Origin of the sequence: Microbacterium lacus, from assembly GCF_002812805.1 — a bacterium.
In the GTDB taxonomy this organism is placed as follows: Bacteria; Actinomycetota; Actinomycetes; order Actinomycetales; family Microbacteriaceae; genus Microbacterium; species Microbacterium lacus_A.
In genome coordinates this window covers 452,182-502,639 of record NZ_NMUM01000005.1, presented here as the reverse complement: position 1 = coordinate 502,639, position 50,458 = coordinate 452,182, and the positions used below count along the sequence as shown (strand labels likewise).

Below are 50,458 nucleotides of genomic sequence, written 5' to 3'. Positions count from 1 at the left end.
GGGTGCGTCTCGTAGCTTGGTGTCAATTCCTGCGGGGTTCTCGTCGTCGTTGACGTAGGAGGGCCATCGTGGGATGACCAGTTGTTTCCGCCAAGAAGCAAAGAAGAGATCCCACGATGACCCAGAATCAGTCTGCCTTGACGACCCTGATCGCAGAAGTCCTCGCCGATCCTGACCTCGCCCATTCCGACGTGTTCCGTCGGATGCTGCAGGCGGGGCTGCAGGACCTTGTTGACGCGGAAGCGACCGCGAAGATCGGCGCGGCCCGTTACGAACGCACGGCGGAGCGCACCACGCGTCGCAACGGTGCTCGCGCGAAGACGCTCGCCACGCCCGCGGGGGAGGTCGACATTCAGATTCCGAAGCTGCGGGAGGGGTCGTTCTTCCCGAGCCTGCTCAGCCCACGCCGCCGTGTCGACAAGGCGCTCTACGCGGTGATCTGCCAGGCCTGGATCGACGGAGTCTCCACCCGCAAGGTCGACCAGCTCGTCCGCGCGCTGGGCAACGACACCGGCATCAGCCGGTCCACCGTCTCCCGCATCTGCTCCGAGATCGATGAGGTGGTGCACGAGTTTCTGCACCGCCGGCTCGATCACACCTGGTTCCCGTACCTGTTCCTGGACGCCACCTACCTCGACGTGCGCCACCGTGGCCGGGTTCTCTCCCAAGCCCTCATCGTCGCGACCGGGGTCAGCGGCGACGGCCGTCGGGAGATCCTCGGGATGGCTCTCGGCGACGCGGAGACGACGGACTTCTGGACCGAGTTCCTCCGCTCCCTCCGCGACCGCGGTCTGAAAGTCTCCACCGACACAGACCCGCTCGGCGTGACCCTCGTCACGTCCGACGCTCACGCCGGCATCAAAGCCGCCGTCAAAGCGATCCTCCCCGGATCGGGCTGGCAGAGATGCCGCGTCCACTTCGCTCGTAACGTCACCCAGAAGCTCGGATCGGCACGCTCCAAGCCCGTCAACGCGCTGATCTCGACGATCTTCGCGCAGACCACCCCCGAGGCCGTGATCGCCCAGTATCACCAGGTCTCCACGTCCCTCCGCGGGTCGTTCCCGGAGATCGCAGACATGCTCAATGCTGCCGAAGCAGACCTCACCGGATTCGCGCCGCTCCCGCGTGAGCATTGGCAGAAGGTCTGGTCCAACAACCCGATCGAGCGCCTCAACCGTGAGATCAAACGCCGCGCCGACGTCGTGCAGATCTTCCCCGACCGCGACTCCGTCACCCGCCTCATCGGCGCCGTCCTGCAGGAGCAGCACGAGGAATGGCAATACGGTGAACGCCGCTACCTCTCCGACATCTCCATGCGCAAACTCGTCCACACACTCCAAGACCACGCCGAGCCTGAGCGCCCCGACCTGTTCCTCACCGCCTGACCCTCACCCATCAAGGAAGCAGCCGGATTGACACCACAACACGGGACTTGACCAGGAAGTTTGTGCTTGGTCCTTCGCCCAGTCGATCCCCTCGCTTTCAAGTCGGAGCCAGAACTCGGCCAGGGGATCCTGTCGCAGCGTTGCCACACGTAGGGCGGCGCGAACAACCGAACCCGCACTCTGAGATGAAGACGCCGCCGATAGACCGTCATCCAATGCCGCCTGCACTCGAGAAGCTAGTTCCACCCGCTCAACCTAGGGCATCACTGAGCAGTCGCGCCCTCCATCCGTTACCTGATGACCTAGGCACTACTGAGGTCACCGAGGTTCCGGGACAGGCGTGAACCCTGCCTGCGGTGAACCTATCTGGAGCTTCACGAGCGATTCGTTTGTCCGGAACGCGTTCCAGGTGCGGAACAGGTAGAAGAGTGCCTGTCCGGGCAGTATGCGGCGTGACGCGCCCGCTTGGAGGTCATTGGTCACACGTCGCGACAACGTCAGGAACGGGTCTCCCGGCCCGTTCTGGATACCGTCACGAATTCGGTTGAAGAACTCCGCGGTGTCGTCAATATCGATCGCGGAGAAAGCGAGGAACGCAACACCGAGCGCGCTCACCGGCAGACGGAGGTACCGGTACATGCCCCGAGCGTGGCGGGCAGCGAACTCGATGTTCGGGATGTTCATGACCGCCTCAGCAAGCTCTGTCTTCGTCAGCTGAGCACTACCGCCGATATGAGAGCCGGCATGCTTCACGTCCCCCGCCGACCAAGCGACGTGCAGGCGTGCGATTGCCCCGACGTCCTTCGCATCTGCCTTGTCGGCCAGACCCGTGATGACCAGCATGTCCCCCGCGTTGCGTGCTGAACCCGAGTCCAGGACGATCAACGCCTCCTGGCTGATCCCCCGCACCACAAGCACCCACGCGCCCTGACCGGCTGCGACAATCGCGTGACACCGGTTCTGCCCGTCGATCAGCCGGCCATCGATATCGAACTTGATCGCCTCACCCGTGAGCACCCAGTTGTCACTCTGGATGTCTCGGACGTATCCGTTGATGCGGCTCTTCTTGACGTTGCGGTTCTTCTCGACATTCACCTGCAGCCACCCAGCCGCTAGTTCTGGTGTGACGAAGACGTACTCGGCCGTCTCCCCGTTCGGACCTTGCGCGACGGACGCCGTGACTTCGTTCATGTGCTTCTCCCCCTGTGAGTAGGGATCCGACACGTTCGTTCCCCTGTGAGGAAATTTCTAATGAAGAAGTTTTCGGGGCGCACTATTGCCGATGCGTATTGCCCAGATATTGCCCAGGCTCTCCCGGAATGCAGAAAACCCCCGGAATTCCGGGGGTTTCTCTGTGCGCGATACTGGGATCGAATTAGTACGGAACGAGCCCACTCGAGCCGCGTGATTCTGCCTCGTCGCCAGTCATAGAGCGGGATCGCGGCCCGTCGTGTAAGGTCAGAAGTGGACAAGATATCCCACGAATTGACAGGCGATATCCCACGGTATCCCACGGAGGGCGGCGCGACATGGCGACGAAGAAGCGGAAGCGGCGCGAGACGTTCGGCATGATCGACAAGCTGCCGAGCGGTCGGTACCGGGCGCGCTACCTCGACGACGCCGGCACGCGCCACGCTGCGCCGCAGACCTTCGACACGATGACGGACGCCCGCGCCTACCTCGCCGGCATCCAGACGGACATGAGCCGCGGAGAGTGGACGTCGCCCGTCGCGCGCGCCGCTGCGAAGAAGGCCGCGTCGACGACACTCGCGGAGTACGTCGAGACGTGGCTCACCCTCAAGAGTCGCCGCCCCCGCACCCTCGAGGAATACCGTCGCCTTATCCGCGGCCCGCTCGCCGAGTTAGCGCCACTCCCCCTCTCCGCTATCTCTGTCGAGACAGTGAAACAGTGGTGGGGCGCGCAGCTTGCCGGCGGGAAGGTCACTCAGGCGTCACGCGCTTACTCGCTTCTCTCGACCGTTCTAAGCGAGGCGGTCGACGACGGCCGGATCTCGGTCAACCCATGCCGCGTGAAGGGCGCTCAGACGGAGCGGACCGGGAAGAAGGTCACGCCGCCGACCGATGAGCAATTCGCCGCGATCGTCGCCGCGACCCCTCAGCATCTGCGCGCGCTCGTCTACCTGGCCGCCGACGCCGGCCTGCGATGGGGCGAAGCGACCGAGCTCCGCCGCTCCGACGTCGTCGTCGAGGCCGACCGCGTGCTCGTGACCGTCGCCCGCGCCGTCGTGAAGGTTCGGGGCGAGTTCATTCCCGGCCCCACGAAGACGGAGGCCGGCGTGCGCTCGATCTACGTCTACGGCGACGCGGCCGCGGCGATCGCTCGCCACGTCGACGCCGATCGCTTCCGGTTCAACCCCGGCGCGCTGCTCTTTCCCGCCTCGGACGGCGTCTCGCACCTGTCGCAGTCGACGTTCCACACTCCGACGTGGAACAACGCCCGGACGGCTGCCGGACGGCCGGACATGCCATTCCACGCCCTCCGGCACTACGCCGGCACCCGCTACGCCCAGGCCGGCGCCACGCCCCGCGAGACGATGACGCGCCTCGGCCACACGAGCCTCGCCGTCGCCCTCCGCTATCAGCACGCGACGGACCGCGACGCCGAGATCGCCGCGCGCATGGCGAAGCGCCCCGCCGGTACTGCCTGACGGCGCGGCGGCGTCGACGGGCGGTTCCGAGGGTACGCTTAGAACGCCCCCCGAAAGGCCGCTAGAAGGGGTGCCCAGTGACGAAGCCGATGGATCGTGAGGTCGTCGCCGCGAAGGTGGCGATCGAAGAGGAATGGGCCTACGACCGCCGCGCCGAGCGCCTGTCCTGGCGACAGATGCGCGATCGCTCGGCGCTCCCCGTCGAGCGTGGCGGCCTCGGCTACCCGCTCGGCATCGCGACGCTGCAGGCACGCGCCGATGCCTACTTCGAGCAGATCCGCGGAACGCTGCGCGTCGGCGTCGACGAGCGACGCGCCCGGCAGGAGGGCGAGATCGACGAACTGATCCGGCTTGCGATCGGCGATATCAAGGTCGCCCGCGCTGCCGGCGACGTCAAGGCATCCGCCGACGCCGAGCTCCGCCTGCTGCGCTACCAGGAGCGCGAAGCGAAGATCTTCGGCACGGACGCTCCGACGAAGCTCGAGGCGACGGTCGACGTCGTCGACGACCGCGCCGTCACGGCGGAACTCAACTCGGCGTTGCTGAGTCTCGGCGGCGACGTCCTGCCCGTCGCGGACGACAGCGGCGACTACTACTTCGAGGCTCGCACGCCGCAGATGCTGATCGACGCCCTACCGAAGGCGATCCGGAAGCGCGCGAAGCGCCTCGGCGCTCACTAATCACGACGAATCGCCCCGCTTAGCTATCCGAGCCGAGCGGGGCGTTCCCCGGTGCGTGGTCGCTACAGTCGCGTCCACGTCCAGCGGCCGACCGCGACGGCGGGCACGTGTGCGACGCACCCTATGCAGTACGTTCCGCCCTCGCGTCTCGGCTCGGGGTGATCCTCAACCCAGCGCTGCCCCTCGCGCTCGTCCTCCGCGTGCTCGTCGCAGAGTAGGAAGAGGCACCCGCACGGCTGAAAGTGCAGCGCCCACTTCGCGAGGTTCCCGTGCGAGCACTCGCCGCCGTTGCCGTACTGGTCGCAGAGAGGCGGCGACAGTGTGCCGAGAAGCTCGTCGACGAGCGTGTCGATCCCTGTCGCCGCGCTCACTGTCGCCCGTCCCTCGCCGCGCGACGTGCTACCTCACACGCGACTACTTCCGCGGCTCGGTTCTCGAGGGTCGGGTCGACCGCGCCGGGGGCGGCCGGTCGCTCACGCCCGCTCCCGGTGATGCGCGCCATGATGCGCTCGTAGATGCGTCGGTGCCGTGACTCGAGCTTGTCGGCTGCCGCGTGAACCTCGGCGAGTGTGACGGGCTTAGTCCGCGACTGTCGACCGCGGGCATACTCCGGTTTGAGCGGACTCATTCTCGACCCTCCCGCGCCGCGCGACGCCTCGCCGCTGCCTGCCGCGCTGTGCGCTCTCGCTCCCGGTCACGTCGCCGGTCCGGGCTTCCGATGACCTCGGCGCCCGTCCAGCGACGGTGTTCGATCGCGGCCTTCCTCGCTTCCGGGTACTCGTGGAACGGGCCAAGGACGAGGCCGCAGACGCAGGCCGCGATCGTGCCAGTCTCCGGTGAGTAGTCCAGCGTCACGACGTGAACGGTCATCGGAGGAAGAGGATCGAGCCGTCGACGGATGCCCGGCCGAGCGTGAACGACTGAGGGAACGAGACGCGGGCGCGGACCGAGATGGTGTTGCCGGCCACGAGCCCCGTGAGGATAGCCGTGTTCGGGGCGGCGGCGAAACCATACTGCTGCCCGACGACGTCGTTCCACGTGGTGTAAGAGGCGGACGACGTGATCGTGCACGCGACGACGAGCCCCCCGGTCACGCCGGCGGCGGCGTTGGAGCGGAGCGAGGCAACTGCCGTCGCCTGCACGATTGCGCGAGTGTACCCGTCGGGTACGACAGTGTTCGCGATCGCGAAGTCGCTCGCCGTCGGCAGGATCGCCGCCGGCTGTTCGTACCCGCGCACCGCCACCGGCAGGACGGTCGCCGCGATGGACGCCTGCAGCTTCGTGACCGTGTTTGCCAGATTCTCGCCCGAAGGCGCCTCAAGGACGCGAAGCCGGTCGGAGAAGTCGTCGAGGGTGTCAATGAGCCAGCCGAGCTCGCTGGGTATCGCGCCCTGTCTGCTGTTACGCATCGGCCGTGTTCCTCTCGATATCGGCGGCGAACGTGTCAGAGAGTCGCACTAGCGACGACTCCAGCCGCTCGAAGGCGGCCATGAGGTCGGCGCGACTCGGCTCCGTGAGAAGCGCGGGCGCGGCGTTCACGAGTCACCCCGCCGCGATGCGCCCCGCGTCACGCGGGCGGCCTGCCGGCGAGATGCCGAGCCCCCGCGGCCGCTGCGTTCTCCGTCGTCGCCCCATGCCGGCTCGCGCTCGGCGCGGTCCTCGGCGGGCTCTTCGTCGCTGCTGCCGCGAGTGACATAGGCGGCTTGACGGGCGCTGTTCGACTTCTTCGCCTCGCGACGAGCGAGCTCGCGCTCCAGGGCTTCCTTGCGTTCGAGATCGTTCACGGTCGTGCTCCTTCGGTAGGTGGTTCGTTTGACATGTATCCGTGCTCCGTGAGCCAGGCGACGGCCGCGGCACGGTCAGGGGCGAGGACGGCGATCTCGCCCTCGTACTTCTCGAAGCATCGTTTGCAGAAGATGGTCCCCTTCGGCAGGATGCCGTGATCTGCGCGGGCGGGGAGCTCGTACCAGTAGCACGATGCGCACGTGAACGCCCGGTAGGCGTATGGGTTCGTGGTCACGACGTCACCCCCTGCCGGCGACGAGTCCAGCCGATGAGTTCGAGCTCGAGTTTCGCGAGCGCGAGAAGAAGCGCCAGGCGGTCGAGTTCGTTCGACGGAAGGCCGAACGTCGAGGACTGTCGCACGAGGCTCTGCATCCGCTCGCGGACGATGAACTCGCGCTCGTTCAGCGCCTCGGCCTCGGCATCCGCGGTCGCTTCGGCGACTCGCGCGTCGACCTCGTCACGAGTGATCCGGAGGGCACGGGCGACGGCATTACGCGACTCCCCCGCCACGAGAAGCCCGATCACGGACTCGACGAGATCCACGGGCGCGAAGTCCTCGTCCAGGTCGTCGTCGACGATCTCCGGCGCGCTCACGAGTAATCCGTCTCGTCGTCGTCGTCGTCGTCCTCGTCGGGCTCGTCGTCGAGATCGTCGGCGGCGTCCGCCTCGTCTTCGAGCCGTGCGGCCTTCTGCTGCTTCGCGAGATCGGCGAGGATCCGCTTCGAGAAGCCGAGCGCCTCGGCCAGGGCTTCACGCGCGAGATCCAGGTGAACCTCGGGTGCGCCGTTGAGAATGAACTCGTCCGAGCCTTCGCGGCGTGCCCGCATCGGTCGCGGGTGGAACTCGTCGCCGTCCACGACGCCCGGCAGGGCGCCCAGGATCGAGAGGGAGTCCGTGAGCGACATTCCGGCCCGTCGGATGACGCCTACGGCCGTCGCAAGCGATGCCATAGCCGACTTCGCCTCTTCGCGGGCGTGATCGGCGAGGGCCGGCGCGTGCTCGGCCAGTGTCGCGAGGTAGGCCGTGTGAACGCGAGGCAGGTTCGCCAGAGCGGCGACGTAGTCGAGATCCGTGTCCTCGGCACGCTCGACGAGGGCCTGACGCTTCTTGCGCAGCTTCCCCTTGTCGACCTTCTTCCCCTCGGCGCCGGCCTGCTGCGCCTGCACTCGCGAATCGTCGGCGAAGCGATCGAGATCCGCCGCCGCGGCGTCGCGATCCTTCTGCGCCGTCTTGAGTTCTGCGATCGCCGCTTCGAGAAGGCGGCCGCCGGCGGCGAGAGGCGCGATCGAGCACGTCTCCGGGTCGAGGTAGTTGATACGGATGCGGCTGCCGTAGTTGTCATATGCCGCGGTCTTGTGAGTGGTCACGATGGGTTACTCCTTGTTTTCGATGGGGAACAGATTCGGGGCTTCGTGGCGCTTGCGGGCTTCTTCGAGGGCGAGGCGAGCGCGGTCGGAACCCCACCCCTTGCCCTGTGAGGCGACGAGCGCGGCCTGCAACTTCGCGCGGCTGGCCGGGAACGGCTCGAGGCTCAGGACGTGGACGACGTCGGCCTCGAACTGCTCGTCGTCGCGCTCTTCCTTCGGACGTCCGGGCATGAATCGCCACGACCAGGGGCCCTTCGCCGCGTCGCGGGAGTCGAGTTCGAGGACGGCGACGCACTCCCCCACGCCGTAGCCGGTCCCGCCGTGGCGGTCCTTGAGAAGAGTCAGCGCGACCTTGCCGACGGCCTCGGGCCGGGGTGGCTCGTTCTTGAACGGAGCGAGCTCGTAGAAGGCGCCGCCGAGGGTGCGCTTCTTCGCCCCTGTCCCGGTCGCGTAGCCCGTGCCGGCGGCCGTCTTTGCCTGGTGATCTATGAGCACGACGGCGGCGCCGGCCGCGGCGAGCGGCATGAGCGTCTGACGGTTGATCCGCGTCCAGTCGTCGGCGTCGTTCGAGTTGCCGCCGAACATCGCGACGAGCTCGCCGGCGGAGTCCATGACGGCGTTATCGTCGTCGCCGAGCCATGACGCGGCATCCTCGACGGCGCTCAGGACTTGCGCGGGTGACTCGCCGATCGTGAGGCGGAAACGCTCGCGGTCGCGGAGGACGTCGAGATCTGCGCCGGCCGCGAGAAGACGCGCCACGGTCGCCTGTGCGCCGTTGAAGTCGAGGTCGGCCCACCATACCTTCCCGCCGCGTTTCAGCGTCTCCACGGCGCTCAGGGCGGCCGTGCCGGTCTTGAATGCGCCGGGGACGCCGCTCAGGGCGTTGATCTCGCCGGCGTAGAAGAGGAAGACGCCGTCGTCGCGCACAGAGCCCGCGGTGGGCTTCGGGGCTTCGACGTCCTCGCCGAGCGCCTGCACGTCGACGTACGTCTCGCCGCTCGCGCCTTCCTCGGCCTTGCGCTGCCGGTGGATCTCGGCGCCACCCTCGCGGATCTCGAGCTTGTCGGCCTCGGCGTTCATGAGCGAGATGCGCTCGAGTTCACCCAGCGGACGATCGCGCTCGAGGCGATCCCGCGCGCCGCGCTCGAACGCCCGAAGGAGCTTCTTCGCGGCTTCCTTCCGCGCCGACTTTTTCCCGACGAGTTCGGCGAGCGCTGACTCGTCGTGACGGTCGTACTTCGCGAAGCGCTTCACGATCGCCTCGCGCGGATACAGGCGAGCGTCCAGATTGAGGCGCGCTGCTCGCTCAACGAGGGTGACGACGTCATAACCCTTCTTCGCGAGGGCGACGAGATCGTCGAGCTCGGCCTTCTGCTGCTTCGGGCTGAGGTTCACGAGGTCGCCCCCTGGCGACGCTCAGCGGCGACGAGGGCCGTCTCGGCGTCGTCTGCCTGCCGGTCGTGCTCAGCGGCGACGAGGGCCGTCTCGGCGTCGTCTGCCTGCCGGCGCATGGCGGCGACGAGGGCCGTCTCGGCGTCGTCTGCCTGCCGGTCGTGCTCAGCGGCGATCTGACGGTCGCGGGCGGCACGGGCGCGGAGACGCACGACCTCGGCCTCGAGATGCGCGATGAGTAGGTCGTCGGAGTCGGCGGACGCGGCTGCGAGGTTCGAGATCTGCGCGGCCTCGTCGATTGCCAGGCGGAAGAGGCGACGGCGCCAGGCGCGCGGAGACTCCCCCGCGCCCCGCTGCAGGCCGATCTCAGCGGCGCGGAGTTCCATAAGGCGCTCCTCGTCACTGCCGGCGGGGAACGAGCGACGGCGGCCGTCTACAGGCGCGGGACGGGGCGGACGATTCGCCCAACTCTTGAGGGCGGCGGCGCGAGCCTCTTCCGACGAGCTGAACGGCATCAGCGGGCCGCCTTTGCGACGCTGAGCGGGCGGCCCGCAATCGAGTCGAGGTCAACGCGGATGCGACGGGCGCCGATGCGTTCGGCGTATATGCGACCCGCCGCGATCTCGCGACGGATTGTCTTCGTCGAGACGGTCGCTTCGGCGGCGGCGTCTTCGATGGTGCCCCAGCGACGAGGGCGCTGAGCGGGAGGTGTGGGAGCCACGGCGACGGACCTTTGAATCGTAGAGATTCGCGATGTCTCGCTGAGAAGGCTTCCGGTCTTTCACTCGGACAAAAGCGCTGAGCGCCCACCCGCTAGGGTGCATCTTCTCCGCCTATTGGCTGCCCATCGCATCTACGGCGCTGGTCGGTTGTGAGGTTGTGCATCCACATTAACACGCGCCCCGCGGGGACGCATACCTCTTCGTCGGCGCGGCGTGTCGGGGCGTTTCTCTCTTTGCGACGCTCCGCCGTGAATCCGTCCGGCCTGGCGCTTGACCTCTGACCTCGTACAAGTACGAGGGGTCAGTCAGGTCAGGCTGCGCCCCTGACCTCGGGTCAGGTGAGGTCAGACCTAGGTCAGATAGAGAGTGACGATCGAGACGACGGATCGAGGGGCGCTGATCGTCGCAAGGGATGCAGATACCTCGCGCGCCTAATCCCTACGACCCCGCGCGTTTGGTGACCGCCGCCAGCCCGTCGCCGAGCTCGCTATCCGTCGCCGATCTCCCACGTATCTCCCACGCGCTGCGCCCGGATACGAAAAAACCCCGTGTTACCGGGGCTTTATCTGTGCGCGATACTGGGATCGAACCAGTGACCTCTTCCGTGTCAGGGAAGCGCGCTACCGCTGCGCCAATCGCGCCTGTGCAAGGCAATTCAGTTGTGGATGGAGTGCTTGGAGGTGGCGACGGGATTCGAACCCGTGTAAACGGCTTTGCAGGCCGGTGCCTAGCCGCTCGGCCACGCCACCGTGTGGTTTGACCCCACGTGCCGTGCGCTCCCCCGGATTTCTCCGGGACAGAACACTGCACTCGAGCGGATGACGAGACTCGAACTCGCGACCCCAACCTTGGCAAGGTTGTGCGCTACCAACTGCGCTACATCCGCGTGGGCCCCATCGTGCGGGGCGCCTCAATGACTTTAGCTGATCGTTGACGCCTCGACAAACCAGCACCGTCCCACGCGTGTCGCCGCGCGATTCGCACCGCGTGGGCCGTGTGCGCGTGCCGTTGCGACTGCCGCGATCCGGTATCATCGTGAACCGGCCCTCAGGGTCTTGGGCGATTGGCGCAGTTGGTAGCGCGCTTCCTTCACACGGAAGAGGTCGTCGGTTCGAGTCCGGCATCGCCCACACAATCAGCACCGCTCGGCCCCCGGTTCGCCGGGGGTTTTTGCGTTCGCATCCGAGGTAATCGCTACAACGGAGCGCCGGCCTCTCGCTCGACGGAGGAACGACGGCCATACACGCCGGACGCCCGCCCCGAGAGCACAGCTGCCGCTACGCTCAAGGCCGCCGCGGCAATGTACGCAAGGGCTTGCGTGTAGCCAGTTCCCGGCGGCACATCCCAGTGCCCTCCGGCGAACCCGAGCCACAGCAGGTACTCGGTCGCGTAGTTCATCACGATCACGAGCAACAGGGCGCTGGTGGCGAGAACCCGTGCGGCGCCGCGGCGCGCGACAGCAACCGCTGCTGCGCACCATCCGACGGCCAACAACCAGAGCAGCTGCAGGGCGCCGAGGTGGCTCGGCTGATCCATCGCCCGCAGTCACAGCTCGGTTGTCTGGTCGCCCGCACATGCGGTCCACGCGCCATAGGTGACGGCAACGCCCACCGCGCCGATAACCAGCAGGCCGAGTGCGGCCGACCATGCAACGACTATCCGGGCTTTCATCGTGGACGTCCTCCCTCAGCTTGGTCGACCGGGACAATCCGTGACTGCCGAACTGAGCTGCGCTCAGGCTCAGATGCTCGAACCTGCCTCCGCCTGCCTCGCCCCAGACGGAGGCAATTTTGTGACACCCAATGTGAAGAGCGACAGGAGCAGGATCGACAACACCACGACGAAGATCCGTCCCGTGTCGGTGGGGTCATCGACGATGAACAGCACGAGCGCCGCCGTCATGATCACCAGGTAAGCGACGGGCGGGAACCAGACCATCAGGCGCCGGTAACGCCACGGTGCCGTTCCGACGAACAGGGCCCAGCCGGCAGCTGAAATCGCGCCCAGGAACAGAAGGAACGCGACGGGGAGCGCAGGCAGAGAGCCGAGATCGGGGCCGGCACCCCATCTGCCGGGAAGACGGATGTACACCTCACCGGGAACCTGCGATAGCGCGAGCGCCCCGAAAGACGCCAGAAGAACGGCCACCACACCACCGAAGGCGACGAAGAAAGCTCGTGGGACGGTGCGCTGCGCGCGGCGTTCAGGTGTCACTTTTCCCCGATCGGTTGTCACGAGACTACGGGGCGCACGTCTTCGGCGAGAGTCGGTAATTCGGCCGGAGTCGGACAAGAGCTCTCCGGATGCTCCGACGCCGGACGGATCCCCGACGCACAGCGACCGGAGCAGTTACTTCGGGATCGTCCAGCCATAGCGCGAACGCAACGCCGATGCGACCTTCGCGAAACGAGCGCGGTCCAGCGCCGCTGCCTCGCGACGCATCCCCTGCGCATGGACGACGTAGATCTTTCCGAGGTCGAGCCACGAGGGCCGTCCGCGCGAATCCCACGGCCCCGCTCCCATCGCCAGGTAGCCCGAATCGCCATCGCGCGGTGTGCCCGTCAACCGCACGGCGTAGACCCAGTCCCCCGATGCGGGCGCGATCACCAGCACGGGCCGGTCCTTGCCGCGGCCGTCGTTCTCGACGTAGGGCACCCACGTCCAGACGATCTCGCCGGCGTCGGGCGCTCCGTCCGAATCCGGCGCATACGTCAACACCAGCTTGCGGGGCGGCGCCACGGCCCGCGTCGCGTATCGCCCCGCGCTTCCCGGGCTTGCATCCGCCGTCCGCACATGGCGCGACCCGGTTCGCACCGTGGGACGACGAAAAAGACGCCCGAGGGCGCCCAGGATGCCTCTGCGCTCCGTCATTCGGGAACTCTACCGACCGCCGGGCACGCCGAAGGGGCGCCGCGACTTCTCCCGACGCCCCTCCGGATCGTGCTGTGTGTCAGACCCGAATGTCAGGCCTTGGTGTCAGCGAGGACGTAGCCCTCTTCACCGTGCACCATGGTGTCGATACCGGCGATCTCGTCCTCGTTCTTGACGCGGAAGCCCATCGTCTTCTGGATGGCGAAGCCGATGATGTAGGCGAGAACGAACGAGTAGATCATGACGGCGAAGGCAGCGATCGCCTGAACCATCAGCTGCGTTCCGTCGCCACCCATGAACAGGCCGCTGCCGTTGGCGAAGAAGCCGAGGTAGAGCGTTCCGATGAGACCACCGACGAGGTGGATACCCACGACGTCGAGCGAGTCATCGAAGCCCAACTTGAACTTCAGTTCGACCGCCAGGGCGCAGACCGCACCGGCGACGACGCCGAGCACGATGGCCCAGACGGGATCGAGCGAACCACAGGCCGGGGTGATCGCGACGAGACCCGCGACAGCGCCAGACGCGGCACCGACCGAGGTCGGCTTGCCGTCCTTGATCTTCTCAACCACGAGCCAGGCCAGCAGTGCCGCGGCAGGAGCCGCGATCGTGTTGACGACGACCAGCGCGGCGGTGCCGTCAGCAGCGAGCTCGGAGCCCGCGTTGAATCCGAACCATCCGAACCACAGCAGGCCCGCGCCCAGGAGGACGAACGGCGGGTTGTGAGGGACGTGGACGCCCTTCTGGAAGCCGACACGCTTGCCGAGAACCAGCGCGAGCGCGAGAGCGGCCGCACCGGCGTTGATGTGCACCGCGGTGCCACCGGCGAAGTCGATCACGCCGACTCCGAACCATTCCTGCATACCGAAGGTGGTCCAACCGCCGTAGGTGAAGCCCTCATCGCCGAGGCCGAAGTTGAACACCCAGCTCGCGACCGGGAAGTAGACGATCGTCGCCCAGATGCCCGCGAATACCATCCACGCGCCGAACTTCGCGCGGTCGGCAATAGCTCCCGAGACGAGCGCGACGGTGATGATGGCGAACGTCGCCTGGAACGCAACGAATGCGAGGGGCGGGTAGGCGGCGTCCTCAGGAGTCTCGAGCAGGCTCGAAAGTCCCAGAGCCGACCAGTCGATCGACCACGGTGCGACGATGCCCTCAGCGCCCGGGAAGGCGATGGCGTATCCGAAGAGCACCCAGAGCACGCCGATAAGGCCCAGCGCTCCGAAGCTCATCATCATCATGCTGATGACGCTCTTTGCCTTGACCAGACCGCCATAGAAGAAAGCGAGTCCTGGAGTCATCAACAGAACCATCGCTGCCGATATCAGGATGAATGCGGTGTTTCCTTGATCCATCTCGAAGTGAACCTCTCTGCAGGGACGCAGTTGTAGCGTCGGGTGTCCCCAGTCTGGACAGAGATGGTTACGGCCGCGGTGGAATCGATGTTTCGGGCACGTTACGCAACAGGCCCCCCGGTAAACATCGCGTTTCGCAGATCTTCCAGGAATCGGTGAATCAGCCCCCAGGGGCCCGTATTTATGCCGCGGTGGAGGCAATGAGGCGCGAAACGGCCCTCAGATACTTCTTCCGGTACCCGCCCGCGAGCATCTCGTCGGGGAAAACCGTGTCGAGAGCGGCGCCGGTCGCGCGGATCGGAAGCTGCGCGTCGTACACGCGGTCGATGAACGCGACGAACCGTAGTGCAGCCGACTGGTCGGTGAACGGCGCGACGTTTCGCAGTCCTACGACGTTCACGTTTTCGATCAGGCGTATGTAGCGCGAGGGGTGGACGCGAGCCAGATGCGCCACCAGAGCTTCGAAGTCATCGTCGGACACAACACCGGTGCGCGAAGCATCCGCGACCGCCGACTCGTAGGCGCCCTCGGTGAGAACCTCGGCGTGCCCGTCGAGTTTGCGCTGTCGGTAGTCGACACCGTCGATGCGGATCGTCTGGAAGCTCGCCGCCATCGCATGGATCTCGCGCAGGAAGTCCTGCGCCGCGAAGCGCCCCTCCCCCAGAGCGTTCGGCGGCGTGTTGCTGGTCGCGGCGAGTTTGGTGCCGGATGCCACGAGCTCGCCAAGCAGGCGCGTCATGACCATGGTGTCGCCCGGATCGTCGAGTTCGAACTCGTCGATGCACAGCAGGTCCGCACCGCGGAACAGCTCGACGGTGTTCTTGTACCCCATCGCGCCGACGAGCGCCGTGTACTCGATGAACGAACCGAAGTACTTCCTGCGCGCGCGCATCCCGTGATAGATCGCGGCGAGAAGGTGGGTCTTGCCGACACCGAAGCCACCATCGAGATAAACGCCGGGCTTCACGTCGGGGAGCTTCTTCGCTCGCGAGAAGAACCCGCCACGCTTCGGCGTCTCAGCAAGCCCCGCGAAGGCGATCAGCGTTTCTTTGGCCTCTTGCTGGGACGGGTAGTCCGGATCGACCCGATAGGTGTCGAATGTCGCCTCATTGAACTGCGGCGGCGGAACCAGGTGCGAAACCATCTCAGCGCCCGAAAGCGCGGGTTCGCGGTCGGACAGGTGGACGATGCCTGTGGCGGTCGAAGCAGACATCCGGTCCTTGAGGTGTGTGGTGAGAGGCGCCCGCGCGACGGGATGTATCAGACACCGAGACATGTCATATACGGACGTTGGGAATGCACGTCCCCGCGAGCCGTTCTAGGGTTCTTGAGGACGGAATCAACCCTATCCCCGTCACCGCGACCGCCCGCCCCCGAGAAGCGGTGGGCGCCCGCACCGAGACACAGGAGACATCAGATGACCACCGAGACCGACGCGTCGAACCCCAAGTTCCAGGAGTATGCGAACCCCGGACGTCTCGTCACCGGCGACTGGCTCGAGTCGCGTCTGGGGCAGCCCGGACTCGTCGTGGTGGAGTCGGACGAAGATGTGCTGCTCTACGAGACCGGCCACATTCCGGGCGCGGTCAAGGTCGACTGGCACACCGAGCTGAACGATCCGGTCGTGCGCGACTACCTCGATGGCGCGGGATTCGCGGAGCTGCTCAGCCGCAAGGGCATCAGCCGTGACGACACGATCGTGATCTACGGCGACAAGAACAACTGGTGGGCGGCCTATGCACTCTGGGTGTTCTCGCTGTTCGGGCACGAGGACGTGCGCCTGCTCGACGGTGGTCGCGATCGCTGGATCGCCGAGGGTCGCCCCATCACGACGGATGCCCCGGCCGTCGCGCCGACGGAGTACCCGGTCGTCGAGCGCGACGACTCGACGCTCCGCGCGTACAAAGAGGACGTCCTCGCACACCTCGGCAACCCGCTCATCGACGTCCGCTCACCGGAGGAGTACTCGGGCGAGCGCACCTCGGCCCCCGCGTACCCCGAGGAGGGCGCGCTGCGGGCCGGACACATCCCGTCGGCGCAGAGCGTGCCGTGGGCGAAGGCCGTCGCCGAAGACGGGACTTTCCGCTCCCGCGCCGAGCTCGAGGACGTCTACCTCGCGGGTGCGGGGCTGACCCCGGGCGACTCGGTCGTTGCCTACTGCCGCATCGGCGAGCGTTCGAGCCACACCTGGTTCGTCCTCAAGCACCTGCTGGGGTTCGACGACGTTCGTAACTACGACGGTTCCTGGACCGAGTGGGGCAGCGCCGTGCGTGTGCCGATCGTCACGGGCGCCGAGCCCGGAGAGGTGCCCGCGCGTTCCTGATCGACTGCCTCCGACGCACGCGTGGCAGACTTTCGGGATGGGCGATGACAACCTTCCCGACACCTTGCCGGAAACACTCGCCGAGATCCGCGAGGACTTTCTCGAGCTTCCCGAATCCGAGCGCCTTCAGCTCCTCCTGGAATTCTCGAACGAGTTGCCCGCGGTGCCGGAAAAGTACGACGGACATCCCGAGCTCGCCGAGCGCGTCGCGGAGTGCCAGTCGCCGGTCTACATCATTCTCGACATCGACGACGACGGACGTGTCGCGATGCACGCGACGGCACCCCGCGAGGCCCCGACGACACGCGGCTTCGCCAGCATCCTCGTGCAGGGCATCACGGGCCTCACACCCGAAGAGATGCTGGCCATCCCCGACGACTTCCCGCAGAGCATCGGGCTCACGCGGGCGGTCTCGCCGCTGCGCATCGCCGGGATGACGGGGATGCTGATCCGCGCCAAGCGCCAGGTGCGCGCCCGACTCGCGGCATGAGCACGCCCGTGCTGGTGACCGAGTTGCTTCCCCGCACCCTGGCGGAAGCGGATGTCTCGACACCCGCCGGGCGCGCGTGGCTCGAGACCGTCTACGCACCCGCAGCGGGCAACCGCGTGCGTCTGAACATGATCACGAGCCTCACGGGGTCCGCCGTTGGTTCGGACGGAACGAGCGAAACCCTCACCAGTCAGGTCGACCGTGCAATTCTCGGAATCATCCGGGCGGCCGCGGATGTCGTGGTGGTCGGCGCATCGACTGTCCGGGCCGAGGGCTACCTCGCACCCCGTTCGGCGGCGCTGGCGATCGTCACCGCGACGGGTCGTCTGGACGGACATCGGCTGGATGCCGAGGACGGTCGCACGGGACGCATCCTGCTGGTCTGCCCGGCCGCGCGCGCATCAGCCGTCGCGTCAGAGCGCGATGCGCAGGGGATCGACGCCGAGATCGTGGCCGTGCCCGGTGGCGACGACCTCGATCCGCGCGCCATTCTCGACGCTCTGCGCGATCACGGTCTCGATCGCGCCGTCTGCGAAGGTGGACCCACCCTCGCCTCACGGTTCGTCGAGGCAGGGATGATCGATGAGCTCTGCGTAACGGTGACGCCCGTCGTGGGGCCCGCCCCGAGCCCGTTCATCCGTGTCACGGATGGCGCCCAGGCATCCGTCGCGGGGATGCTGGTGGATGAGGCCGGTTTCAGCTACCTGCGCCTGCGGCGGTCTTGACGTCCAACGCCTCGACCCAATCGGTGATGGCGTGCGACCAACGCTCCTGGTCGTAGTTCCAGAGCTTGGTGTGCCGGGCCGTATTGAACACCTCGAGCGTTACGAGGTCCGGCCGCGCGAGCGCAAGGGCGTGCGAGCCGCCCGAGGGCACGAACCCGTCCTCGTCGCTATGGAGGACGAGGATCGGATGCCTCAGCTCGTGGGCGCGGCTGACGATGTCGAGTCGATCCAGCGGGATTCGCTCCCCCGGCCCGCGCACGGGTGCTCCCCAGTCGGACGAGAGAGCGCCCAGGGCGAAAGAGATGACGGGCTTCGGAACGTGCAACAGACCCGCCTGGTAACGCAGCACCTCTGACCAGTCGATCGCCGGCGACTCGAGGATGAGCCCCACGATCTTCTCGCGATGAGCCGAGTTGAGATCGAGTTGAAGCGCGATCTGGCCCCCCATCGACCAGCCCATCAGGATGATCTCTCGCGCACCCCGACGGATGGCGAAGGCGACCGCGGCGTCGACGTCTCGCCATTCGGTCGCCCCGAGTGTGTAGGTGCCCTGCTTGCTGCGCGGCGCCTCTCCGTCGTTGCGATAGGACACCGCAAGCGACGTGTATCCGAGATCGTGAAAAACGGGAACCGCACGCAGTGCCTCGGACCGTGCCGAACCGCGTCCGTGGATCTGAACGACCCAGCGACCCGTGTCTTCGGCGGCCGGGAAGAGCCAGGCGGGGCACGGTCCGATCGCGGTGCCGATGACCTCGTTCGTGAACGGAAGCTGGAGTTGCTCGGGACGGTCGAAGTACCAGCCGCTGAAGGCGGCGTCGGCATCCAGCCGCGCGTCGCCGTCGATATGGGTGAGCAGCTTGCGGGTGACGGCCGTGTCGGTCTCTGCCAGCACCGTGCCGAGCTTGAGATAGCTCTCGGTTCCCGAGGTGAAGAGGCCGTAGCGGCCCGGCAACGACGTGTCGGGGTTGCGCGACAGCGTGATCGTCTGGGCCGCGGTGTCGAGCGAAAGGATGCGTGTGTCCGCCAGCCGTGCGGCGGGTGTCACCACGCGGCGCGCCAGCCGAGAGGCGACGAAGGCGGAAGCGACCCCCAGCGTGACGAGCGATCCCGTCAGGATCGCCGATACGATCCGGAGGGCTACAGCTATGCGTCCGTTCGCGCGCGCGGCGCGCCTAGGGGTGATCATCGAGGCCCCACTCTAGTCTGTCGACGTGATCGCCGATCCCCCCGACTCCGGCGTCCCGCCGCTATCGCCACTCTTCGAACGCGCTGTGGCGGACGTGCGCGGAACGCTGTTCCGTGACGACCTGACGGTGCGCGAGATACCGGCGCCCCAGGGTCTTGCGCCCGAGGCGATCGCGCTGTCCGGAGATGTGCGTCAGCAGGATCACGCCGCCGACTCTCCGTACGGCACGGGCAGGCTGATCCTTCTGCACGATCCCGCGGAGCCCGCCGCATGGGGCGGACCACTGCGCATCGTGTGTTTCGCACAGGCTCCGCTCGAAACCGACATCGGTATCGATCCGATGTTGGCGGATGTGACCTGGTCGTGGCTCGTCGACGCGCTCGACTCCCGCGACGCGCGTTACGCGGCGGCATCCGGTACCGCCACGAAGATTCTGTCCAAGGGCTTCGGCGGGCTGGAAGACGAGGGCGACGGGGCTCAGATCGAGTTGCGCGCGTCGTGGTCACCCGAACCCGGCGACCTCACCGCGCACATCGAAGCGTGGGCTGAGCTACTCTGCATGCTTGCGGGCCTACCTCCGGGCTCGGAGAACATCGAACTTCTCGCGGCACACAGATTCGCCGCGAACGACAGGGCGGCACGTGACTGAACCGGTGAGTGTAAGCGCCCCAACGCCCTCCGTTCACCGTGTGATCGACACACCCGAGGGTCTCGCCGAGGCATCCGCAATGCTCGCGCAGGGTCACGGGCCGGTGGCGGTCGACGTTGAGCGGGCATCGGGGTTTCGATACTCACAGCGCGCCTACCTGATTCAGGTCTTCCGCCGGGATGGCGGACTGCACCTGATCGATCCGCCCGCCGTCGGTGATCTCTCGCCGTTGCAGGATGCCATCGGTTCCGAGGAGTGGGTGCTGCACGCCGCGAGCCAGGACCTCCCCTCGCTGCGCGAGGCAGAACTCGTGCCGCCCCGCATCTTCGACACCGAGCTGGCGTCCCGCCTGCTCGGGCGCGAGCGGGTCGGTCTCGGCGCCGTCGTCGAGGACGTTCTCGGCATCACCCTGGCGAAGGCGCACTCGGCGGCAGACTGGTCGACGAGGCCTCTTCCCGAGTCGTGGCTCGAGTACGCGGCCCTGGATGTGCTTCACCTGATCGATGTCCGGGATGCCCTCGTGGCGGAGCTGGCCGAGCAGGGCAAGACCGCGATTGCGGAAGAAGAGTTCCAGGCGGTCCTCGATCGTCCCGCGCGCCCACCGCGCGAAGATCCGTGGCGCCGCCTCAGCGGGTTGCACACCGTACGTGGTCGGCGTTCGCTCGCCGTGGCGCGCGAACTGTGGCAGGCCCGTGAAGATTACGCGCAAGAGGTAGACACCTCCCCCGGACGACTTCTGCCGGATCGCTCGATCGTGGCCGCCGTCATCGCCGATCCGTCCACCAAGCAGGCGTTGGCCGCTCTGAAAGAGTTCACGGGCCGCGCGAGCCGCAACCAGCTCGATCGTTGGTGGGCTGCTTTCGAACGTGGCCGCGCCGAGTCCGTACTGCCGGTTGAACGGGTGCCCGGCGAAGGGCCTCCTCCCCCGCGCGCGTGGGCCGATCGGAACCCCGAGGCCGACGCCCGACTCAAGGCCGCGCGTCCCGCGGTCGAGGAGATCGCAACCGAACTCGGGATGCCCGTCGAGAACCTGCTGACGCCCGATTTGCTGCGCCGCGTCGCCTGGACGCCGCCGGACCCCGCCGACGCGGAGAACATCGGTTCGGCGCTCCGGTCGTTGGGCGCACGTGCCTGGCAAGTTGAAGAGACTGCACAGGCTATTGCCGAAGCCTTTGTTGCTGCGGCACAACCGCCCGCGGAGCCTGAGGAAGACGCTTCGTAGATTCGGACCAACCGATTCGGGTCGCCTCGGGCACGTTCGTAGGCTGAAGAAAACCCCAAATCTGGAGGCAGTGTGGCCGTGAACTCGGACGTCTATTTCGTCGATGGTGTGCGTACCCCGTTCGGGCGCGCCGGCGAAAAGGGCATGTACTGGAATACCCGCGCCGACGACCTCATCGTGAAGGCGATGATCGGTCTGATGGAGCGCAACCCCGACGTACCGGGTGAGCGAATCGACGACGTGGCCATCGCGGCCACCACCCAGCAGGGCGACCAGGGGCTGACACTCGGTCGTTCCGCCGCGATTCTCGCGGGCCTACCGCAGTCGGTACCCGGATTCGCGATCGACCGCATGTGTGCGGGGGCGATGACGAGCGTCACGACGCTCGCGGGTGGCATCGGCATCGGCATGTACGACCTCGCGATCGGGGGTGGTGTCGAGCACATGGGCCGTCACCCCCTCGGTATCGGCGCCGACCCGAACCCGAGATTCCTCACAGAGAAGCTTGTGTCGGCAGACGCCCTCAACATGGGTGTGACCGCCGAGCGTATCCACGATCGTTTCCCGCACCTCACCAAAGAGCGCGCGGACCGCTTCGGAATGTTGAGCCAGCACAAGGTACAGGCGGCATACGACGCCGGCGTCATCCAGCCCGACCTCGTACCCGTTGCCATCAAGAACGCGGACGGAGCATGGGGCCTCGCAACCGAGGACGAGGGACGTCGTCCCGAGACCACCATGGAGGGGCTCGCCGCCCTGAAGACCCCCTTCCGTCCCCACGGCCGCGTCACGGCCGGGACGGCATCCCCCCTGACGGATGGCGCGACCGTCAGCCTGCTCGCGGGCGGTGCGGCCGCGAAGGAACTCGGCCTCGAGCCCAAGATGAAGCTCGTGTCTTTCGCTTTCGCCGGCGTGCAGCCCGAAATCATGGGCATCGGGCCGGTCCCCTCGACCGAGAAGGCGCTCAAGAAGGCCGGGCTGACGATCGACGACATCGGCCTGTTCGAATTGAACGAGGCCTTCGCCATCCAGGTCCTCTCGCTCCTCGATCACTTCGGCGTCGCGGACGACGACCCGCGCGTGAACCCCTGGGGTGGTGCGATCGCGGTCGGACACCCGCTCGCGGCATCCGGTGTCCGCCTCATGATCCAGCTCGCCGCGCAATTCAAGACGCGTCCCGACGTGCGATACGGCCTGACGGCCATGTGCGTGGGGCTCGGACAGGGTGGGTCCGTCATCTGGGAGAACCCCTTCTACGACGGCAAGAAGCGGAAGTGATCGGAATGACCAACTACGACTCGATCGATTTCTCCCCCCTCGAGGCGCTCAGCGCCGACGAGGTCGTCACGAGCTCCATCGTCCGCGACGTGCGCCTGGCCAGCGGCAAAGTGCTCGCCCTGATCACGCTCGACAACGGCCGCGATCACACCCGACCCAACACCCTGGGACCCGCTACTCTTGCCGCGCTCGACGAGACCCTCTCGGGTCTCGCGAAGCGTGCGGCAGACGGTGAGATCCAGGCCGTCGGCATCACCGGCAAGTCCTACATCCTGGCCGCCGGCGCAGACCTGTCCGAGGTCTCGAAGCTCCCGTCGCGTGAGATCGCCCTGCTGATCGCTCAGCGGGGGCACCAGACCCTCGGACGCCTGTCTGAACTCGGGGTGCCGAGCTTCGCATTCGTCAACGGGCTCGCGCTCGGCGGCGGACTCGAGATCGCGCTCAACTCGACGTATCGGACCGTGGATGCCTCGGCCGCAGCGATCGCGCTGCCCGAGGTGTTCCTCGGCCTGATTCCCGGATGGGGTGGCGCGTACCTGCTCCCGAACCTGATCGGTATCGAGAACGCCCTCGAGGTCGTCATCTCCAACCCGCTCAAGCAGAACCGCATGCTCAAGCCGCAGCAGGCGTTCGATCTCGGGATCATGGATGCGATCTTCCCGGCATCCAGCTACCTCGAAAACTCCCTCCGCTGGGCCGACGGCGTGCTTTCGGGCTCGGTCAAGGTCTCGCGCAAGAACGAGCCGGGCAAGATGGAGCGGCTCACGAAGTGGCCGATCGCCATCAAGATGGCGCGCAACATGCTCGAGAGCCGCATCGGCACCGTGCCCCGCTCGCCCTACGTCGCCCTCGACCTGCTCGACAAGGCGAAGTCCGGCACCAAGGCGGAGGGGTTCGCGCGCGAAGACGAGGCTCTGGCCGACCTGATCGCGGGCGACCAGTTCGCGGCGTCGATGTACGCGTTCGATCTCGTGCAGAAGCGCGCGAAGCGTCCCGTCGGGGCACCGGACAAGGCGCTCGCAAAGCCCGTCACCAAGGTCGGCATCATCGGTGCCGGTCTGATGGCGAGCCAGTTCGCTCTGCTCTTCGTCCGCAAGCTCCAGGTTCCGGTCCTGATCACCGACCTCGACCAGTCTCGCGTCGATAAGGGCGTGGCGCACATCCATGACGAGATCGGCAAGCTCGAGGCGAAGGGCCGGCTGGACGGCGACGCAGCGAACAAGCTGCGGAGCCTGGTGCGCGGCACGACCGACAAGTCCGAGTACGCCGACTGTGACTTCGTGATCGAGGCCGTCTTCGAAGAGGTCGGCGTCAAGCAGCAGGTGTTCGCCGAGATCGAGGCCGTCGTCGCCGACGACGCGATCCTCGCGACCAACACCTCGTCGCTGTCGGTCGCCGAGATCGGGTCGAAGCTGCAGCATCCGGAGCGGTTGGTCGGGTTCCACTTCTTCAACCCGGTCGCTGTCATGCCGCTCATCGAGATTGTGCGGATCGACGCGACGGCGGATGCTGCGCTCGCGACCGCTTTCGTCGTCGCAAAGGGCCTCGGCAAGAACGCGGTGCTCACCGCGGACGCGCCCGGCTTCGTCGTCAACCGGCTTCTCGCGAAGGTCATGGGTGAGGCCGCACGCGCCGTGTACGAGGGAACGCCTCTGCTCACGGTCGAGAAGGCCTTCGCGCCGCTCGGTCTGCCGATGTCGCCCTTCCAGCTGATTGACCTCGTCGGATGGAAGGTCGCGGCGCACGTGCAGGACACGATGGCCGCGGCTTTCCCGGAGCGCTACTTCGCGTCCGAGAACTTCCATCAGCTCGCGGAGCTGCCCGAGCTCGTGGAGAAGGACAAGAACGGCAAGGTCACGGGATGGACGAAGGCCGCGCAGAAGGTGCTCGTGACGGCATCCTCTCCGGTCTCCGAGGACGAGATCCTGAACCGGGTGCAGACGGGCCTCGCGCAGGAGATGAAGATCATGCTCGATGAGGGCGTCGTGCCCGAGGTCGAAGACATCGACCTGTGCCTGATCCTGGGCGCCGCCTGGCCCTTCATCGACGGCGGGGCATCGCCCTACCTCGATCGGGTCGGGGCCTCCGAGAGCGCGTTCGGTGCGACATTCCACCAGCCGCCCATCCGCGGCATCGGCTCGCGCTAATCGCGGAAACGGAGAGGGCTCGAACCGTGCAGTTCGGGCCCTCTTCGTCATGGGGCCGGCAGCTCGCTTCGACAGGCTCAGGGAGCGTGAGCGGCCGCACGGTCGCTGAGCTTGTCGAAGCGACCAGCTGTACGCAATGGCGGATCAGGCGCCGCGCGTGTCGTCCCGCTCGCGCAGACGAACGTCGCTGAGCCACACCGGCTGGTCCTCGGGCTGGCGCGCCACGGGGATTCGCGTGCCGAGCACCTGGGACACGACGTCCTGGGCGATCTTCGGTGCGGTGAGCCCCGCATCGGCCAGGATCTGAGCGCGGGATGCGTGCGGGATGAACTCGTCGGGCAGACCGAGCTCGTCGACCGCGGTGTCTACCCCGGCCTCACGCAGCACCTGGCGAATCCGAGTGCCGATACCGCCGACGCGGATGCCGTCCTCGATCGTGATGACGAGGCGGTGGCGGGACGCGAATTCGACAACGGACGGCGTAACGGGGACGACCCAGCGCGGATCGATCACCGTCGCCCCGATGCCCTGAGCCGCCAAACGCTCGGCGACGTCCATCGCGATGTGCGCCATGGGTCCGATACCCACGAGTAGAACATCTTCGCTCGCGCCGCGCGCGAGGACATCCGTCCCATCGGCCAGCCGCTCGAGGGCGGGCAGGTCCGCTCCGACCTCACCCTTCGGAAAGCGCACGACCGTGGGGGCGTCGTCGACCGCAACGGCCTCGTCGAGCGTTTCGCGCAGCCGAGCGGCGTCTCGCGGGGCGGCGATGCGGATATGCGGCACGAGCTGCAGCATCGCCAGATCCCAGATGCCGTGGTGGCTCGGGCCGTCGGGGCCCGTCACGCCGGCCCGGTCGAGCACGAAGGTCACGCCCGCACGGTGCAGGCCGACATCCATCATCACCTGATCGAACGCGCGGTTCATGAACGTTGCGTAGATCGCGACCACCGGGTGCAGCCCGCCGTACGCGAGCCCCGCCGCCGAGGCGACGGCGTGCTGCTCGGCAATGCCGACGTCATAGACACGATCGGGGTACTTCTGGGCGAACGGCAGCAGTCCGACCGGACGGAGCATCGCCGCCGTCATCGCGATGACGTCTTCGCGCTCGTCGCCGATCTTGACCAGCTGGTCGGAGAAGACATCCGTCCACGCCGTCGCGGCTTCGCCACCGAGCGTCACACCCGTCAGCGGGTCGATACGACCCACCGCGTGGAACTGGTCAGCCTCGTCGTTGCGAGCAGGCTCGAAGCCCTGACCCTTCTCGGTGATCGCGTGGACGATGACCGGCGCGCCGTACTCCTTCGCGAGACGCAAAGTTTCGATGAGGGTCTCGAGGTCGTGCCCGTCGACCGGGCCGAGGTACTTGATGTCGAGATTCGAGTACAGCGCCGCGTTGTTGGCGAACCGCGAGAGGAAGCCGTGCGCACCGCCACGGAGACCGCGGTACATCGCGCGACCCGCGGGGCCGAGACGGGAGAAGAACGACCCGGACGAGCGGTACAGCGTCTGGTATGCCTCGTTGGTGCGAACGCGATTCAGATATCGCGCCATGCCGCCGATCGTCGGCGCATACGAGCGACCGTTGTCGTTGACAATGATCACCAGGTTGCGATCATTGTCATCGGAGATGTTGTTGAGCGCCTCCCATGTCATGCCACCGGTCAGGGCACCATCGCCGACGACGGCGACGACATGACGATCGCGACGACCCGTGCGGGTCAGCGCCCGCGAGACGCCGTCGGCCCAGCTGAGTGAGCTCGAGGCGTGGGAGGACTCGACGACATCGTGCTCGCTCTCGGACCTCTGCGGGTAACCGGCGAGGCCGCCGCGGGTGCGAAGCCCGTCGAAATCCTGGCGCCCGGTGAGCAGTTTGTGCACGTAGGACTGGTGGCCCGTGTCGAAGATGATCGGGTCGTTCGGCGAATCGAAGACGCGGTGCAGCGCGACGGTCAGCTCAACGACGCCCAGGTTCGGACCGAGGTGCCCACCCGTCCGGGACACGTTCTCGATGAGGAACGTGCGGATCTCGGCCGAGAGTTCGGCGAGCTGTTCGACCGTGAGCGCGTCGAGATCGCGCGGACTCGAAATCGTCTCCAACAGACCCATGCCACTCCCTTCGCGGGCGTGCGCGGCCCTCTCGAAAGTCTAGCTCGGTGCCCGGCGAGCGGACGGGACGCTGGCGGATCGCCGGCCCGCCGCTCGCCGGATGCTCCGGTCAGACCAGCGAACGCAGCACGTACTGGAGGATGCCGCCATTGCGGTAGTAGTCGGCCTCAGCGGGGGTATCGATGCGGACCACGGCCTCGAACTCGACTGCCGCCTTGCCCTCGGCCGAGAATTCGCTCGGAGTCGCCGTGACGGTGACCGTCTTGGGCGTAACGCCCTCGTTCAGCTTCTCGAGCCCGGTGATCGAGACGATCTCGGTGCCGTCGAGTCCCAGCGACTCCCAGCTCTCCCCCGCGGGGAACTGCAGGGGAACGACGCCCATTCCGATCAAGTTCGAGCGGTGAATGCGCTCGAAGCTCTCGGTGATGACGGCCTTGACGCCCAGCAGGCTCGTGCCTTTGGCCGCCCAGTCACGCGATGAGCCGGACCCATACTCCTTGCCGCCGAAGATCACCAGGGGCGTGCCCTGAGCGGCGTAGTTCTCGCTGGCGTCGTAGATGAACGACTGCGGGCCACCGGGCTGCGTGAAGTCACGGGTGTAACCGCCCTCGACGACCGCGCCATCGTTGACGGCGCTGACGAGCGCGTTCTTCAGACGGATGTTCGCGAACGTGCCGCGGATCATGACCTCGTGGTTGCCACGACGCGAGCCGTACGAGTTGAAGTCCTTCTGGCGCACACCGTGCTGCTCGAGGTACTTCGCGGCCGGCGTTCCGATCTTGATGTTTCCGGCCGGGCTGATGTGGTCGGTCGTGACCGAGTCGCCGAGGGTCGCCATGACACGAGCGCCCTGGATGTCGCTGACCGGGGTCAGCTCCATCGTCATGCCATCGAAGTACGGCGCCTTGCGAACGTACGTCGAGTCCTCGTCCCATTCGAACACGGGGCCGGTCGGCGTCGGCAGGTTCTTCCAGCGCTCGTCGCCTTCGAAGACCGTCGCATACTGCGTGATGAACTGCTCGCGCGAGATCGAGTGGTCGATGACCTCCTGCACCTCGTCGGGTGCAGGCCAGATGTCCTTCAGGAAGACATCCTGTCCCGACGAGTCCTTGCCGAGCGCGTCGGTCTCGAAGTCGAAGTTCATCGAACCGGCGAGGGCGTACGCCACGACGAGCGGCGGCGACGCGAGGTAGTTCATCTTCACGTCGGGGCTGATGCGGCCCTCGAAGTTGCGGTTGCCGGACAGCACGGCTGTGACGGCCAGGTCGTGGTCGTTGATCGCGGCCGAGACCTCTTCGATGAGTGGGCCCGAGTTGCCGATACAGATCGTGCAGCCATAGCCGACGGTGTAGAAACCGAGCGCCTCGAGCGACTTATCGAGTCCGGACTTCTCGTAGTAGTCGGTCACAACCTTCGACCCGGGGCCGAGCGTGGTCTTCACCCACGGCTTGCTCTTCAGGCCCTTTTCGACAGCCTTCTGTGCGAGGAGCCCCGCGGCGATCATGACCGACGGGTTGGACGTGTTGGTGCACGACGTGATCGCCGCGAGAGTGACAGCACCGTTGTCGATCATGTAGGGCGAGCCCTCGGCGGGCGTGATGCGAACCGGGTTGGACGCGGCGTGCTGTCCCCCGCTGGAGATGTGCACGTCGTGCGTCTCGGTCTCTTCTTCGCCGGGCGCCCCGCCCGGGTCGGAGGCCGGGAACGAGCCCTGTGACTCGAGGTCGACGATCGACTCCGAGGTCGAGGCGGTCGCGTAGTTGAGGATGTCCTTCTGGAACTGCGCCTTCGACTCCGAGAGCAGGATGCGGTCCTGCGGGCGCTTGGGGCCGGCGATCGAAGGGACGACCGTCGACAGGTCGAGTTCCATGTACTCGCTGAACGCGGGCTCGCGGGACGCGTCGTGCCAGAGCGTCTGCTCCTTGGCGTACGCCTCAACCAGGGCGACCGCCTGCTCGTCGCGCCCGGTCAGGCGCAGGTACTCGATCGTGACGTCGTCGATCGGGAATATCGCCGCGGTGGAACCGAACTCCGGGCTCATGTTTCCGATGGTGGCGCGGTTGGCGAGCGGTACCGAGCCGACACCGTCGCCGTAGAACTCGACGAACTTGCCGACGACACCGTGCTTGCGCAGCATGTCGGTGATCGTGAGGACGACGTCCGTCGCCGTCACGCCGGCCGGGATCTCGCCGGTGAGCTTGAAGCCGACGACGCGCGGGATCAGCATCGACACGGGCTGCCCCAGCATCGCGGCCTCGGCCTCGATGCCACCGACACCCCAGCCGAGCACGCCCAGGCCGTTGACCATCGTGGTGTGGGAGTCCGTACCGACACAGGTGTCGGGGTAGGCGCGCAGCACGCCATCGACCGTGCGGTCGTAGATGACCTTGGCGAGGTGCTCGATGTTGACCTGGTGGACGATTCCGGTTCCGGGAGGAACGACCTTGAAGTCGTGGAACGCCGTCTGGCCCCAGCGGAGGAACTGGTAACGCTCACCGTTGCGCTCGTACTCGATCTCGACGTTGCGCTCCAGCGCGTTCTCGGAGCCGAAGAGGTCGGCGATGACCGAGTGGTCGATGACCATCTCGGCGGGCGAGAGCGGGTTGATCTTGTCGGGGTTTCCGCCGAGCGTCGTGACGGCCTCACGCATGGTGGCGAGGTCGACGATGCAGGGCACACCCGTGAAGTCCTGCATCACGACGCGAGCGGGCGTGAACTGGATCTCGGTGTCGGGCTCGGCCGCGGCGTTCCAAGATCCGAGCGCTTCGATCTGCGCACGCGTGACGTTCGCACCGTCCTCGGTGCGAAGCAGGTTCTCGAGCAGCACCTTCAGGCTGAACGGGAGCTTGTCGTACCCCTCGACCGCGTCGAGCCGGAAGATCTCGTAGTCGGTTCCCCCGACCGTCAGAGTGCTTTGCGCTCCGAAGCTGTTGACCGATGCCACGATGCCGTCTCCTTCAGGTAGCTGACCACTCACCGGCCTCCATCTTCCCGGGGCGTTCCGGGCGGGGCTAGCAAGGCGACCCTTACCAGTGTGCGCCGCTGAGCGACAAGGGGGAAGGGGGTCGATTTATCTTGATGTCGAGATAAATCGTACCACCGACTGCGGCGCGAACCCCTGTGTCACACGGGCTCGGAGACGTCTTCTTTCGGCGCGGGTGGATAGAGCGCTCGCACGACCAGATAGCTCACTGCGAGGAGCGGCGCAAACAGGGGAATGCCCATGACGAGCTTGAGCGTGCCGAGAGCCGCGACGTTGTCAGCGAGGTATAGCGGGAACTGCACGAGCAGACGCGCGGCAAAAAGTGCTGCCCATGCGATGGCGAGCCAGAAGAAAGCGCGCCGCTTGCGGCGGTCGCGCCGCCAGGCCGTACCCTCCCCCATCAGGAACCCGACGGCAAGGCCGATGATCGACCATCCCGCGAATGCCGAAATCAAGAAGGCCGCGCCGTAGAGCGCGTTCGTGATGAAGCCCGGGATGAAGTTGTTGCTCGCCTCGCCCGTGAAGATCGCGAACGCCGCCGCAACCACGACCGCGAGCAGGCCACTGACGGCGGAGGTCACGGGCTGGCGCGCGAAGAGCCGCGCAATCGTGAAGAGAGCCGCGATCCCGACGGAGAGGCCGAGAGACCAGAACAGGTCACCGTCGCCCGTCTCGGCATCCATCGTCAGTGTGTAGACGGCAATGAACACCACGCCGGGAACGACGGCTTCGACGATCCCCCGCCATCCGCCCATCGCATGCCACACCACATGGCCGGTCGATCGGTCTGCGCTCGGGTCGAGGCCGGCGCGACGTGCGGCCCCGGCGAGGGCTGAGCCGAGCGCCTCCGAAGCCGGCGGCGGCGTCGTCAGCGCGGGATCCCCGCCCGAAGCAGGATCCCGTGGTGCGGACTGCGGGTCGGTCACGCCGAACCCGGGGTCGCGGGCATCTTCAGCGGAATGAACTCGCGCGGCGGCATCGGCGTTCCGCCACGGACGACGACGATGGACCGGAAGAGGTCCTCGACCTGCGCCGCTGCCTCGATATCGGATGCACCGGCCCCGCCGATCACGCCGCGCAAGAACCACCGAGGCCCATCCACACCCACGAACCGCGCCAGGCGCTTGCCCGACGTTCCCTCCGCGCCGGCGATGACGGGCACTTCGGCTAGCAATTCAGGGCCGAGCGGACCTTCGCGCTCCTCGACACGCCCACCCTGCTGGCGAACCTGCTCGCGGATCTGCGCACGGGTCTCGTGCCACAGGCCGCCGGTGCGGGGCGCCGCAAACGGCTGCACCTGCAACGTCGATCCGGCGTAATCGAGCCCGACCGCGACGATGCGCTTGGACTGCTCTTCGATCTCGAGACGCAGGTTCAAACCCTCGCGCGGCAGCACCTTGATGCCACCCAGGTCGATGTACGGGCGAACGGGATTCGCTTCGGATTCGTCGAATGGGCCGCCGGTCGCACGGTCGGCGGGTGCGGACTTGGCCGCCGGGTCTGCGGTCGTGCCGTCGTCGCTCATGCGCCGACCTCCTGTGCTTGAGGTGCCTGGTAGCCGGTGGAACCGAACCCGCCTTCGCCGCGGACACTCTCGGGGAGTGTCTCGACCGGGATGAAGTTCGCCCGACTCACAGGCATGACGATGAGCTGTGCGATGCGGTCGCCCACGGCGATGTCGTAGGGCTCGGAAGCATCCGTGTTCAACAGAGTCACCTTGATCTCGCCCCGGTATCCGGCATCGACCGTGCCCGGGGAATTGACGATCGTGATGCCGTGCTTGGTAGCCAGGCCGCTGCGCGGCACGACAAAGGCGACATAACCGTCGGGCAACGCGATCGAGACGCCCGTTCCGACGAGGGCACGCTGGCCAGGGGCCAATCGAAGCGAATCAGCAGAGACCAGATCGGCGCCGGCGTCACCGGGGTGAGCGTAGGTCGGAGGTTCTGGAGCGATAATGAGAACGTCCACGGAATCGGTCACTCATCGAGGGTAATGCAGAAGCAACGTACGGAGTATCGCGAGCGGCTCACGCCCTCGCTACTGATTTTGGTGTCCGCCGCGGTCGTCGGTCCGATGGCGGCGCTCGTTCTCGCACCGCTCGACCCGACGCTCGCGCTTATCACCGGTGCCGCCGTCGGGGCACTGATCATCGCCGCGCTCGTCGCCCTATCGCCCGTCGTCGAGGTGCGCGAGGGTGTGCTCCGCGCCGGGCGTGCGCGCATCGGGGTCGAGTGGCTCGGTGCCCCGGTCGCCTTCTTGGGCGACGAAGCGCGAAACGCTCGCGGACCGGGACTCGACCGCGATTCGTGGCTCGTCATCCGGGGCGGGATCGACGGACTCGTGGTCATCCCGCTCGAGGATCCGGACGACCCTGTCGTCTCGTGGGTCATCTCGACCCGCACCCCCGACCGCCTCGCGGCGGCGATCAACCGGGCGCGTGATTACGCGCAGTCGCGGCAGATGAGTCCGACCGAGTCTTCGTGATCGACCTGTGAGCGGTGCTTCACCAGGAAGCAGTTCACGCAGGTGAACTCGTCCTCCTGAGGCGGCAACACGACGACGTCCAACTCGAGGTCCGAGAGGTCGGCGCCCGGCAATTCGAAGCCCGAGGGGTTGTCGGCATCCTCGACATCGACGGCACCGGAAAGCTTGTCGGGAACGCGCTCCTTCAGGGCCTCGATCGACTCACTGTCGTCGTCGGTCTTGCGGGGAGCGTCGTAGTCCGTAGCCATGGGGTTTAGGTCACTTCTTTCATTGCGTGCAGTGGAGCGGTGCCGAACAGGCGGCGCTAGTTTGCATCACCGCAGAGCATTTAGCAAATGCTGCGATTCGACATCCGCTCGGAGGCAAACGGGCGGCGCGCGCTGGATATTCCCGGGACCACCCCGCACGCGTGTAACGATGGCGGAACCGGAAACGCGGAAGAAGGCGTGTCGCATGAAAGAGCTCAAGGTCATCCGCACCGAGGATGAGCGACTGATCGTAGCGACGGACTCGGGCGAGACATTCGCCCTGGTGATCGATGATGTCCTACGCGCTGAGGTTCGTCGCGCCCAATCAGCGCCGGAATCGGGCGCCGCACGACCCAGCCCGCGCGAGATCCAGGCGCAGATTCGCTCGGGTTTGTCGGCGCAGGAGGTGGCGCAGCTTCTCGGCGCTCGACTCGAAGATGTCATTCGCTACGAAGGCCCCGTTCTCGCGGAGCGCGAGCACATCGTCGGTCTCGCCCTCGCTGTGCCCGTTCTGCTGGGCGCGGTCGACGATGCCGAGGCGCAGCCCACGTTCGGCGCCGCGATGCGGGCGAAGCTCGCCGAGGTCGCCGCCGCAGGCGAGCGCTGGTCGAGCTGGAAAGATCCGTCAGGGTGGATCGTCAAACTGCAGTTCCAGGTCGGGGATATCGAGCACGACGCCCGCTGGACCTTTGATCCGCGGCGTAGCGCTCTCTCGCCTCTCAACGCGGACGCCCAACAGCTCTCCCGTCAGGGATCCCTGCCCGAGGGTCTGATCCCGCGGCTGCGCGCGCTCGACTCCGCCCCCTCGATGAAGGACGACACCCGGTTCGACAGTGGCGCGTTTGGTCCCCGTCGCGACCTCGATCCGTCCGCTGCCCCCGCGGCCTCCGAGGCTGCCGTCAATCGCGCTACCGAGACTTCGAACACGAGTGCCGAGACCGCGGACCTGCTCGAGGCGCTCCGGCGTCGACGCGGACAGCGCGAGAGCGCTCCGGGGATGGCCGAAGAGAACGCGGCTCCTGCCGCTCCCGTCGCGCTCTTCGACGCGCTCGAACCCGGTTACGACGAATCAGCCCCGGCCGAGCCGCGCGAAGACACGGTCGTCGCCGACGCTCAGGGTCGCCGACGCGGTCGCAATGCGATGCCGTCGTGGGACGAGATCGTCTTCGGCGCGCGCGGCGACGGCGACCAGTAAGAAGATCAGGTCGGTCAGTTCGGGGCGTACGCACCGAGCCGGATGAGCGGGACGATCCTTTCCGCCGATGTCAGCGAACCGTGCTGCCCGATCATCCTCTGCGACGCCTTATCCGTGAGTCGGTCGTCGTAGTAGGCCACTCGACCTCGCGCCGCGACGAGCACGTCGCCGATCCGCGGCAGCACCCCGGCGTCGACCTCGCCGAAGAGTCCCGCCGCAACGGCCTCGTCGCGCGAGAACACCCACGATCGACTCGACTCCGAGGCGCGCCAACGCTCGAGCATTGATTCTTCGTGGCCAGGCTCGGCGTAGAGATGCAGCATCCGCGGCTCTCCGGCGATGGCGGCGACGCCGTCGACCAGGTCATCGCCCTCCCGCAGCAGAATGTGACCGGTACGGGGTACGTCGACCATCCCGTGGTCGGCCGTGACCAGCACGCCGATGTCGGCGGGCAGGCCTGACGCGAGCGAACGAACCGCGCCATCCGCTTCCTCGAGTGCCGCGATCCACTCGTCGGACTCCCATCCGTACCGGTGTCCCGCCGAATCGAGCTCGGGTGCGTAGGCGTACACGAGACGGTTTTCGCCTGCTGTGGCGTGTTCGAGGGCGAGCGCGAGCCTGTCGGCGAACGACGCCGCAGAGTCGAAGGTCGAGCCGCGGAAGGCCGCACGCGTGAATCCCGAGTGGCGGTACTCTTCACGACTGACGACGAAGCCCTCGACGCCGACGGATGCCGCGGTCTCGAACAACGTCGGCCGGCGCTGCCACACGGCGGGATCGAGACCATCGGACTCCCAGCCCGTCAGCTGGTTCGCGAGCACGTCCGTCCCGGGCACGCGGACGCGATATCCCACGATGCCGTGCGCCCCCGGGTCGCTCCCGGTCATGAGGCTCGTCAACGCGGCGGCGGTGGTGGTCGGGAAGACGGAACGCGCGACATCTTTCTTGCGCATCGCCGATGTCAGAAACCGGCCGTGACCGGCGCGCGCAGCCAGGTTCGCGGCTCCGAGACCATCGATCACGACCATGATCGCGCTGCGTGCGGACGGCAGCGTCGCGGTCCCCGACGAGGACGTGAGCGAGGCCACCACATCCGGCACCAGAGCGGTGAGGCTCCGGGCGTGAGCGGGCTCCGCCGGTAGCATAAGAGACATCGGGGCCAGTCTCGCACACGTGCCAACGGCCCTCGTTCTCGCCCGAAGGACCCCATGCCCGCACCTGTTTCCGAGCCCCCTGCCGAGCGCATCGAAGATGTCGACGTCTCCAGCGAAATGCAGGGATCTTTTCTCGAGTACGCCTATTCGGTGATCTACTCGCGGGCACTGCCCGACGCGCGCGACGGCATGAAGCCGGTCCAGCGCCGCATCGTGTACCAGATGTCCGAGATGGGGCTTCGTCCCGACCGTGGACATGTCAAGAGCGCACGCGTCGTCGGCGAAGTCATGGGAAAGCTCCATCCCCACGGCGACGCGCCCATCTACGACGCTCTCGTGCGTCTCGCTCAACCGTTCTCGCAGCGCGTGCCCATGGTCGACGGGCACGGAAACTTCGGCTCGCTCGATGACGGGCCCGCGGCATCCCGGTACACGGAGGCGCGCCTCGCACCCGCGGCGCTCGCTATGGCCGAGGGCCTCGATGAAGACGTCGTCGATTTCATCCCGAACTACGACAACCAGTTCCAGCAGCCCGAGGTTCTGCCCGCGGCGTACCCGAACCTCTTGGTCAACGGCGCGAGCGGCATCGCCGTCGGCATGGCCACGAACATGGCGCCGCACAACCTCATCGAGGTCGTCGGCGCGGCCATTCATCTGCTCGAGAACCCCGACGCGACGCTCGACGACCTGATGGCCTACGTGCCCGGGCCGGATCTGCCATCCGGTGGTGTCATCGTCGGCCTCGAGGGCGTCCGTGACGCCTACGAGACCGGCCGGGGATCGTTCAAAACCCGAGCCAAGACCTCGATCGAGAGCCTCGGTCCCCGCAAGACGGGCATCGTCGTCACGGAGCTGCCCTACCTCGTCGGTCCCGAGCGCGTGATCGAGAAGATCAAGGATGCTGTTCAGTCGAAGAAGCTGCAGGGCATCAGCGACGTCGCCGATCTGACCGACCGCACACACGGCACGCGCCTCGTGATCGGCATCAAGACCGGATTCGACCCGCAGGCCGTGCTCGATCAGCTGTACCGGCTGACGCCGCTCGAGGACTCGTTCAGCATCAACAACGTCGCCCTCGTGGAGGGGCAGCCCCGCACTCTGGGCCTTCGCGAGTTGTTGCGCGTATACGTCGACCACCGTCTCTCGGTGGTCACCCGCCGCAGCCGCTACCGACTCGATCGTCGCCGCGAGCGTCTGCACCTCGTCGACGGCTTGCTGATCGCGATCCTCGACATCGACGAGGTCATCCAGGTCATCCGGGCATCCGATGATGGCGAGCAGGCGCGCACCCGGCTGATGGAGGTGTTCGACCTCAGTCAGCTCCAGGCCGAGTACATCCTCGAATTGCGCCTGCGCCGCCTGACGAAGTTCTCGCGTATCGAACTCGAGGCCGAGCGCGACCAACTGCTCGCCGAGATCGCGCAACTGGAAGAGCTGCTCGGAAGCGACGCCCTGCTGCGCAAGCAGGTCGCCACCGAACTCGACGCGATCGCCGAGAAGCTCGGCACTCCGCGCCGGACGCTCCTCACGAACGCCGCGCCCGCCGTCGCGCGTCCGTCTCGCAACGCGCCGATCCTCGAGATCGTGGATGCGCCGACGATCGTCGTCCTGTCGACGACCGGCCGCGCCGTGCGCGTGGATCTGTCCGAGGGCACCGAGATCGTCTCGCCGACGCGGCGCAGCAAGCACGACGCGCTGCTGACCGACGTGCGCACGACGGTACGGGGCGAACTCGGGGCGATCACGAACCGCGGGCGGATGCTGCGATTCAGCCCGGTCGACCTGCCCTCGGTGCCCCCGGCATCCGTCCAGCTCGCCGCGGGGGTGGCCCTGCGCGACTACCTCGGTCTCACAGACAAGGCGGAGCGGGTCGTGATGCTCACCCGCCTCGACATCGACACACCTCTCGCTATCGGCACCAGGCAGGGCGTCGTGAAGCGGATCATCCCGTCCGCGCTGCCGCCCAAGCCCGAGATCGAGATCATCGCGCTCAAGCCCGGCGATGGCGTTGTGGGGGCGGCATCCGCGCCCGACGAATCCGAACTCGTCTTCGTGTCGGACGATGCGCGCCTGCTGCGTTTCGCGGCGTCATCGGTGCGTCCACAGGGCGCTTCGGCAGGCGGCATGGCGGGCATGAACATCGGATCGGCCAACGCGATCTTCTTCGGTTCGGTCGGAGAGCCGGAGGCCGTCGTCGTCACCGTCTCGGGCACGGCCGGGGCACTCCCGGGGACCGACGCGGGTCGCGCCAAGGTTTCGGAGTTCGCGGAGTTCCCTGCGAAGGGTCGCGCGACCGGCGGTGTGCGCGCACACGCGTTCCTGAAGGGCGAGGACGAGCTCACGCTCGCGTGGGTGGGTGCCACTCCCCTGCGCGCGGTCGGGACGGATGGCTCGGCTCGTACGCTCCCGGAGCCCGGGGCGAAGCGAGATGCCTCGGGTCAGCCGCTTGACGCGCCCGTCGGCTCGGTCGGCCGCGCCCTCTAGCCCCGGCGGAATACACCACGCTCCCTGAGCCTGTCGAAGGGCGCACCGGAACGCCCTGGGCACAACTGGTCACTTCGACAGGCTCAGTGACCGAACTCAGGCCCTACGACCGGGAAGGGTCAGGCGTCGATGCGGTCGCGCTCGAGGCGTGCGGACGAGTCGATGATGAACTCGCGCCGCGGGGCGACCTCGTTGCCCATGAGCAGCTCGAAGGTACGCCCAGCCGATTCAGCGGCCTCGGCATCCTCGATCCGCACGCGGCGAAGCATCCGGCCGCCGCGATCCATCGTCGTCGTCGCGAGCTGGTCGGCGTCCATCTCACCCAGGCCCTTGTAGCGCTGGATCGGCTCCTGCCAGGTGCGGCCGGCTTTCGAGAGCTTGGCGAGCAGGGCGTTGAGCTCTGTCTCGCTGTACGTGTAGATCATCTCGTTCGGCTTGGTACCGGGATGCTTCACGATCACGCGGTGCAGCGGCGGCACGGCGGCGAACACACGGCCGTCCTCGATGAGCGGGCGCATGTAACGGAAGAAGAGCGTGAGCAGCAGCGTGCGGATGTGCGCGCCATCAACATCGGCGTCGCTCATCAGGATGACCTTGCCGTAGCGCGCCTGCGAGAGGTCGAACGAGCGTCCGGATCCCGCACCGATCACCTGAATGATCGACGCGCACTCGGCGTTGCTCAGCATGTCGCTGATCGATGCCTTCTGGACGTTGAGGATCTTGCCGCGAATGGGAAGCAGGGCCTGGAACTCGCTGTTGCGCGCGAGCTTGGCGGTGCCGAGCGCGGAGTCACCCTCGACGATGAAGAGCTCTGACTGGGCGACGTCGTTCGATCGGCAGTCCACGAGCTTGGCCGGCAGTGATGAGGACTCGAGAGCGTTCTTGCGCCGCTGCGTCTCTTTGTGGGCACGGGCGGACAGACGCGCCTTCATTTCCGAGACGACCTTGTCGAGCAGCAGCGACGTCTGCGCCTTGTCGTCGCGCTTCGTCGACGAGAACAGCGCGCCAAGCTCTTTCCGCACGACCTGTGCGACGATCTGCCGAACGGCGGGGGTCCCGAGGACCTCCTTCGTCTGTCCTTCGAACTGCGGTTCGGGAAGGCTCACCGTCAGGACGGCGGTCATGCCCGCCAAAGCGTCATCCTTGTCGAGCTTGTCGTTTCCGACCTTCAGGCGCCGCGCATTCGCCTCGACCTGCTGACGCATCACCTTCAGTATTTCTTGCTCGAAACCCTGCTGGTGCGTGCCGCCCTTGGGCGTGGCGATGATGTTGACGAACGAGCGGGTGACGGTCTCGTAGCCGGTCCCCCAGCGCAGCGCGATGTCGACGGAGCAGGTGCGCTCGACCTCGGTCGCGACCATGGTTCCGGATGCCTGCAGCACCGGCACCGTCTCGGTGAAGGTCCCGGTGCCGGTCAGTCGCCAGGTGTCCGTGATCGGAGCATCCGGTGCGAGGAACTCGACGAACTCGGAGATTCCGCCATCGAAGCGGTAGGAGACATCCGTCGGCTCGACACCGGCACGCTCGTCGCGTACCGCAATCTCGAGTCCCGGGACCAGGAACGCAGTCTGACGGGCGCGCGTTGCGAGTTCGTCGACCTGGAATGCCGCGTCGGGCGTGAAGATCTGTTTGTCGGCCCAGTAACGAACGCGTGTGCCGGTTACTCCACGGGGAGCCTTGCCGACGACCCGCAATTCGCTGCGCTCGTCGAATGGCGTGAACGGGGCCGACGGGCTCGGCTCTCCCTTGTCTGCGAACAGACCGGGCTCACCCCGGTGGAACGACATCGCCCAGGTCTTGCCGCCGCGATCGACCTCGACATCCAGACGCTCGGAGAGGGCGTTGACGACGGATGCGCCGACACCGTGCAATCCGCCGGACGCCGCATACGAACCGCCGCCGAACTTGCCGCCGGCGTGCAGCTTGGTGAAGACGACCTCGACACCCGACAGACCGGTGCGGGGCTCGACGTCGACCGGGATGCCTCGACCCTTGTCGCGCACCTCGACGCTGCCGTCACCGTGCAGCACGACATCGATCTTCGAGCCGTTGCCGCCGAGGGTCTCGTCGACCGCGTTGTCGATGATCTCCCACAGGCAGTGCATGAGCCCGGGCGACCCGTTCGAGCCGATGTACATGCCGGGCCGTTTGCGCACGGCTTCGAGCCCTTCGAGGACTTGAAGATGATGCGCAGAATACTCGGACGTCACAATCTCCCAGCGTACAAGCGGGCAAGCCGCCTTCTCCGCCGACACACGGGCACCGATACCGGGTCCGTGGGCCGCCGTACGCGGTCAGCGAAATGTCATCGAATCGGGCCCTCACCGTAACAAACCCGTGGTTGTATGAAGGACTTGCAAGACATTGGCGATCACGAGGAGGCACTGCGATGAACACGCTCATGACACCCACCGAAGAAGCCACGATCGCCTACCGTCTGACGGCCGCGGACCGCTGCGACTCCTGCGGAGCGCAGGCGTACATCGCCGCCGAGGTCAACGGTAGTGAGCTTCTCTTCTGCGCCCACCACGGACGCAAGTACGAAGACAAGCTCCGTAGCATCGCGACCTCATGGCACGACGAGACGGCTCGTCTGGTCGAGGCCTAAACAGTTCTTTTGCGCTCAGGCCGACAGGCCGAGTGCACGACGGACGATCACGTTCGCTTTGGCGGCGTGGTCGTCCGCTGTCGTTAACGGACCCGCCGGAGCCCCGTTCGCGAGCGCGAGGCCCGCATGGGCCGCCGCGAGCTCGAGCAAGTGATCGGCGAACACGGGATTGCGCGCGAGGACCGGACCGCGGATGCCTGTCCCGTAGGCAGTCCCCCGCACGGCACCCTCGAAACGCGCAGCCCCGCTCTGGACCGTTCCGATATTTCCCGTTCCGGAGGCCACCGTGCCGAGAGGGCGTTCGTCCTCGCCCAGCACGTAGTCACGCAGGTGGTACTCGTAGCCGGTGAGCGCACCCCATTCGCTGTCGACCGAGATCCGGCCGACGTGACGCTCAGACGCGACGCTCCGACCGGTGAAGATACCGATGCCCGACAGCGGATCCGGTCGGCCAAGCTCGAGCGAACGCGACAGCATCTCCCAGCCCAGTCCGATCGCCAGCAGGACGGTTCCGGACTCGACCCACGCGTTCAGCTCGTCCGCTATCTCGCGCAACCCGGCGAGGACCTCGGGCGCATCGGCATCGAAGCCCGCCCCGATGGTGATCGCGTCAGGACGCAGACCCGAGGCATCCTGGGCGCTGGTGATCGTCGTGACTCGCGCCTCGATCCCGCGCCACCCAGCACGAACGCGAAGGACGTCGGCGTTCTCGGCATCGCCGTGGATGTTGAGTCGCTCGGGAAAGAGGGAAACGATCGAGAGCACGTCACTCATCGGATGCCCGCCTTCTTGACCTCTTCGGAGGTCAGTCCGTAGTGGCCGCGGATCTTGCGCATGCTGCGTGAGGTGAAGACCACGGTCTTGACCCCCGCCGACGGGGCCGGCAGCGCCAGAAAAGCCTCGAACCCGCGGATGAGGTCGACGTCGACGGCGTCGAACGGCACGCCGTCGTAGGCCAACCGGTTCGCCATGGCGTCCGCCTTGGGTCCGGCGACGATATCGACGCGGCCGAGCGCGTGCGTTCGCACGGTCCACAACCAGGAAGTGTCTTCTTCTTCGTCGCCGATTCCGACGAACACGCGTTCGAGTCCCGGCCGCAACGCGTCGATGTTGAGTTGAAAGCTCGCGGTGTTCTGGACCAGGACGCACTCGATCTGCTGTCCGGCGATCTCGACCGTCTCGCCGCGCCCGAAGACCGGGTCGAGTGTCGACAGCGTGGAAGCGGCGAGGGATGCATCGAACGCGTCGCCCATGACCGCGCGCGCCGTCTCGAAAGCGGCCGCCGCATCGACGGCGAAATGAACGCCTCGCGCCGGGAGGGTGACCTCCTGGCGGGATCCGCCGATGTCGATCACGGCGTCACGGCCGGATACGGTCTCGACGCGTGTGCCGAGTCCTTCGCCGAGACGCTCCTTCGCAGTGCGCACCGAGCCCAGACCCTGCGGATGCGTCGCCATCACGTCTGCGGACACACCGAAGCGCCGGATGGATACTCCCGGCGCCGCCTCGGTGAGCGAAGCTGCCACGATCTCGAGCGACGCGTCGTCCGCGTTCAGGACGACGGCCGAACGGGCCCGCAGCGCGATGGCCGTGAGCAGACGTGTGACCCGGTCGGATGACTCGAAACGAGCGATGTCGTCGAGGTTGATGTTCGTCAGGGTGACCACGCGGGCCTCGAAGGTCGACGACATAAGTGCACCGAACGCCTCGTCCATCTCGAGCACGGCGATGTCGGCGTCTACACGCCCCCACCAGTCGCCCTGATCGAGTACCGCCGACGTGATGCCCTGCGGCAGGTTCGCGGTCGACGAGTTCGTGAACACCCGCATCCCGTGCGCGCGCAGAAGGCCAGCGACCATCTTCGTGGTGGTCGACTTGCCCGCGGTCCCGCTCACGACGACGAGCCCCTGGGGGAAAGACGCCAGCACTCGCGGCAGAAGGGCCGGAGCGATCCTGTTCGTCACGAGGCCGGGGGCACCGCTGCCCTTGCCCCCGCGAACGCGCAGCAACCACTGCACGGCCCGCCCCACGGCGACGCCGATCGCGCTGCGCACGGCCTACTCCAGGTAGTCCCGCAGCGACTGCGACCGCGACGGGTGCCGCAGCTTCGCCATGGTCTTGGACTCGATCTGACGGATCCGCTCGCGCGTCACGCCGAACGTGTCACCGATCTGGTCGAGCGTCTTCGGCATGCCATCGCCCAGGCCGAAGCGCATGCGGATCACGCCGGCCTCGCGCTCGCTGAGCGAGTCCAGGAGCGACTCGAGCTGACGCTGCAGCATCGTGAAGCCCACGGCATCCGCCGGCACGACAGCCTCGGTGTCCTCGATGAGGTCACCGAACTCGCTGTCTCCGTCCTCGCCCAGGGGCGTGTGGAGGGAGATCGGCTCGCGGCCGTACTTCTGGACCTCGATGACCTTCTCGGGGGTCATGTCGAGTTCGCGGCTGAGCTCTTCGGGCGTGGGTTCGCGACCCAGGTCCTGCAGCATCTGGCGCTGCACGCGGGCGAGCTTGTTGATGACCTCGACCATGTGGACGGGGATACGGATCGTGCGGGCCTGGTCGGCCATGGCACGCGTGATCGCCTGACGAATCCACCAGGTGGCGTACGTCGAGAACTTGAAGCCCTTGGTGTAGTCGAACTTCTCGACAGCGCGGATCAGACCGAGGTTGCCCTCCTGGATCAAGTCCAGGAACTGCATGCCACGACCGGTGTAGCGCTTCGCGAGCGAGACGACGAGTCGGAGGTTCGCGCCGAGCAGGTGCGACTTGGCCCGCTGGCCGTCCTTCGCCACCCAGGTCAGGTCGCGACCGAGCTGTGACCGCTTTTCGGTGTCGCTGAGCGCCGAGAGCTTCTCTTCGGCGAACAGGCCCGCCTCGATACGCATCGCGAGCTCGACCTCTTCGGCCGCGTTCAGCAGCGGAACCTTACCGATCTGCTTCAGGTAGTCCTTGACGGGATCTGCCGTGGCGCCGGTGATCTGAGCCGAGTAGACCGGAACGTCGTCCTCGTCGCTCGACGAGATGACGATCGCGCCCGTGGGCAGGGGCTCGGTGAAGACCGGCTTCTTCTTATTGCCGTCTTCGTCCTCATCGTCGTCGGAGGAGTCATCCGTCGAATCGGATGCTTCGGTCTTGGCAGTCGGAGTCGTGACTGCCTCGTCGTCGTCCGCGACATCCACCTCGACGTCTACCTCTTCGTCGGGCTCGATGTCCTCATCGATGGCGTCCTCGTCGACGGCCTTCGATGCCTTGGCCTTCGCCGACTTGGCCGGCGCAGCCTTGGTTGCAGCCGACTTCGTCGCTGCGGGCTTAGCGGCAGCACTCTTAGCGGCAGCAGTCTTAGCAGCAGGGGTCTTCGCAGGAGCCTTGGTCGCCGCAGCCTTTGCTGCGGGAGCCTTGCGGGCGCGCGGAGCAGCCTTGACCGCCGTGGTCTCCGTCTCTTCGACGGGATCCTTCGTGGAGGTGCGAGAAGGTGTCACAATTCGCCTTTCACCGGCGCATCTCGTCTCAGACATTTGATGCACTCGGTCGTTTGCGGGCACGAGTAAGACCCTTGTCAAGTCCTGAGTGAGGCACTCACGGTTGACAACGGGTCCGATTGTCCATTATGGCACATCGCACGCTCGATGCGAGCCACCCAATGGCACTCTCATGTGAACGCGGGAGCGCACCCACGCATTCCCCGGTACGCCGATCAGAGCCCGCGCGTGCCGAGCGGCGAGATCAGGACAGCCCGGTGTGCTTCTCGTCATCGCCCGCGGGACGCGAAGCCAGGTACCGCTCAAGCTCGGCCGCGAGTTCGTCCGCGCTCGGCAGATCGAATTCACCCAGGGACGACGAACGCAACGGCGAGCCGGCCATGTACTGGTCGTAGCGCGACTCGAGGTTCTCGAGCATCGTCGCCAGCTCATCGTTGGCAGAGATCTGCTCGTCGACCTTGGCGAGAAAGCCCAGGTTCTCTTCTCTCAGGTCTTCCGTAGGCAGCGCGATGCCACTCCCGAGTGTGATGCTCTCGAGTGCTGCGATGGCGGCCGCCGGGAACTCCGCATCGGCCAAGTAGTGCGGCACGAGCATCACGAAGCTGGAGGTGTTCACACCCTGCTCTACGAAACGCATCTCGAGCAGGTGCCCCACGGTCGCGGGCACTTGAGTGTGCGGCTGCCAGACCGAGTGAGCCGAGATCAAGTCGGCCCTGTTGCCGCTGACTGTCGTGCCGATCGGGCGGGTATGCGGCACCGGCATGGCGATCGCGTGGACCCAGGTGACGGACTCCACCCCGAGCGAGGTGACGAGTTCGACCACGCCGTGAGTGAACGCGTCCCACGCGAAGTCCGGCTCGTACCCGGTCAGCGTCAAGAAGGGTTGGCCGATGAGGTCGTGGGCGAGCGCCAGTTCAAGGCGCGGCGGCACGTAGTCCGTGAGGTGGTCCTGGTCAAAGGAGATCACCGGGCGACGTGCCCGGTAGTCCAGCAGCGCATCATTCGAGAACGTCGCGACGGGCACGTTGTCGACACCGTCGCGCAAGACGTCGATCGATTGGGCGACGGCGCTCCCGGCATCCGTGAAGCCCGTCATAGCAATGACCAGCGGCAGACCGCGGGGCACCTCGGGCGCGTCAGGAGACGTCGCGTAGAGAGGACCGAACGGGGGCATGTGTCCACTCTACGAGCCACCGAAGGGTCGGGCCGCGCTGAGCGGTCGCGCTCACAGCGAACACCGCGACGCCCCGCGTTGGTCAGCGGCTGGGCCGCAGACGCCGACCTAGGATGGTCCATATGCCGACGCCGCAGATCTCGTATCTCCCTGCCTCAGCGACAGACATCGATGCGGACGTCTCGCTCCTCTTGCTTCCGCCGCTCGCCGACGACGGCCCGGACCTGAGCCCGTGGCCAGGCCTTGCCGACGCGCTGCGCGCGATCGAGTTCTCGGGGGCTCCTGGCTCTTTCGCCCGTGTGCCGCTTGGCGGCGCCGCGGGCGGTGCAGTGGCCGTTGCGGGTGTGGGTTCAGCGGCGCAAGCCGGTGCGTACCGGGATGCCGCGGGCTCAGGCATCCGCGCTCTCGGTCAGATCGAAACGGTCGCCGTGCACGCGCCCGGCGCACCGGAGCGCACCTGGCGGGCCATTGCAGAGGGCGCGGGCCTCGGCGGATACACCTTCGCGACCTATAAGAAGAACGGCGGCAAGCGTCGTGCTGCCCGAGTGATCGTCGTGTCGACAGAAGAAGTTTCGGACGACGACGTGCACGCCGCTCAGGTGGTCGTCAACGCGGTCGCTCTCGTCAAAGAACTCGTCGCGATTCCTGCCGACCGGCTCGGCCCGGCCGCCCTTGCCGCACGTGCTGTGGCAGAGGTCGCCCACCTACCGGTCGAGGTCACGGTTCTCGACGAGGCAGCACTCGAGGCCGAGGGGTTCGGCGCGATCCTCGGTGTGGGTATTGGTTCTGACCGTCCGCCGCGATTCGTCCGCATGGACTACGCACCCGCCGAATCCTCGCGCCACATCGCCGTCGTCGGCAAGGGAATCACCTTCGACACCGGCGGACTCTCGCTCAAGCCGGCGGGCTCGATGGTCGGCATGAAATACGACATGTGCGGCGCCGCTGTCGCGCTGTCGGTCGTGCGCGCCGCCGCCGAGCTGGCGCTGCCGGTCCGGGTGACGGGTTATCTCTGTATCGCGGACAACATGCCCTCGGGACGCGCGACACGCCCCGGCGACGTCCTCACAGCGCTCGACGGAACGACGATCGAGGTACTGAATACGGATGCCGAGGGTCGCCTGGTTCTGGCCGACGGCCTCGTCGCCGCATCCCGTGAGCACCCGGACGTGATCGTCGACGTTGCGACCCTCACCGGCGCGATCAGCGTCGCCCTGGGCACGCGCTACGCCGGGGTGATGGGCGATGACGCACCCGTCGCCGAGTACCTCGCCGCGGCGGAGCGAGCGGGCGAGCTCGCCTGGCAACTGCCCTTGCCCGCCTACATGCGTGATGACCTCGACTCCCCCATCGCCGACCTCGTGAACGCGAAGATCGGCGACCCGGCGGGCGGATCACTCTTTGCGGGGTTGTTCCTGCAGCACTTCATCGGCCCGGTCTCGGACGAAGAGAACGCGCCGACCATCCCGTGGGTGCATCTGGACATCGCGGGCGTCGGCATGAACAAGGGCGGCCCCTACGGTTCCACCGACAAGGGACCCACCGGAGCCAGCGTCCGTTCCCTGATCGAATTCGTTTCAGGGGGTGCCCAGTAATGGCGGAACACGTCTTCGACCTGGTTGTCCTCGGGGGCGGTAGCGGCGGTTACTCCGCGGCGATCCGTGCCTCAGAACTCGGCGCGAAGGTCGCGATCGTCGAACGCGACAAGCTCGGTGGCACCTGCCTGCACCGCGGCTGCATCCCCACCAAGGCGCTGCTGCACGCCGCCGAAGTCGCCGACGCCGTGCGGTCCGCGAGTGAGATCGGCGTCGACGCGACGCTGACGGGCATCGACGCCCACGGCCTCCGCGCGTACCGGGAAAAGATCGTCGCCAAGAAGTTCGCCGGGCTCAAGGGATTGATCTCGGCCCGCGGCATCACCGTGATCGACGGCGAGGGTTTCCTGCAAGCGGACCGCGGGGTGCGGGTCGGTGCGGACGTGTACCGCGGCAAGAACGTGCTCGTCGCGACGGGCTCCTATTCGAAGATGATCCCGGGGCTCGAGGCCGGCGGCCGGATCCTGACGAGCGAACACGCTCTTGAGCTGCCCGAAATTCCGCGACGCGTCGTGATCCTCGGCGGCGGTGTGATCGGCGTTGAGTTCGCCAGCCTGTGGCGCTCCTTCGGTGTCGACGTGATGATCGTCGAAGCCCTGCCCCGGCTCGTCCCGCAGGAGGACGAGGCCATGAGCAAGGCCCTCGAGCGGGCGTTTCGCAAGCGGGGAATCGGGATGCGTCTCGGGTCCCGGTTCGCGTCCGCGACACAAACCGACGACGCCGTGGTCGTTCAGCTCGAGGACGGCACGCAGCTCGATGCCGACTATCTGCTCGTGGCGATCGGTCGCGGACCGAGCACCGCGGGCCTCGGTCTCGAAGAGGCGGGTGTCGCGCTCGACGGCGGTTTCGTCGTCGTGAACGACGACCTGCAGACATCCGTCCCCGGCGTGTGGGCGGTGGGCGACATCGTGCGCGGCCTGCAGCTGGCACACCGCAGCTTTGCACAGGGAATCTTCGTGGCGGAGCGGATGGCGGGACTGCCCGCGACCGCGGTGCCCGAGCGCCAAGTCCCGCGCATCACATACAGCGACCCCGAGGTCGCCTCCGTCGGTTCGACTCTCGCCGAGGCGGTCGCCGACCTCGGGAGCGAGAAGGTCACGTCGTTCGATTACAACCTGGCGGGCAACGCGCGCAGTGAGATCATCGGCACCGGGGGTCTGGTTCGGGTCGTCCGTGCCGTCGACGGTCCCGTGATCGGGGTTCACCTGATCGGCGCGCGTGTCGGTGAGTTGATCGCCGAGGCCCAGCTCATCGTCGGCTGGGAAGCCCACCCGGACGACATCGCCCCGTATTTGCACGCCCACCCGACCCAGAGCGAGGCACTCGGCGAGGCGTTCCTCGCGCTCGCGGGCCGACCCTTGCACGCGCTTTAGCAATGCCGGTCCTCGGCTTCACTAAGCTAGACAACGACAGTTTCGTCCTTAAGGAGACATCGTCATGAGCACATCCGTCGTCCTCCCCGCTCTCGGCGAGAGCGTTACCGAGGGTACGGTCACCCGCTGGCTGAAGCAGGTGGGAGACGAGGTCAAGGCCGATGAGGGCTTGCTCGAAATCTCGACCGACAAGGTTGACACCGAGATCCCCTCCCCCGTGAGCGGAATTCTCGAAGAGATTCTGGTGCAGGAGGACGAGACCGTCGAGGTCGGCGGTCTGCTGGCCAAGATCGGCGACGGCAGCGGCCAGCCCTCCGGCGACGCAGCGCCCGAGGCATCCGCCCCCGCCGAGGCGCAGGCCCCGGCCGAGGACAAGGTCGTCGAGGCACCGGCAGAGCCCGAGCTCGTCGCTGAGGCCGAACCGGCCGGTAACGCCTCCGCCGAACCCGCCGCGGTTGGTGCATCGAGTGGTTCGAGCACGTCCGTCGTTCTGCCCGAACTCGGCGAGTCGGTCACCGAGGGCACCGTTACGCGCTGGCTCAAGAATGTCGGCGACGACGTCGCCGTAGACGAGCCGCTCCTCGAAATCTCGACGGACAAGGTCGACACCGAGATCCCGTCACCCGTTGCCGGGGTTCTGCAGGAGATCGTCGCCGCCGAGGACGAGACCATCGCGGTCGGTGCGGTACTCGCCAAGATCGGTAGCGGGGCACCCGCCGCAGCATCGGAGCCAGCACCGGCTCCGGCCGCAGAGCCCGTCACCGAGCCCGAAGCGCCCTCCACCGAGAAGCCCGTCGAAGCGGATGTCCCGGCATCCGAGACTCCTGAGCAGGCACCCGCACCCGAGCCCGCTCCGGCTGTTGCCGCTCCGGCTCCCGCAGCGTCCGCTCCGGCAGCATCCGCTCCGGCACCTTCGGCCCCCGCCCCGAGCGCGCCAGCGGCACCGGCGACATCTTCGGACTCGTCCGATGACCGCACGTACGTCACGCCTCTGGTGCGTCGTCTCGCTCAGCAGCAGGGCGTGGATCTCGCGTCTGTGACCGGCACGGGTGTCGGAGGGCGCATCCGCAAGGAGGATGTCCTGAAGGCTGCCGAGTCGGCCAGCGCCGCTCCCGCAGCGCCCGCTGCCGAGAAGGCGCCCGCTCTCGAGGTCTCGCCCTTGCGTGGCACGACTCAGAAGATGTCGCGCCTGCGGAAGGTCCTCGCCGAGCGTGCCGTCGCGTCGATGCAGGCCACGGCCCAGCTCACGACCGTCGTCGAGGTCGATGTCACAAGGCTCGCGGGCTTCCGCGACAGCGTGAAGGTCGACTTCCAGAAGAAGACGTCGGACAAGTTGTCGTTCCTGCCCTTCTTCGCTCTGGCCGCGGCCGAAGCGCTGCGGGCGTTCCCGATCGTCAACGCCACGGTCGACGGTGACACGATCGTGTACCCGGCGTCCGAAAACCTCTCGATCGCGGTCGACACCGAGCGGGGCCTGCTGACGCCGGTTCTGCGTGATGCGGCGTCGAAGAACATCGCCGAGATCGCTCACGAGATCGCCGATCTTGCCGCCCGCACGCGCGACAACAAGCTGAAGCCGGACGAGCTCGGAGGCGGAACGTTCACGCTGACGAACACCGGTTCGCGCGGCGCCCTGTTTGACACCCCCGTGGTGTTCCTGCCTCAGTCGGCGATCCTCGGCACGGGAATCGTCGTCAAGCGCCCCGGTGTGGTCAAGGTCGATGGTGTCGAGGCGATCGGCGTCCGCTCGGTCGTGTACCTCGCGCTGTCGTACGACCACCGGATCATCGACGGTGCGGACGCTGCTCGGTTCCTCGGTGCCGTCAAGGCGCGCCTCGAAGCTGCGGAGTTCGCGGCGGACCTCGGTATCTGATCGAGCCCGACTCTGAGTAGGCACTCGCCGAAACGCCCCGACAGTAATGTCGGGGCGTTTCGCGTTCATGGCGCCTCGACATCCCGCACGTCACGGATCACCCACGACTGACCGGTTCGCACAAGCACTACGAGCTGCGCGGGCACCGTGCCATCCACACCACTGACGCTCAGGATCGCGACTCCCCCGAGGTCGTCCAACAGCTCGACCTTTCGCTCCGCGGCGGGCAGGTCGACCGCGCCCGGCGGCATATCCCGGGCGGCAGACTCCTCGAAGTACTTCGCCTTGCAAGGAACTTCCATGCAGCCCGCTAGTGCGTCCAGCGCCGACTGCAGGGCGGACGCGGGAGCGCTCTGCGCCGCCGCATCCCCGGTTTCGTCCCCGCCCTCAGTCTCGACGCCGCCCTCTTGCGCGACCGGGTCCGCATCAGCCGGTACCGCCGCCGCAGTGGAAGGCGTCGGCGATTCGGATGCGGCGGGGCGGGCGTTGGCGGCGGGAGCAGAGCCTGTCGGCCAGGCCAGACCCCCGACGACGATCACGCCCGCGATGCCCGCCGCCACCAACCAGGGCCGGGCGATCCTGCGACGCGCGTTTCCTGCCCGCCTGCGCACCGATTCCATCGCGTCCGAAACCATGTCGCCGACACCGGAGTCCACGTGCCGACTGACGAGTCGGCCCAGGAACGAATCCCGTCGTTCCGGCTCGACGATGTCGACTACGCCCGCCCGCCGCGCATCCGCCGCTCGACGTGGGGTCAGCGGCGCGAGAACGAGGGGTTCGGGCGAAGCGATCGCGAACAGGTGCGCCTCGGCCTCTTCCGATGCCCGGCCATCCCGCAGCATGGTGGCGACCTCGTGTAGGCGCCATGACCCGTCGACAATCGGCGTCTCGGCCAGCCGGTCGACGAGCAAACCCGCCGCCTCGCCGATGCGGTCACCCGCATCACTCGCTGCGCATACGAACGTCGGGGTTCCGTCCTGCGTCAGCCACCAGTGCCCCCGGAGCTCTTCCCCCCGTGCAGCGTCGCACCCGCGGATGAGACTCACAGCGACCGTGATGACCTCACCCGCCCCCAGATCCACGCCGGCCTGGGCGCGCCGCGCAAGAAACGTGTCGACGCGCTCGACGCACCATGGCAGTACCGCCTCATGACCTGACGACGTCCGCGAGACGTCGTGAACGGCCAGCACGTGATCTCCCCGGTCCCGCCATCCCGGCCAACCACGCAGGTCGGCCGTGTCGACGAGCTGGACGACGGTCTCGTCCACCCGGGCCAACCACCCACCGAAGGGAGATTCGGGCTGAGTGACGCGCCGCATCCGGACGACGGCCCCCGTCAACGGATCATCGATCGGTGGCAGCTCGGTCATCCTCCTACGCTGGCCCGACGGGACGTGCTCAGGCCGTCCGATCTTCCGATCCGTGGTGACCGGAAGGAGGGACC

The 50,458-nt window shown here is 67.0% G+C and carries 49 protein-coding genes and 4 tRNA genes; 18 read left to right on the top strand and 35 right to left on the bottom strand.

Going from position 1 to position 50,458, the window contains the following annotated elements:
- Positions 1-116: 116 nt before the first annotated feature.
- On the top strand, positions 117-1,385 hold the full coding sequence (locus CGU34_RS03045) for an IS256 family transposase (protein ID WP_100809674.1): 1,269 nt from the start codon (positions 117-119) through the stop codon (positions 1,383-1,385).
- Between the two features lie 318 nt (positions 1,386-1,703).
- Here CGU34_RS03045 and CGU34_RS03040 read toward each other — a convergent pair whose 3' ends face one another.
- Entirely contained in the window at positions 1,704-2,576 is an 873-nt protein-coding gene (locus CGU34_RS03040) for a hypothetical protein (protein WP_100813195.1), read from the bottom strand.
- A 338-nt stretch (positions 2,577-2,914) separates the two neighbouring features.
- Between CGU34_RS03040 and CGU34_RS03035 the strand changes: the two genes are divergently transcribed.
- On the top strand, positions 2,915-4,054 hold the full coding sequence (locus CGU34_RS03035; protein ID WP_100813194.1) for a site-specific integrase: 1,140 nt from the start codon (positions 2,915-2,917) through the stop codon (positions 4,052-4,054).
- A gap of 77 nt (positions 4,055-4,131) precedes the next feature.
- Complete coding sequence (locus tag CGU34_RS03030; protein WP_100813193.1) at positions 4,132-4,734, top strand: hypothetical protein; 603 nt, start codon at positions 4,132-4,134, stop codon at positions 4,732-4,734.
- 62 nt (positions 4,735-4,796) lie between these two features.
- On the opposite strand, the gene CGU34_RS03025 is transcribed toward CGU34_RS03030, so the two are convergent.
- The 14 genes from CGU34_RS03025 to CGU34_RS02960 form a co-directional block, all read right to left on the bottom strand.
- Positions 4,797-5,105, bottom strand: a complete 309-nt coding sequence (locus CGU34_RS03025) for a hypothetical protein (protein ID WP_100813192.1) — start codon at positions 5,103-5,105, stop codon at positions 4,797-4,799.
- A complete protein-coding gene (locus tag CGU34_RS03020; RefSeq protein WP_100813191.1) occupies positions 5,102-5,362 on the bottom strand; it encodes a hypothetical protein in 261 nt (86 codons plus the stop codon). The genes CGU34_RS03025 and CGU34_RS03020 overlap by 4 nt, the downstream gene beginning before the upstream one ends.
- A complete protein-coding gene (locus CGU34_RS17090) occupies positions 5,359-5,604 on the bottom strand; it encodes a hypothetical protein (protein WP_036295705.1) in 246 nt (81 codons plus the stop codon). The genes CGU34_RS03020 and CGU34_RS17090 overlap by 4 nt, the downstream gene beginning before the upstream one ends.
- Positions 5,601-6,143 (bottom strand): hypothetical protein, encoded by a 543-nt coding sequence (locus CGU34_RS03010; RefSeq protein ID WP_100813190.1) that lies wholly within the window; start codon positions 6,141-6,143, stop codon positions 5,601-5,603. Before CGU34_RS03010 ends, CGU34_RS17090 begins: the two co-directional genes overlap by 4 nt.
- 126 nt (positions 6,144-6,269) lie before the next feature.
- Positions 6,270-6,518 (bottom strand): hypothetical protein, encoded by a 249-nt coding sequence (locus CGU34_RS03005; RefSeq protein ID WP_100813189.1) that lies wholly within the window; start codon positions 6,516-6,518, stop codon positions 6,270-6,272.
- On the bottom strand, positions 6,515-6,754 hold the full coding sequence (locus tag CGU34_RS03000) for a hypothetical protein (protein ID WP_100813188.1): 240 nt from the start codon (positions 6,752-6,754) through the stop codon (positions 6,515-6,517). Before CGU34_RS03000 ends, CGU34_RS03005 begins: the two co-directional genes overlap by 4 nt.
- A complete protein-coding gene (locus tag CGU34_RS02995) occupies positions 6,751-7,113 on the bottom strand; it encodes a hypothetical protein (RefSeq protein WP_100813187.1) in 363 nt (120 codons plus the stop codon). The genes CGU34_RS03000 and CGU34_RS02995 overlap by 4 nt, the downstream gene beginning before the upstream one ends.
- Positions 7,110-7,886: a hypothetical protein gene (locus CGU34_RS02990; RefSeq protein WP_100813186.1), complete on the bottom strand. Its 777-nt coding sequence runs from the start codon at positions 7,884-7,886 to the stop codon at positions 7,110-7,112. Before CGU34_RS02990 ends, CGU34_RS02995 begins: the two co-directional genes overlap by 4 nt.
- 6 nt (positions 7,887-7,892) lie before the next feature.
- Positions 7,893-9,281 carry an AAA family ATPase gene (locus tag CGU34_RS02985; RefSeq protein WP_100813185.1) on the bottom strand — a complete coding sequence of 463 codons (1,389 nt, stop codon included), beginning with the start codon at positions 9,279-9,281 and terminating at the stop codon, positions 7,893-7,895.
- Positions 9,278-9,793: a hypothetical protein gene (locus CGU34_RS02980; protein WP_157811196.1), complete on the bottom strand. Its 516-nt coding sequence runs from the start codon at positions 9,791-9,793 to the stop codon at positions 9,278-9,280. Before CGU34_RS02980 ends, CGU34_RS02985 begins: the two co-directional genes overlap by 4 nt.
- Positions 9,793-9,999 (bottom strand): hypothetical protein, encoded by a 207-nt coding sequence (locus tag CGU34_RS02975; protein ID WP_198517655.1) that lies wholly within the window; start codon positions 9,997-9,999, stop codon positions 9,793-9,795. The genes CGU34_RS02980 and CGU34_RS02975 overlap by 1 nt, the downstream gene beginning before the upstream one ends.
- A 570-nt stretch (positions 10,000-10,569) precedes the next feature.
- A tRNA-Val gene (locus CGU34_RS02970) sits at positions 10,570-10,641 on the bottom strand.
- A 34-nt stretch (positions 10,642-10,675) separates the two neighbouring features.
- Positions 10,676-10,749 (bottom strand) — tRNA-Cys (locus tag CGU34_RS02965).
- 64 nt (positions 10,750-10,813) lie between these two features.
- Positions 10,814-10,886, bottom strand: a tRNA-Gly gene (locus CGU34_RS02960).
- 171 nt (positions 10,887-11,057) lie between these two features.
- Between CGU34_RS02960 and CGU34_RS02955 the strand changes: the two genes are divergently transcribed.
- Positions 11,058-11,130: transfer RNA gene (locus CGU34_RS02955), tRNA-Val, on the top strand.
- 64 nt (positions 11,131-11,194) lie between these two features.
- On the opposite strand, the gene CGU34_RS02950 is transcribed toward CGU34_RS02955, so the two are convergent.
- The 6 genes from CGU34_RS02950 to zapE all read right to left on the bottom strand — a co-directional run bounded on the left by CGU34_RS02950 (position 11,195) and on the right by zapE (position 15,442).
- Positions 11,195-11,536, bottom strand: a complete 342-nt coding sequence (locus tag CGU34_RS02950) for a hypothetical protein (RefSeq protein ID WP_100813183.1) — start codon at positions 11,534-11,536, stop codon at positions 11,195-11,197.
- Positions 11,537-11,545: 9 nt separating this feature from the next.
- Positions 11,546-11,671 carry a hypothetical protein gene (locus tag CGU34_RS17490; protein ID WP_269800287.1) on the bottom strand — a complete coding sequence of 42 codons (126 nt, stop codon included), beginning with the start codon at positions 11,669-11,671 and terminating at the stop codon, positions 11,546-11,548.
- A gap of 69 nt (positions 11,672-11,740) precedes the next feature.
- Positions 11,741-12,214, bottom strand: coding sequence for a hypothetical protein (locus CGU34_RS02945; RefSeq protein ID WP_157811195.1), 474 nt, complete (start codon positions 12,212-12,214; stop codon positions 11,741-11,743).
- A 135-nt stretch (positions 12,215-12,349) separates the two neighbouring features.
- Entirely contained in the window at positions 12,350-12,871 is a 522-nt protein-coding gene (locus CGU34_RS02940) for a type II toxin-antitoxin system PemK/MazF family toxin (protein ID WP_100813181.1), read from the bottom strand.
- Positions 12,872-12,963: 92 nt separating this feature from the next.
- Complete coding sequence (locus tag CGU34_RS02935) at positions 12,964-14,229, bottom strand: ammonium transporter (protein ID WP_036295736.1); 1,266 nt, start codon at positions 14,227-14,229, stop codon at positions 12,964-12,966.
- A gap of 181 nt (positions 14,230-14,410) precedes the next feature.
- Positions 14,411-15,442 carry a cell division protein ZapE gene (zapE, locus tag CGU34_RS02930; RefSeq protein ID WP_100813180.1) on the bottom strand — a complete coding sequence of 344 codons (1,032 nt, stop codon included), beginning with the start codon at positions 15,440-15,442 and terminating at the stop codon, positions 14,411-14,413.
- 204 nt (positions 15,443-15,646) lie between these two features.
- Here zapE and CGU34_RS02925 point away from each other — a divergent pair, with 204 nt between their 5' ends.
- The 3 genes from CGU34_RS02925 to CGU34_RS02915 are packed head-to-tail and all read left to right on the top strand — an operon-like array spanning position 15,647 to position 17,767.
- Positions 15,647-16,552, top strand: coding sequence for a sulfurtransferase (locus tag CGU34_RS02925; RefSeq protein ID WP_100813179.1), 906 nt, complete (start codon positions 15,647-15,649; stop codon positions 16,550-16,552).
- 37 nt (positions 16,553-16,589) lie between these two features.
- A complete protein-coding gene (locus CGU34_RS02920) occupies positions 16,590-17,042 on the top strand; it encodes a SufE family protein (RefSeq protein WP_051513017.1) in 453 nt (150 codons plus the stop codon).
- Positions 17,039-17,767: a dihydrofolate reductase family protein gene (locus tag CGU34_RS02915; RefSeq protein WP_100813178.1), complete on the top strand. Its 729-nt coding sequence runs from the start codon at positions 17,039-17,041 to the stop codon at positions 17,765-17,767. Before CGU34_RS02920 ends, CGU34_RS02915 begins: the two co-directional genes overlap by 4 nt.
- Here the strand turns inward: CGU34_RS02915 and CGU34_RS02910 are convergent.
- Positions 17,739-18,953, bottom strand: coding sequence for an alpha/beta hydrolase family protein (locus tag CGU34_RS02910; RefSeq protein ID WP_100813177.1), 1,215 nt, complete (start codon positions 18,951-18,953; stop codon positions 17,739-17,741). The genes CGU34_RS02915 and CGU34_RS02910 overlap by 29 nt on opposite strands.
- A 25-nt stretch (positions 18,954-18,978) precedes the next feature.
- Here CGU34_RS02910 and CGU34_RS02905 point away from each other — a divergent pair, with 25 nt between their 5' ends.
- The 4 genes from CGU34_RS02905 (at position 18,979) to CGU34_RS02890 (ending at position 24,249) form a co-directional block, all read left to right on the top strand.
- Positions 18,979-19,602: a DUF3000 domain-containing protein gene (locus tag CGU34_RS02905; protein ID WP_269800286.1), complete on the top strand. Its 624-nt coding sequence runs from the start codon at positions 18,979-18,981 to the stop codon at positions 19,600-19,602.
- Between the two features lie 40 nt (positions 19,603-19,642).
- Positions 19,643-20,824, top strand: coding sequence for a ribonuclease D (locus tag CGU34_RS02900; protein ID WP_269800285.1), 1,182 nt, complete (start codon positions 19,643-19,645; stop codon positions 20,822-20,824).
- Between the two features lie 72 nt (positions 20,825-20,896).
- Positions 20,897-22,102 (top strand): thiolase family protein, encoded by a 1,206-nt coding sequence (locus CGU34_RS02895; protein WP_100813176.1) that lies wholly within the window; start codon positions 20,897-20,899, stop codon positions 22,100-22,102.
- Between the two features lie 5 nt (positions 22,103-22,107).
- Positions 22,108-24,249 (top strand): 3-hydroxyacyl-CoA dehydrogenase NAD-binding domain-containing protein, encoded by a 2,142-nt coding sequence (locus CGU34_RS02890; RefSeq protein WP_100813223.1) that lies wholly within the window; start codon positions 22,108-22,110, stop codon positions 24,247-24,249.
- Positions 24,250-24,393: 144 nt separating this feature from the next.
- Here CGU34_RS02890 and dxs read toward each other — a convergent pair whose 3' ends face one another.
- The 5 genes from dxs to dut form a co-directional block, all read right to left on the bottom strand.
- Positions 24,394-26,358 carry a 1-deoxy-D-xylulose-5-phosphate synthase gene (dxs, locus tag CGU34_RS02885; RefSeq protein WP_100813175.1) on the bottom strand — a complete coding sequence of 655 codons (1,965 nt, stop codon included), beginning with the start codon at positions 26,356-26,358 and terminating at the stop codon, positions 24,394-24,396.
- A 109-nt stretch (positions 26,359-26,467) separates the two neighbouring features.
- Positions 26,468-29,302 carry an aconitate hydratase gene (locus tag CGU34_RS02880; RefSeq protein WP_100813174.1) on the bottom strand — a complete coding sequence of 945 codons (2,835 nt, stop codon included), beginning with the start codon at positions 29,300-29,302 and terminating at the stop codon, positions 26,468-26,470.
- 179 nt (positions 29,303-29,481) lie between these two features.
- The gene (locus CGU34_RS02875) at positions 29,482-30,267 is read right to left on the bottom strand and encodes a DUF3159 domain-containing protein (protein ID WP_036295758.1); all 786 of its coding nucleotides are present in this window, start codon (positions 30,265-30,267) and stop codon (positions 29,482-29,484) included.
- Complete coding sequence (locus CGU34_RS02870; RefSeq protein WP_036295761.1) at positions 30,264-30,866, bottom strand: DUF3710 domain-containing protein; 603 nt, start codon at positions 30,864-30,866, stop codon at positions 30,264-30,266. The genes CGU34_RS02875 and CGU34_RS02870 overlap by 4 nt, the downstream gene beginning before the upstream one ends.
- Positions 30,863-31,324, bottom strand: a complete 462-nt coding sequence (gene dut / locus CGU34_RS02865; protein ID WP_036295764.1) for a dUTP diphosphatase — start codon at positions 31,322-31,324, stop codon at positions 30,863-30,865. Before dut ends, CGU34_RS02870 begins: the two co-directional genes overlap by 4 nt.
- A 12-nt stretch (positions 31,325-31,336) precedes the next feature.
- On the opposite strand from dut, the gene CGU34_RS02860 reads away from it, so the two are divergent.
- Positions 31,337-31,828: a DUF3093 domain-containing protein gene (locus tag CGU34_RS02860; protein WP_036295766.1), complete on the top strand. Its 492-nt coding sequence runs from the start codon at positions 31,337-31,339 to the stop codon at positions 31,826-31,828.
- Here CGU34_RS02860 and CGU34_RS02855 read toward each other — a convergent pair.
- Complete coding sequence (locus tag CGU34_RS02855; RefSeq protein WP_036295767.1) at positions 31,786-32,076, bottom strand: DUF4193 domain-containing protein; 291 nt, start codon at positions 32,074-32,076, stop codon at positions 31,786-31,788. The two genes, CGU34_RS02860 and CGU34_RS02855, sit on opposite strands and share 43 nt — an antisense overlap.
- A gap of 205 nt (positions 32,077-32,281) precedes the next feature.
- Here CGU34_RS02855 and sepH point away from each other — a divergent pair, with 205 nt between their 5' ends.
- Positions 32,282-33,271 carry a septation protein SepH gene (gene sepH, locus CGU34_RS02850; protein ID WP_036295769.1) on the top strand — a complete coding sequence of 330 codons (990 nt, stop codon included), beginning with the start codon at positions 32,282-32,284 and terminating at the stop codon, positions 33,269-33,271.
- 14 nt (positions 33,272-33,285) lie between these two features.
- Here the strand turns inward: sepH and CGU34_RS02845 are convergent, their stop codons facing one another.
- Positions 33,286-34,425 (bottom strand): alkaline phosphatase family protein, encoded by a 1,140-nt coding sequence (locus CGU34_RS02845; RefSeq protein WP_036295771.1) that lies wholly within the window; start codon positions 34,423-34,425, stop codon positions 33,286-33,288.
- A gap of 54 nt (positions 34,426-34,479) precedes the next feature.
- Between CGU34_RS02845 and CGU34_RS02840 the strand changes: the two genes are divergently transcribed.
- Entirely contained in the window at positions 34,480-36,909 is a 2,430-nt protein-coding gene (locus CGU34_RS02840) for a DNA gyrase/topoisomerase IV subunit A (protein WP_036295772.1), read from the top strand.
- Positions 36,910-37,028: 119 nt separating this feature from the next.
- Here the strand turns inward: CGU34_RS02840 and CGU34_RS02835 are convergent, their stop codons facing one another.
- A complete protein-coding gene (locus tag CGU34_RS02835) occupies positions 37,029-39,119 on the bottom strand; it encodes a DNA gyrase/topoisomerase IV subunit B (RefSeq protein WP_081766148.1) in 2,091 nt (696 codons plus the stop codon).
- Positions 39,120-39,298: 179 nt separating this feature from the next.
- On the opposite strand from CGU34_RS02835, the gene CGU34_RS02830 reads away from it, so the two are divergent.
- Positions 39,299-39,517 (top strand): DUF7455 domain-containing protein, encoded by a 219-nt coding sequence (locus tag CGU34_RS02830; RefSeq protein ID WP_198517653.1) that lies wholly within the window; start codon positions 39,299-39,301, stop codon positions 39,515-39,517.
- Positions 39,518-39,532: 15 nt separating this feature from the next.
- Here CGU34_RS02830 and CGU34_RS02825 read toward each other — a convergent pair whose 3' ends face one another.
- The 4 genes from CGU34_RS02825 to CGU34_RS02810 form a co-directional block, all read right to left on the bottom strand.
- Complete coding sequence (locus CGU34_RS02825; protein WP_100813173.1) at positions 39,533-40,291, bottom strand: hypothetical protein; 759 nt, start codon at positions 40,289-40,291, stop codon at positions 39,533-39,535.
- On the bottom strand, positions 40,288-41,571 hold the full coding sequence (locus CGU34_RS02820) for a Mur ligase family protein (RefSeq protein ID WP_100813172.1): 1,284 nt from the start codon (positions 41,569-41,571) through the stop codon (positions 40,288-40,290). The genes CGU34_RS02825 and CGU34_RS02820 overlap by 4 nt, the downstream gene beginning before the upstream one ends.
- Positions 41,572-41,574: 3 nt before the next feature.
- Positions 41,575-43,035 (bottom strand): RNA polymerase sigma factor, encoded by a 1,461-nt coding sequence (locus CGU34_RS02815; protein ID WP_100813171.1) that lies wholly within the window; start codon positions 43,033-43,035, stop codon positions 41,575-41,577.
- Positions 43,036-43,243: 208 nt separating this feature from the next.
- Positions 43,244-44,173 (bottom strand): proteasome assembly chaperone family protein, encoded by a 930-nt coding sequence (locus CGU34_RS02810; protein WP_036295778.1) that lies wholly within the window; start codon positions 44,171-44,173, stop codon positions 43,244-43,246.
- 122 nt (positions 44,174-44,295) lie between these two features.
- Between CGU34_RS02810 and CGU34_RS02805 the strand changes: the two genes are divergently transcribed.
- From CGU34_RS02805 to sucB, 3 genes are all read left to right on the top strand, one after another.
- Entirely contained in the window at positions 44,296-45,768 is a 1,473-nt protein-coding gene (locus CGU34_RS02805; protein WP_100813170.1) for a leucyl aminopeptidase, read from the top strand.
- Positions 45,768-47,141: a dihydrolipoyl dehydrogenase gene (gene lpdA, locus CGU34_RS02800; RefSeq protein WP_036295782.1), complete on the top strand. Its 1,374-nt coding sequence runs from the start codon at positions 45,768-45,770 to the stop codon at positions 47,139-47,141. Before CGU34_RS02805 ends, lpdA begins: the two co-directional genes overlap by 1 nt.
- A gap of 64 nt (positions 47,142-47,205) precedes the next feature.
- The gene (sucB, locus tag CGU34_RS02795) at positions 47,206-49,014 is read left to right on the top strand and encodes a 2-oxoglutarate dehydrogenase, E2 component, dihydrolipoamide succinyltransferase (protein WP_100813169.1); all 1,809 of its coding nucleotides are present in this window, start codon (positions 47,206-47,208) and stop codon (positions 49,012-49,014) included.
- A 65-nt stretch (positions 49,015-49,079) separates the two neighbouring features.
- Here sucB and CGU34_RS02790 read toward each other — a convergent pair whose 3' ends face one another.
- Positions 49,080-50,384 carry a hypothetical protein gene (locus CGU34_RS02790; RefSeq protein ID WP_100813168.1) on the bottom strand — a complete coding sequence of 435 codons (1,305 nt, stop codon included), beginning with the start codon at positions 50,382-50,384 and terminating at the stop codon, positions 49,080-49,082.
- Between the last annotated feature and the right edge of the window lie 74 nt (positions 50,385-50,458).

Excerpts from the sequence above, each read along its gene's own strand:
- CGU34_RS02935 (WP_036295736.1), bottom strand. The coding sequence starts at position 14,229 with ATGGATCAAGGAAACACCGCATTCATCCTGATATCGGCAGCGATGGTT.
- CGU34_RS03040 (WP_100813195.1), bottom strand. The coding sequence starts at position 2,576 with ATGAACGAAGTCACGGCGTCCGTCGCGCAAGGTCCGAACGGGGAGACG.
- CGU34_RS02920 (WP_051513017.1), top strand. The coding sequence starts at position 16,590 with ATGGGCGATGACAACCTTCCCGACACCTTGCCGGAAACACTCGCCGAG.
- dxs (WP_100813175.1), bottom strand. The coding sequence starts at position 26,358 with ATGGGTCTGTTGGAGACGATTTCGAGTCCGCGCGATCTCGACGCGCTC.
- CGU34_RS02810 (WP_036295778.1), bottom strand. The coding sequence starts at position 44,173 with ATGCCCCCGTTCGGTCCTCTCTACGCGACGTCTCCTGACGCGCCCGAG.
- CGU34_RS17090 (WP_036295705.1), bottom strand. The coding sequence starts at position 5,604 with ATGACCGTTCACGTCGTGACGCTGGACTACTCACCGGAGACTGGCACG.
- sucB (WP_100813169.1), top strand. The coding sequence starts at position 47,206 with ATGAGCACATCCGTCGTCCTCCCCGCTCTCGGCGAGAGCGTTACCGAG.
- CGU34_RS02855 (WP_036295767.1), bottom strand. The coding sequence starts at position 32,076 with ATGGCTACGGACTACGACGCTCCCCGCAAGACCGACGACGACAGTGAG.
- CGU34_RS02845 (WP_036295771.1), bottom strand. The coding sequence starts at position 34,425 with ATGTCTCTTATGCTACCGGCGGAGCCCGCTCACGCCCGGAGCCTCACC.
- CGU34_RS02980 (WP_157811196.1), bottom strand. The coding sequence starts at position 9,793 with ATGCCGTTCAGCTCGTCGGAAGAGGCTCGCGCCGCCGCCCTCAAGAGT.
- CGU34_RS02915 (WP_100813178.1), top strand. The coding sequence starts at position 17,039 with ATGAGCACGCCCGTGCTGGTGACCGAGTTGCTTCCCCGCACCCTGGCG.
- CGU34_RS02870 (WP_036295761.1), bottom strand. The coding sequence starts at position 30,866 with ATGAGCGACGACGGCACGACCGCAGACCCGGCGGCCAAGTCCGCACCC.
- CGU34_RS02815 (WP_100813171.1), bottom strand. The coding sequence starts at position 43,035 with ATGTCTGAGACGAGATGCGCCGGTGAAAGGCGAATTGTGACACCTTCT.
- CGU34_RS02940 (WP_100813181.1), bottom strand. The coding sequence starts at position 12,871 with ATGACGGAGCGCAGAGGCATCCTGGGCGCCCTCGGGCGTCTTTTTCGT.
- CGU34_RS03010 (WP_100813190.1), bottom strand. The coding sequence starts at position 6,143 with ATGCGTAACAGCAGACAGGGCGCGATACCCAGCGAGCTCGGCTGGCTC.
- CGU34_RS03020 (WP_100813191.1), bottom strand. The coding sequence starts at position 5,362 with ATGAGTCCGCTCAAACCGGAGTATGCCCGCGGTCGACAGTCGCGGACT.
- CGU34_RS02890 (WP_100813223.1), top strand. The coding sequence starts at position 22,108 with ATGACCAACTACGACTCGATCGATTTCTCCCCCCTCGAGGCGCTCAGC.
- CGU34_RS02830 (WP_198517653.1), top strand. The coding sequence starts at position 39,299 with ATGAACACGCTCATGACACCCACCGAAGAAGCCACGATCGCCTACCGT.
- CGU34_RS02790 (WP_100813168.1), bottom strand. The coding sequence starts at position 50,384 with ATGACCGAGCTGCCACCGATCGATGATCCGTTGACGGGGGCCGTCGTC.
- CGU34_RS02925 (WP_100813179.1), top strand. The coding sequence starts at position 15,647 with ATGACCACCGAGACCGACGCGTCGAACCCCAAGTTCCAGGAGTATGCG.
- CGU34_RS02840 (WP_036295772.1), top strand. The coding sequence starts at position 34,480 with ATGCCCGCACCTGTTTCCGAGCCCCCTGCCGAGCGCATCGAAGATGTC.
- CGU34_RS17490 (WP_269800287.1), bottom strand. The coding sequence starts at position 11,671 with ATGAAAGCCCGGATAGTCGTTGCATGGTCGGCCGCACTCGGCCTGCTG.
- CGU34_RS02910 (WP_100813177.1), bottom strand. The coding sequence starts at position 18,953 with ATGATCACCCCTAGGCGCGCCGCGCGCGCGAACGGACGCATAGCTGTA.
- sepH (WP_036295769.1), top strand. The coding sequence starts at position 32,282 with ATGAAAGAGCTCAAGGTCATCCGCACCGAGGATGAGCGACTGATCGTA.
- CGU34_RS03035 (WP_100813194.1), top strand. The coding sequence starts at position 2,915 with ATGGCGACGAAGAAGCGGAAGCGGCGCGAGACGTTCGGCATGATCGAC.
- zapE (WP_100813180.1), bottom strand. The coding sequence starts at position 15,442 with ATGTCTGCTTCGACCGCCACAGGCATCGTCCACCTGTCCGACCGCGAA.
- CGU34_RS02950 (WP_100813183.1), bottom strand. The coding sequence starts at position 11,536 with ATGGATCAGCCGAGCCACCTCGGCGCCCTGCAGCTGCTCTGGTTGTTG.
- CGU34_RS02825 (WP_100813173.1), bottom strand. The coding sequence starts at position 40,291 with ATGAGTGACGTGCTCTCGATCGTTTCCCTCTTTCCCGAGCGACTCAAC.
- lpdA (WP_036295782.1), top strand. The coding sequence starts at position 45,768 with ATGGCGGAACACGTCTTCGACCTGGTTGTCCTCGGGGGCGGTAGCGGC.
- CGU34_RS03045 (WP_100809674.1), top strand. The coding sequence starts at position 117 with ATGACCCAGAATCAGTCTGCCTTGACGACCCTGATCGCAGAAGTCCTC.
- CGU34_RS02805 (WP_100813170.1), top strand. The coding sequence starts at position 44,296 with ATGCCGACGCCGCAGATCTCGTATCTCCCTGCCTCAGCGACAGACATC.
- CGU34_RS02860 (WP_036295766.1), top strand. The coding sequence starts at position 31,337 with ATGCAGAAGCAACGTACGGAGTATCGCGAGCGGCTCACGCCCTCGCTA.